This is a genomic window from Shewanella halifaxensis HAW-EB4 (genome assembly GCF_000019185.1).
GTDB lineage: Bacteria > Pseudomonadota > Gammaproteobacteria > Enterobacterales > Shewanellaceae > Shewanella > Shewanella halifaxensis.
In genome coordinates this window covers 3,401,525-3,459,195 of the sequence record NC_010334.1, presented here as the reverse complement: position 1 = coordinate 3,459,195, position 57,671 = coordinate 3,401,525, and the positions used below count along the sequence as shown (strand labels likewise).

General features: G+C 44.1%; 48 protein-coding genes and 1 pseudogene (2 of these 49 running past the window's edge). 28 read left to right on the top strand and 21 right to left on the bottom strand.

Annotated elements, in window-relative coordinates; all coding sequences use genetic code 11:
- From SHAL_RS14725 to SHAL_RS14710, 4 genes are all read right to left on the bottom strand, one after another.
- Positions 1-97, bottom strand: the 5' portion of a protein-coding gene (locus SHAL_RS14725; RefSeq protein WP_012277922.1) for a hypothetical protein. Its footprint begins 323 nt before the window's first position; the window shows 97 of its 420 coding nt (coding positions 1-97); it begins with the start codon at positions 95-97; its stop codon lies off the left edge, out of view.
- A 103-nt stretch (positions 98-200) separates the two neighbouring features.
- Positions 201-965, bottom strand: a complete 765-nt coding sequence (locus SHAL_RS14720) for a ribonuclease H family protein (RefSeq protein ID WP_012277921.1) — start codon at positions 963-965, stop codon at positions 201-203.
- Positions 966-1,037: 72 nt separating this feature from the next.
- The gene (locus SHAL_RS14715; protein ID WP_012277920.1) at positions 1,038-1,604 is read right to left on the bottom strand and encodes a DUF1415 domain-containing protein; all 567 of its coding nucleotides are present in this window, start codon (positions 1,602-1,604) and stop codon (positions 1,038-1,040) included.
- A gap of 20 nt (positions 1,605-1,624) precedes the next feature.
- A complete protein-coding gene (locus SHAL_RS14710; RefSeq protein ID WP_012277919.1) occupies positions 1,625-2,218 on the bottom strand; it encodes a LysE family translocator in 594 nt (197 codons plus the stop codon).
- Positions 2,219-3,010: 792 nt separating this feature from the next.
- On the opposite strand from SHAL_RS14710, the gene SHAL_RS14705 reads away from it, so the two are divergent.
- The 3 genes from SHAL_RS14705 (at position 3,011) to SHAL_RS14695 (ending at position 7,207) form a co-directional block, all read left to right on the top strand.
- On the top strand, positions 3,011-5,941 hold the full coding sequence (locus SHAL_RS14705; protein WP_012277918.1) for a M9 family metallopeptidase: 2,931 nt from the start codon (positions 3,011-3,013) through the stop codon (positions 5,939-5,941).
- 187 nt (positions 5,942-6,128) lie between these two features.
- Positions 6,129-6,701, top strand: a complete 573-nt coding sequence (locus tag SHAL_RS14700) for a DUF4136 domain-containing protein (RefSeq protein WP_012277917.1) — start codon at positions 6,129-6,131, stop codon at positions 6,699-6,701.
- Between the two features lie 86 nt (positions 6,702-6,787).
- On the top strand, positions 6,788-7,207 hold the full coding sequence (locus SHAL_RS14695; protein WP_012277916.1) for a DUF2541 family protein: 420 nt from the start codon (positions 6,788-6,790) through the stop codon (positions 7,205-7,207).
- A 190-nt stretch (positions 7,208-7,397) separates the two neighbouring features.
- Here the strand turns inward: SHAL_RS14695 and SHAL_RS14690 are convergent, their stop codons facing one another.
- The 4 genes from SHAL_RS14690 to SHAL_RS14680 form a co-directional block, all read right to left on the bottom strand.
- Positions 7,398-8,216: a DUF2797 domain-containing protein gene (locus tag SHAL_RS14690; protein ID WP_012277915.1), complete on the bottom strand. Its 819-nt coding sequence runs from the start codon at positions 8,214-8,216 to the stop codon at positions 7,398-7,400.
- Between the two features lie 225 nt (positions 8,217-8,441).
- A complete protein-coding gene (locus tag SHAL_RS23295; RefSeq protein WP_190273605.1) occupies positions 8,442-8,603 on the bottom strand; it encodes a hypothetical protein in 162 nt (53 codons plus the stop codon).
- Between the two features lie 356 nt (positions 8,604-8,959).
- Entirely contained in the window at positions 8,960-10,723 is a 1,764-nt protein-coding gene (gene adeD / locus SHAL_RS14685; protein ID WP_012277914.1) for an adenine deaminase, read from the bottom strand.
- 12 nt (positions 10,724-10,735) lie between these two features.
- Positions 10,736-12,136: an NCS2 family permease gene (locus SHAL_RS14680; RefSeq protein ID WP_012277913.1), complete on the bottom strand. Its 1,401-nt coding sequence runs from the start codon at positions 12,134-12,136 to the stop codon at positions 10,736-10,738.
- Positions 12,137-12,528: 392 nt separating this feature from the next.
- Here SHAL_RS14680 and SHAL_RS14675 point away from each other — a divergent pair, with 392 nt between their 5' ends.
- The 3 genes and pseudogenes from SHAL_RS14675 to SHAL_RS23480 all read left to right on the top strand — a co-directional run bounded on the left by SHAL_RS14675 (position 12,529) and on the right by SHAL_RS23480 (position 16,316).
- The gene (locus SHAL_RS14675; protein ID WP_012277912.1) at positions 12,529-13,188 is read left to right on the top strand and encodes a TetR/AcrR family transcriptional regulator; all 660 of its coding nucleotides are present in this window, start codon (positions 12,529-12,531) and stop codon (positions 13,186-13,188) included.
- A gap of 552 nt (positions 13,189-13,740) precedes the next feature.
- A complete protein-coding gene (gene alr / locus SHAL_RS14670; RefSeq protein WP_012277911.1) occupies positions 13,741-14,961 on the top strand; it encodes an alanine racemase in 1,221 nt (406 codons plus the stop codon).
- 606 nt (positions 14,962-15,567) lie between these two features.
- Positions 15,568-16,316 (top strand): annotated as a pseudogene (locus SHAL_RS23480) (GGDEF domain-containing protein).
- Between the two features lie 137 nt (positions 16,317-16,453).
- Here SHAL_RS23480 and SHAL_RS14660 read toward each other — a convergent pair.
- Positions 16,454-16,954, bottom strand: a complete 501-nt coding sequence (locus tag SHAL_RS14660) for a glycine cleavage system transcriptional repressor (RefSeq protein ID WP_012277909.1) — start codon at positions 16,952-16,954, stop codon at positions 16,454-16,456.
- Between the two features lie 261 nt (positions 16,955-17,215).
- Here SHAL_RS14660 and SHAL_RS14655 point away from each other — a divergent pair, with 261 nt between their 5' ends.
- The 6 genes from SHAL_RS14655 (at position 17,216) to SHAL_RS14630 (ending at position 25,792) form a co-directional block, all read left to right on the top strand.
- Positions 17,216-19,471 carry an ABC transporter permease subunit gene (locus tag SHAL_RS14655; RefSeq protein WP_012277908.1) on the top strand — a complete coding sequence of 752 codons (2,256 nt, stop codon included), beginning with the start codon at positions 17,216-17,218 and terminating at the stop codon, positions 19,469-19,471.
- An 87-nt stretch (positions 19,472-19,558) separates the two neighbouring features.
- Complete coding sequence (gene pstA / locus SHAL_RS14650; protein WP_012277907.1) at positions 19,559-21,211, top strand: phosphate ABC transporter permease PstA; 1,653 nt, start codon at positions 19,559-19,561, stop codon at positions 21,209-21,211.
- Positions 21,212-21,242: 31 nt separating this feature from the next.
- Positions 21,243-22,061, top strand: coding sequence for a phosphate ABC transporter ATP-binding protein PstB (gene pstB / locus SHAL_RS14645; RefSeq protein WP_012277906.1), 819 nt, complete (start codon positions 21,243-21,245; stop codon positions 22,059-22,061).
- 21 nt (positions 22,062-22,082) lie between these two features.
- Positions 22,083-22,793 (top strand): phosphate signaling complex protein PhoU, encoded by a 711-nt coding sequence (gene phoU / locus SHAL_RS14640; RefSeq protein ID WP_012277905.1) that lies wholly within the window; start codon positions 22,083-22,085, stop codon positions 22,791-22,793.
- A gap of 579 nt (positions 22,794-23,372) precedes the next feature.
- Positions 23,373-25,349, top strand: a complete 1,977-nt coding sequence (locus SHAL_RS14635; RefSeq protein ID WP_012277904.1) for a BCCT family transporter — start codon at positions 23,373-23,375, stop codon at positions 25,347-25,349.
- An 80-nt stretch (positions 25,350-25,429) separates the two neighbouring features.
- Positions 25,430-25,792 carry a YajD family HNH nuclease gene (locus SHAL_RS14630; RefSeq protein ID WP_041410992.1) on the top strand — a complete coding sequence of 121 codons (363 nt, stop codon included), beginning with the start codon at positions 25,430-25,432 and terminating at the stop codon, positions 25,790-25,792.
- Between the two features lie 106 nt (positions 25,793-25,898).
- Here the strand turns inward: SHAL_RS14630 and SHAL_RS14625 are convergent, their stop codons facing one another.
- Positions 25,899-26,141, bottom strand: coding sequence for a DUF1289 domain-containing protein (locus tag SHAL_RS14625; protein WP_012277903.1), 243 nt, complete (start codon positions 26,139-26,141; stop codon positions 25,899-25,901).
- Positions 26,142-26,521: 380 nt separating this feature from the next.
- On the opposite strand from SHAL_RS14625, the gene SHAL_RS14620 reads away from it, so the two are divergent.
- From SHAL_RS14620 to SHAL_RS14585, 8 genes are all read left to right on the top strand, one after another.
- Positions 26,522-27,700, top strand: a complete 1,179-nt coding sequence (locus SHAL_RS14620) for a hypothetical protein (protein ID WP_012277902.1) — start codon at positions 26,522-26,524, stop codon at positions 27,698-27,700.
- A 91-nt stretch (positions 27,701-27,791) separates the two neighbouring features.
- Complete coding sequence (locus SHAL_RS14615; RefSeq protein ID WP_012277901.1) at positions 27,792-29,120, top strand: methyltransferase; 1,329 nt, start codon at positions 27,792-27,794, stop codon at positions 29,118-29,120.
- Positions 29,121-29,379: 259 nt separating this feature from the next.
- The gene (locus tag SHAL_RS14610; protein WP_012277900.1) at positions 29,380-30,429 is read left to right on the top strand and encodes a 3-oxoacyl-ACP synthase III; all 1,050 of its coding nucleotides are present in this window, start codon (positions 29,380-29,382) and stop codon (positions 30,427-30,429) included.
- 129 nt (positions 30,430-30,558) lie between these two features.
- On the top strand, positions 30,559-31,464 hold the full coding sequence (locus SHAL_RS14605; RefSeq protein WP_012277899.1) for an alpha/beta fold hydrolase: 906 nt from the start codon (positions 30,559-30,561) through the stop codon (positions 31,462-31,464).
- A 5-nt stretch (positions 31,465-31,469) separates the two neighbouring features.
- The gene (gene oleC / locus SHAL_RS14600; RefSeq protein WP_012277898.1) at positions 31,470-33,191 is read left to right on the top strand and encodes an olefin beta-lactone synthetase; all 1,722 of its coding nucleotides are present in this window, start codon (positions 31,470-31,472) and stop codon (positions 33,189-33,191) included.
- Between the two features lie 6 nt (positions 33,192-33,197).
- Positions 33,198-34,301: a 2-alkyl-3-oxoalkanoate reductase gene (gene oleD, locus SHAL_RS14595; RefSeq protein ID WP_012277897.1), complete on the top strand. Its 1,104-nt coding sequence runs from the start codon at positions 33,198-33,200 to the stop codon at positions 34,299-34,301.
- 285 nt (positions 34,302-34,586) lie between these two features.
- A complete protein-coding gene (locus SHAL_RS14590; RefSeq protein ID WP_012277896.1) occupies positions 34,587-35,030 on the top strand; it encodes a hypothetical protein in 444 nt (147 codons plus the stop codon).
- A gap of 38 nt (positions 35,031-35,068) precedes the next feature.
- Positions 35,069-35,290, top strand: a complete 222-nt coding sequence (locus SHAL_RS14585) for an amphi-Trp domain-containing protein (protein WP_012277895.1) — start codon at positions 35,069-35,071, stop codon at positions 35,288-35,290.
- An 86-nt stretch (positions 35,291-35,376) separates the two neighbouring features.
- On the opposite strand, the gene SHAL_RS14580 is transcribed toward SHAL_RS14585, so the two are convergent.
- The gene (locus tag SHAL_RS14580) at positions 35,377-36,225 is read right to left on the bottom strand and encodes a mechanosensitive ion channel family protein (RefSeq protein ID WP_012277894.1); all 849 of its coding nucleotides are present in this window, start codon (positions 36,223-36,225) and stop codon (positions 35,377-35,379) included.
- 258 nt (positions 36,226-36,483) lie between these two features.
- Here SHAL_RS14580 and SHAL_RS14575 point away from each other — a divergent pair, with 258 nt between their 5' ends.
- On the top strand, positions 36,484-37,149 hold the full coding sequence (locus tag SHAL_RS14575; protein WP_012277893.1) for a glutathione S-transferase: 666 nt from the start codon (positions 36,484-36,486) through the stop codon (positions 37,147-37,149).
- A gap of 166 nt (positions 37,150-37,315) precedes the next feature.
- A complete protein-coding gene (locus SHAL_RS14570; RefSeq protein WP_012277892.1) occupies positions 37,316-38,056 on the top strand; it encodes a cytochrome b/b6 domain-containing protein in 741 nt (246 codons plus the stop codon).
- Positions 38,057-38,146: 90 nt separating this feature from the next.
- Here SHAL_RS14570 and SHAL_RS14565 read toward each other — a convergent pair whose 3' ends face one another.
- Positions 38,147-38,992: a pseudouridine synthase family protein gene (locus SHAL_RS14565; protein WP_012277891.1), complete on the bottom strand. Its 846-nt coding sequence runs from the start codon at positions 38,990-38,992 to the stop codon at positions 38,147-38,149.
- A gap of 283 nt (positions 38,993-39,275) precedes the next feature.
- On the opposite strand from SHAL_RS14565, the gene SHAL_RS14560 reads away from it, so the two are divergent.
- Positions 39,276-41,009, top strand: coding sequence for a phospho-sugar mutase (locus SHAL_RS14560; protein ID WP_012277890.1), 1,734 nt, complete (start codon positions 39,276-39,278; stop codon positions 41,007-41,009).
- A 168-nt stretch (positions 41,010-41,177) separates the two neighbouring features.
- Here the strand turns inward: SHAL_RS14560 and SHAL_RS14555 are convergent, their stop codons facing one another.
- The 6 genes from SHAL_RS14555 to SHAL_RS14535 all read right to left on the bottom strand — a co-directional run bounded on the left by SHAL_RS14555 (position 41,178) and on the right by SHAL_RS14535 (position 46,320).
- Entirely contained in the window at positions 41,178-41,915 is a 738-nt protein-coding gene (locus tag SHAL_RS14555) for an ETEC_3214 domain-containing protein (RefSeq protein WP_012277889.1), read from the bottom strand.
- 2 nt (positions 41,916-41,917) lie between these two features.
- Positions 41,918-42,070 carry a hypothetical protein gene (locus SHAL_RS23290; protein ID WP_190273655.1) on the bottom strand — a complete coding sequence of 51 codons (153 nt, stop codon included), beginning with the start codon at positions 42,068-42,070 and terminating at the stop codon, positions 41,918-41,920.
- A 38-nt stretch (positions 42,071-42,108) separates the two neighbouring features.
- Positions 42,109-43,656 (bottom strand): transglycosylase SLT domain-containing protein, encoded by a 1,548-nt coding sequence (locus SHAL_RS14550; RefSeq protein WP_012277887.1) that lies wholly within the window; start codon positions 43,654-43,656, stop codon positions 42,109-42,111.
- A 61-nt stretch (positions 43,657-43,717) separates the two neighbouring features.
- Positions 43,718-44,317 carry an LPP20 family lipoprotein gene (locus tag SHAL_RS14545; RefSeq protein ID WP_223296196.1) on the bottom strand — a complete coding sequence of 200 codons (600 nt, stop codon included), beginning with the start codon at positions 44,315-44,317 and terminating at the stop codon, positions 43,718-43,720.
- 2 nt (positions 44,318-44,319) lie between these two features.
- On the bottom strand, positions 44,320-45,318 hold the full coding sequence (locus SHAL_RS14540) for a YajG family lipoprotein (protein ID WP_012277885.1): 999 nt from the start codon (positions 45,316-45,318) through the stop codon (positions 44,320-44,322).
- Between the two features lie 24 nt (positions 45,319-45,342).
- Positions 45,343-46,320, bottom strand: coding sequence for an LPP20 family lipoprotein (locus tag SHAL_RS14535; RefSeq protein ID WP_012277884.1), 978 nt, complete (start codon positions 46,318-46,320; stop codon positions 45,343-45,345).
- A 596-nt stretch (positions 46,321-46,916) separates the two neighbouring features.
- Here SHAL_RS14535 and SHAL_RS23670 point away from each other — a divergent pair.
- Positions 46,917-47,213: a GGDEF domain-containing protein gene (locus SHAL_RS23670; protein ID WP_083758321.1), complete on the top strand. Its 297-nt coding sequence runs from the start codon at positions 46,917-46,919 to the stop codon at positions 47,211-47,213.
- Between the two features lie 44 nt (positions 47,214-47,257).
- A complete protein-coding gene (locus tag SHAL_RS14530; protein ID WP_012277883.1) occupies positions 47,258-47,914 on the top strand; it encodes a class I SAM-dependent methyltransferase in 657 nt (218 codons plus the stop codon).
- Between the two features lie 30 nt (positions 47,915-47,944).
- Here the strand turns inward: SHAL_RS14530 and panP are convergent, their stop codons facing one another.
- The 3 genes from panP to SHAL_RS14515 all read right to left on the bottom strand — a co-directional run bounded on the left by panP (position 47,945) and on the right by SHAL_RS14515 (position 52,491).
- Positions 47,945-49,591: a pyridoxal-dependent aspartate 1-decarboxylase PanP gene (panP, locus tag SHAL_RS14525; protein WP_012277882.1), complete on the bottom strand. Its 1,647-nt coding sequence runs from the start codon at positions 49,589-49,591 to the stop codon at positions 47,945-47,947.
- A 260-nt stretch (positions 49,592-49,851) separates the two neighbouring features.
- Positions 49,852-51,006 (bottom strand): glycerate kinase, encoded by a 1,155-nt coding sequence (locus tag SHAL_RS14520; protein ID WP_012277881.1) that lies wholly within the window; start codon positions 51,004-51,006, stop codon positions 49,852-49,854.
- A gap of 126 nt (positions 51,007-51,132) precedes the next feature.
- The gene (locus tag SHAL_RS14515; protein WP_012277880.1) at positions 51,133-52,491 is read right to left on the bottom strand and encodes a GntP family permease; all 1,359 of its coding nucleotides are present in this window, start codon (positions 52,489-52,491) and stop codon (positions 51,133-51,135) included.
- A gap of 293 nt (positions 52,492-52,784) precedes the next feature.
- On the opposite strand from SHAL_RS14515, the gene SHAL_RS14510 reads away from it, so the two are divergent.
- The 3 genes from SHAL_RS14510 to SHAL_RS14500 form a co-directional block, all read left to right on the top strand.
- Positions 52,785-53,726, top strand: coding sequence for a helix-turn-helix domain-containing protein (locus tag SHAL_RS14510; RefSeq protein WP_012277879.1), 942 nt, complete (start codon positions 52,785-52,787; stop codon positions 53,724-53,726).
- A gap of 315 nt (positions 53,727-54,041) precedes the next feature.
- Positions 54,042-56,957, top strand: a complete 2,916-nt coding sequence (locus SHAL_RS14505; RefSeq protein ID WP_012277878.1) for a hypothetical protein — start codon at positions 54,042-54,044, stop codon at positions 56,955-56,957.
- 439 nt (positions 56,958-57,396) lie between these two features.
- Positions 57,397-57,671 carry the 5' portion of a hypothetical protein gene (locus SHAL_RS14500; protein ID WP_012277877.1) on the top strand. It continues 304 nt past the right edge of the window, so only the first 275 of its 579 coding nucleotides appear in the window; the start codon lies at positions 57,397-57,399; the stop codon falls past the right edge of the window.

Genomic DNA, 57,671 nt, shown 5'->3' with positions numbered 1-57,671 from the left:
ACACTAACATATCGCGCTTTAGGCGCAGCCAAAAACGCCGTCTTCCGATACGGATGACGCGAATAGGAGCTCTATGTATATGGACATAAATTTTCATGGCGGCGATTGTCGCACAGCAAACACGTTAAACCCAACTCGGAAAGAGAATAATAGGTAATAAAGTGTTAACTGCGCGGTTTTCGAACAAAGTCGTTGAGGGATTAACCGGCACGTAGGCTAAGGATATCATTAAGAACAATAGGATCTGGGTAACGACAAAATTCACTGTCTTTTTGGTCGATGGCATAAATTGACATGCGATCGGCCAGTTCGTTGCCCTCAATACCGACGTGTGCCGCTACGTGTTGAATATTGAGCTTTTCTTTTAACCCATCATACAGTTCATGGGACTGCTGAATAATATCTAAGTTCTTAATGTCACCTGCGGTTTTACGCTTCCAGCCTTTGGTTTTCCAGCCGTAGGCCCAATTAGTGATGCAGTTTATCGAGTATTGGGAGTCACTTAAGATCTGAACAGTTAGCCCTTGTTTGAGTGCCTTATCGGCAATTAGCAGCGCCTGATGTAGGGCATTTAGCTCGGCAGAGTTATTGGTGCCGTTGGCATTATAGAGTCCGTACCATAGTTGGGTTAACTCTGCCTTGTGGTATACGGCAATGCCTGAGCCTGCTTTACCTGGGTTGGGTTCACAGCCGCCGTCGGTAAAAATAGACAGATCGCAGCGGCTTAGATCGATATCGAGACTGGCTTTAGCTGCGGTTTTGGCTTTTGCTGCACCCGCTGCAGGCTTCTTAGTGCCACTGTTATAACTCGGCGCTTTTGCAAAGGCGGCTTTTGCTTCTGCTTCACTCGGGAAAGATTTATATTTGGCTTGTGGAAATTTATCGACCAGCTTTTTAGTGTAATCCCAGCTAGTGAAAATGCCGGTTTCACGCCCAGCCCATACCACGTAATACTTTTTAGCCATTCGCTTTTTAGTCCTAAATCTTGATAAATAGTTGCTTGGCTACAACAAACATGTCGTAGCCATTGGGTAGTGTTATTGGCTTTTCTTACAGTGCGCAAGCAGTTTCACAAAGAACTCGCTGCCTTTACGTTCGGCAAAAGCAATATTGCGCTCAGGGATCGTTTCCGGCTCATCATAAGTGGCTAACGCTAACTCCATGCTCGCCTCGCGAATAATGTGCAAGGTCGGGTAAGGAGAGCGGTTGGTATAGTTGGCAGCAGAGTCTTGCGGTTCATCTTCGAAGCAATAGTCAGGATGAAAACTCGCGAGCTGATACTCACCTTCATAGCCTTGCTCGATCAACAAATCATTTGCGATATCAACCAAGTCTAAATAGAGATAAAAGCCTTCAAAGCCACGGGGCAAGATAAACAGTGTCGTTTCAATCTCTGTGTGCTCATCTAAATAAATACACTCATCAATCAGCGCTTGAAGTACATCTTGCATACGAGCTTCATCAATCACCGCGTAGCGAATGCTAGCCTGTTCGACTTCACGCCTAGCAAAAGGGCAGATGTTATATTTCATAATCACCTGCTTTACCCAGTTTTCGGTTTCTGTCGCGTAGGCTTGTAGTTCTGGATCCATTAACTGAGTCATCGGGTACCGCCTTTGAAGGGTTATGGCCGGATCATAGGTAGGATCGATAGCACAAGCAAGAGCGCCATGGTGACATTGAAGATTTTCTGTTGCTTTTGATTCTTTAATATTCGCTTTAAGGCGACACCAAACCCTAACCAGACTAAGGCGCTGGGGACCGCGATGAAAAAGAAGACTAAAGAGATGGTTAGTACTTGTGGCGCTAATGCGTGGCTCATGCTGGTAAAGGTGGCAACAGCGCCTATTCCCATGATCCATGCCTTAGGATTGACCCATTGAAAGGCAGCGGCTTGCATAAAGGAGAGTGGGGCGACAGTGTTTTTGCCCTTCATCTTGGCACTGCTATTGGCAATTAACCAAGCCAAATACAGCATGTAGCCGATCCCTACGTATTTAATAATAGTATGTAATACGGGGTAAGTTTGAAATATTGCACTTAAGCCCAAGCCTATGGCTAACACCATCGCCGGAAAACCGATACAAATACCACTGAGATGCGGGAGGCTACGCTTAACACCAAAGTTAACCCCTGAAGACATCAACATAATATTATTCGGGCCAGGGGTGATCCCCGATGAAAACGCAAATAGTGCAATAGTTAAAATAAGTTCCATAACTCTAAACCTACAAAGGACCCTGTAAAAATGAGCAAAAAGCAATATAAAGGCGATATTCTATCGTGATAGCCGAGTAAGAGAAAAAGCATTATTTAGTCTATTGACCCAGTATGGGCTTATGTTATAAGCCATGCCTTTTTGTTATATGAAAGTCATTAAAGGTTGATGTTGAATATTTAGTCAATAAAACCAGTTTATTAGGCTTGGAAACGACGCGTTTAATTGTAGATAATAAATTTTGACATCGATAACTCCTCAATAAGACAAGAGGGGCAATATCGCTTTCTAGCTCCCTCATACTTACAGCTTGTGTATCGAAAATATAGCAAGCTACTCCATTTTTCTTTATCCACCTAAGTACTGCAAACCCATCATTAACCTGACTTTGGCACTGTTTATATCGGCTCTTTAACTGTTATCTGGCTTTTTAGTACTAAAGAATGACTCGTTATTGGCTCCCCTTTATATCGCAACTCTAGTCTTCTTTTAGACTTGTCTACAGCTAATAAAGTCATTAACGGCTTAGTCATTTTTTTGACTCTTGAATGTTCATTCACCACAGACGCTTTAAGTTGCATAGTTACCGATGGTTGCGGTTTTTTTATGCTTGATTGTGGATATTGTATAAATTATAAAGCAACTTATCTTTTTAACAAAGGATTAACAATGTAGGTGTGATGCAATAATAAATGCGATAACTAAACCAATAAGTAAACCAATACTAGTCCGCTTATCACTTCCCTGTATTAGGTGATTTAAGGAGAGAGTCGCAAACAATTGGAGTTAAATATGTCAACAGATCCAACTAAGCCACAAATACACACTGGTAAGTTTAAAGTTCACGCTTTAGCGCTTGCCTGCTCAGCTATTCTTTTTCCCGGTACTGCATTCGCGACTTCTGAGGTCGCACCGACGGCCAAAGAATCATCAAAGGCCGCTCATGGTAAAGAGCTGCAGAGCCGCTTTGAAAAAGGCGCTAATATTCCAGGCCAGCAGAAGAGTGCAGAGAAAAACCAACGTCAGCATCCGATCAAGGGGAAAGCTGAAAAAAAGATTGAAGGGCCGATGGGAGCATCTGGCCCGACAGCTGAAGCCGAAGACAATATGTGTAGCAGTGAGTTAGCCAACCTAAGCGGTGAAGCGCTGTTTGATGCCGTTAGACAAGCGGAGATCTCATGTATCTCTGAGTTGTACTCTAGAAATGATGCCGTCTCGGTTGCCGCCTATCAGACAGAAAATGTGGTTTCAGTTGCCAATCAAGCAGCCGCTATTGCAGCAACCTATGACAGCAGCACAGGTTACGAAATGCGTAACCTGTTCTACTTCTTGCGCGGTGCATTTTATATTGAGTTTTACAATGATGATTTAGCTTATAGCGACACCCAAGCCGCAGATGCGGTTTATGCTGCGTTAGTTGAATATGCGAAGAATCCAAAGCTTTTTGAGATCACTCCTTCTGCGGGTGATACTTTGATGGAGTTCTTTACATCGTGGGCGAGCAGCGATCACATCCTAGAGAGTGTGCCCGTGATCACCGATTACTTGCAGATGTTTAACGCAGACTTTCTTGCTAGCAATCGCCACCGCGCCGCAATGACGAGCGCATTAACCACGCTTTACTACGGAAGCTGGGAAGAGGCTTACAACAGCAAAGCCATGGAGCATGGCGAGCTAATCGATGCGCTACTGAACATTGCCACTGCTGATTATATTATTAACTCAGACTACCAGTATGAGTCGACCGATGCCTTTCATGAGTTTGGTCGCTTCTATGAGTATCAAAAGTACTGGGATCTTCCGCAAAGCTTGAAAACGCGCCTCAATGACGGTGTTGAGCTGTATATGAGTAAGTTTGAGCGCATGTCTGCACAGTGGGCTGACGGTGCAGGTTACTTAGATTATTACAATCCTGGTGACTGTGAGCAGTTCGGTATTTGTGGGTGGGAAGAGGAGCTTGAACAAACGGCTCTACCAATCAATTACAGCTGTAGCGATACCATCTACATTCGCGCCCAGCAGTTAACCAACGATGAGCTCCAAAGCTCTTGCGATCTTATGGGCGGTGAAGAGACACTATTCCATGACGTGCTTGCAACGGGTTATCAGCCAGTAGCCGATGACTTGAATGAAAGCCTAGAAGTGAACATCTTCGACAGTTACGATGATTATGCCCAGTACGCAAGTGTGATTTTTGGGATCAATACCAACAACGGTGGCATGTACTTAGAAGGCACGCCCTCTCAAGAGGGCAATCATGCACGCTTTATTGCTCATGAAGCCACCTGGACTGACGAGATCTTGGTGTGGAACTTAAAGCATGAGTATGTACATTACCTCGATGGCCGTTTTAACCTTTATGGCGCGTTTAACTACTTCGATATTGATACCGGCAAGTCGGTATGGTGGACAGAAGGCTTGGCTGAATATATCTCGAAGCAAAACCGTAATGACGGTGCTATCGAGTTGGGGCGCTCACAGGCTTATAGCCTAAGTGAGATTCTCTCGAATACTTATGATAGTGGTTCTGACCGAGTCTATAGCTGGGGCTACTTAGCGGTTCGCTTCCTATTTGAAAATCACAGAAGTGATGTCGATGCACTATTAGTGCTAGCTCGTGGCGGCGATGCTGATGGCTGGTTAGCCTATATCGATAATACCATTGGCCAGAACTATAACAGCGAGTGGAACACCTGGTTGGCGTCAGTGAGCAGTAATGATGACTCAATCAGCACAGGCATTACTCCGCCAGTTGACTCTGATGGAGATGGTGTTATTGATAGTCAAGATGCCTTCCCGCATGATCCGAGTGAAACTCATGACACTGACGGTGATGGTGTGGGCGATAACGCCGATGCATTCCCAACCGATGCCAATGAAACAGTCGATACCGACGGCGACGGTGTCGGTGACAATGGCGATGTGTTCCCAACCGATCCAACTGAGTGGGCTGATTCTGATGGCGACGGAATTGGTGATAATGCCGATACCGATGGGCCTGTAGACCCTGTTGATCCGGTAGAGCCTGTCGAGCATTGCGGCGCGATATCCATTACCGACGGTAAGTTAACACAGGAGCAGACTGAGTGTGTTGCAGGTAGTGATATCAACTACTTCTACACCTATGTTGAACAAGATAACACACCGCTTTATATCACGACATCGGGTGGTGAAGGTGATGTTGACCTGTTCTTCAACCAAGAAATTTGGGCCAAGCCGTCAGCTTATACCGCTAAAGCGACAGCAGCGGGTAATGACGAACAGCTAAACGTTATCGCTAACCGAGGTTGGGTATACATTAGCCTTGTGGCAACTGCTGAGTATGAAGGGGTTAGCTTAAGTGTGAGCTTAACTGATGGTGGCGATACTGGCACGCCCCCTGTGTTAGTGGCTGATGCGTGTGCGACACAATCTCCTTATAGCTATGGTGGTGTCGAGTTCGGTGAAGCCGTCTGTATTGCAGACGGCCACTCAAGCTACTACTTCTATGTTCCGGCGGGTACTGAAGAGATTAGCGTAGCCAGTGGTCATGGCAGCGGCGATGTGAACCTTTATGGCAACAGCCAAACATGGGCTGGAGTCGACTCGTATGAGGTGAAGTCTGAGAGTAGCGGTAACGTAGAGAGTCTAACCATTGCCACACCTGTGGAAGGTTGGTACTACATCAGTGCCGATGGCGCACCATCGAGTGAAGGTGCAAGCCTAGTGGTTGATATTAAGTAAGCTAGGATATTAAGAACAATAGTTCGATTATCAGTAACCAAAGCCGACTCCTAAAGGGTCGGCTTTTTTTACATTAAAAATACCTTAGTTAAATTATCTTTTACGGTCGACAGCACCTTATGAGTCAGGTTAGGTTAATGTTTCAAGTGTTACGCTGGATCTGGATAATAAGAGGGAATTTCAACCTATGATTAAAAAATATGTCTTACTGCTATTAACCGGGTTAACGCTAATAGCGGGCTGCAGTACCACCGATAGCGTTGAATCTGAGATGTCCGCAACGCGAACGACTATGGTAACGACTGGCGACCTGAGCTTACTCAGTCACTCCACAAAAGCCTTTGCCTGGCACCCTAATATGTTTGCGGTTCACGCTAGTGATGAAGTGGATAGCCAAGCTGTGATCAAGCATATGCAAGCCGCTATTGCTCAAGCGATGCTGGCCAAGGGATACCATTTAGCCACTGCCAATGAGTTACCGAGTGTATTGGTGGGTTTTGGCGTGGCGCTTGAATCTGAGATGAGTGATAAAGAGATCTTGAAAAGAGCGGGCTTAGTCGCAGGTTTATCGACCGAAGGCATTGATAAACACTATGAAAAGGGCTCAGTATTGGTTGCGCTATTTTCTCCCCATAGCCCAATGCCGGTATGGCGCGTTCTTGCTCAAGGGTTTACGGATTTAGATAATAGTCCACTACAGCGAGAAGAGCGATTTGAACGTTTGTTATCCGCTATGCTCAAGCCTGTACCAGCTATTTAGTGTTAAAGTAAACTGGAATAGGGGAATATTTCTCAATATTGCCACCGATACGTATTGGTACCATTCTAGGTTCATAAGGATATTAAATGATTTTACGACTCGTTAACGTCGCTGCATTGGTATTAATCATGTTGGGCTCGTCAGCGGTACAGGCAAGTGATTGGGTTCAGATCAGTGAAAAAACGGTTAACTATAAAACGGAAACCGATACTGTAACCCCCAAGAAGGCTGAAAAGCAGGTTAGTCATATAAAGCTTAAATGCGTTCAAGGCACAGTTAATATGCATAAAATCATATTGATTATGGCTGATGGTAATAGGAAAGAGGTCGATAACTTAGGCGTATTGACCAAGGGCTTATCGAGCCGCAGCATTAGCGTTCCCGATGGCGATCTAAAATCCATTGAGTTGACCTACGATAGTGTCGGCAGTCAGACACTGGGAGTGGTCGGTGCGACTAAGAAGGGGAAGTTAAAGATAATGGGGCAAACCACAAACGATGGTTAAACAGTATGTTTTTATCGCCCCCCTTTGATATAGAAAGAAAAAGGCCCTGCAATTATTAATCACTAATTGCAGGGCCTTTTTAGTTAACGCTATGGGGTAAATTATTGACTCAGCAAAGCTTTAGTTAAAGCTTGGCTTTCCCTAAAGCTCTGTTTACCCTTAAGTTAGCTCTTTATCTTAAGAAAAAGGGCTAGTAATTCACGCTCACTTCATAAGAGCCAAATTTGCGCACATTAATCACCCCAGTATCGAAGATCAGGTATTGGCCTTTTATGCCTTTTAAAATACCCGAGACCTCAGGGTTTTTATCGAAATTATGTGAGCTTATCTTAGTTGGAAACTCACTCACTGGATAGTTGATGGTTTGAATCGTCTCATCGAGCTGTGATACCGCAAACTCGCCGTGTTCAGCGGTGATCTCTTTAAGACGCTCGGCTATCTGCGGGATAAGGGTTTCAGCCTGCTGTTTAAGGTCAAGATCATCGGCGTTGCCCTTGAGCATCGTGCGCCAGTTAGTCTTGTCGGCAATCATCTTAGCCAAGGCGGTTTCAACTAGGCCCGAAAGCAGACGGGTCTCAACCTTAAAAATAGGCAGGCCTTGGGTCGCGCCTTGATCTATCCAACGAGTCGGCAGCTGTGTATGGCGGGTAATACCGACTTTGACGCCTGAGGTATTAGACAGGTAAACATAGTGCGGCACGAAGCAGTTAGCTTCACCCCAAGATGGCTCACGACAGGTGCCTGCTGCATAGTGGCAAGTTTCTGGCTTCATGATACACATATCGCAGCTCGCCAGTTTCTGCATACACACATAGCAGTGGCCTTGTGAGTAGCTCTTCTTAGTTTTCTTGCCGCAGCTACAGCAGAAGATGTTACCAGTATGAGTTAGCGTAAGCTGCTGGCCAATGAGTAGGTTCAGATCCAGTAGTTCTTCGCCAACGGGCAGTTGGTATTGCACCACATGGTTTTCATCCAAGTGGCTGCGCATTTTTCTTAAGGTTCCAAGCATGACATTTCATTTTTTATCGGTGTTTGCACTATTCTACCAGATTGTTAAACCCGCTTTGGAATGGTTTTTTCGATTGCTAACTTGGGAATGCTCCCAAAATATTTTTACCTTTGAGTAAAGGTGTACCTAATCGCCTGTAGCGAGGTATGTGCAGATACTGCTGAGGCACGGTGAGTAAAGCGAAGCTTTGTGTTACGAACGGAAGCATGGATGCTGAACTGGCTCTTAGATATGGATATCGTTGCAAGTCCGTCTATCTCCATGGACGGAGGAAATGCCAAATTCAGTATGGAACTGAATTGGCCCTGTAAGCTCGGCCATGACATCTGATGTGAACAGATTCACAAATGCCGCGGTGACATAGACGTCATAGAGTGGCTTTGTCATCTAAGCCTGCAGTTGTATCTACACTTGATAATTTGAGCCTTCATTTAGACCGTTGAGGTTTGATATCTAAGCAAATAACCAAGACACCTTTTGAAACCTATACTGAAATGAGTGGTGCACTTCTACTTTGAACAAGAGAGTCTTAGTTTTATTCATTAAATTATGGCTGTCTTAGTTTTATTTAATCTTAGTTTTATTTAGTCTTAGTTTTATTTTCAGCCCTAAACTACCTACTTCAGTAGGTGGGTTCTTTACATACCGAGAGCTCACATGCCTTAACTGCCATAAAATGACGAAGGAAACATCATAGTTCATCTAATCCCGCCTTTAGGAAGGCGGGATATGTTTTTCCTATATCAACTGTCCACTCGTAGACTGACAAACTTAAACTGATCGACATCGAATAGGCCTTTGACCGTCATCTTAAGCGATGGGATCACGGGTAGACTAAGGAAGCTCATCTGAACAAAGGGCTCACTTAAAGAAACGCCAATGGCTTTCACTGCCGTTTTTAGATCTGAGATCTGCTCAGCGATTTTTTCTGAGCGCTCTAAACTCATTATTCCGCCTAAAGGCAGCATAAGATCGGCTGTTACTTCACCTTGTTGCACCACACAGAAACCACCACCAATCTCCAGCAGGTGGTTCACCGCATGAGCCATACTTTTCTCATCGGCACCTATCACCACAATATTGTGGGAATCATGGCCGACACTGGTGGCGATGGCTCCTTGCTCAATATCAAACCCTTTAACTAAACTCAGTGCAGGGGGGAGTTGATGTCCGTATCGTTCAATAACAGCAAGCTTGTTCACACCCGGTTCGGCAAAATGCTGGCCATCAAAATGGCAAACAAGGTGGTTAGTCAGTAACTCATCTTTCACTACACCGATGACACGATACTCTCCCTCTTTTAAAGGGATCGTTAACTCAGCCTCCGTGATAGGACGATGCTTAACTGTGTTATGAAGCGGAGGTGAGGATGCCTCGAGCTTTGCTTCTAATTCACTTTCTAGCGTTAACTCATCAACAAACTCACCAGCGATCAATACTCGTTGAATGTCGACTGCATCTAGTGTTGATACTAGGTTTATATCGGCTCGATATCCGGGCGCGATAAGCCCGAGGCGACGCAAGCCAAAATGTTTGGCAGCCGACCACGATGCGACTCGATAGGCTAAATAGGCTGGTATATCATGCTGTTGAATTAAACGTTTCACCATGAAATTAATATGACCTTCATTGGCAATTTCATGGGGATTACGGTCATCGGTGCATAACAGACAATATGGTGAACTAAAGTCAGTGATTAGAGGCGCTAGGGCATCTAAATTTTTTGCCACGGAGCCCTCCCGCATAATTACCGCCATCCCTTTAGCCAGCTTCTCTTTTCCTTCCTCGACATTGGTTGTTTCATGGCAGTTCTGTATGCCGCATGCCACATATGCAGACAGAGATAAGCCACTGAGCAACGGGCTATGACCATCAAGATTAAGATTATTAAAGGTAGTGAGCTTATCCTGCATAGCTTGTTCGCCATTGATCACTGCGGGATAATCCATTACTTCAGCAAGACCAAGCACATGCTTGTGCTCTCGGTATGCTGCCATCTCATCTAAGCTAAAATCACTTCCATTGATATCTAATCCGGCAACTGCGGGTACGCAGGAGCTAATCTGGACAAACATATTTTGGTGCATGGTTTCACTACAGCGCAGAAACCAATCTATTCCCTGACGACCCATTACATTTACCAATTCATGAGGGTCACACACGATACTTGTGGTCCCTAGAGGCAAGGTCGTACGCTCAAACTCAAATGGCGTCATGGTGGAGCTTTCTACATGCATATGGGCATCAATGAACCCCGGCACTGCAATTTGCCCATGACAGTCAACAACCCGAACAGCAGCTAACAAGTCAACCTCTTGACCTACTGCAATGATATGCCCTTTATCAATCAGAATAGGTCCTGGGATCACCTCTCCATTAATAAGATCAAGCAGAGAAACATTGGTTAATTTAAGATCGCCGAGTTGCTCCAGCCGCAATACCGACAGCATATGCTGCAGTGACTGAGGATCAATTTTCTGTGTGTGTTTATCCATTAAATTCGACATCAGCGTTCCTATTTAGTGGCCATCAACAAAGGCAAACTTAAAGATAAATAGTACTGCGACGATAGCGACTGTGGGGTGAATTTCACGCCAGCGATTGCTACCAAGTTTCATCACACAATAGGTAATAAACCCCGTGGCGATCCCCTCTGTGATAGAGAAGGTGAAGGGCATCATCACACAAGTGATAAAGGCGGGGGCAGACTCCGTAATATCGTCCCACTGTATCTTGGCAAGCCCAGAAGACATTAAGATCCCCACATAAACCAAGGCTCCAGCCACAGCATAACCAGGCACCATAGCGGCAAGCGGAGAGAAAAATATAACGACAATAAACAACAAACCCGTCACGACGGCGGTCAAGCCTGTGCGGCCTCCCGTAGCGACTCCCGCCGAACTCTCAATGTAGGCCGTCACGGTAGATGTTCCCATATAAGCTCCCAGAACGGAGGTTGCAGAGTCTGTCATCAAGGCTTGCTTCATGCGAGGAAAGCGGCCTTTGTCATCTGTGATACCAAAATTTTCCGTTACCCCTATCATGGTACCTGAACTGTCGAACAAGCTGACTAACGCAAAAGAGAAAATGATCCCCATTAGGGCGATATCTAGTGAGCCCAAAATATCTAATTGACCAAAAGTATTTGAGATATTAGGTGGAGCAGAGACTATACCTGTGTACTCAACATCTCCCATTAGCGCCGCAATAGCCGTAACCACAGTAATAGAGATCAATACAGAGGCGTGAATACCCCGCGATGAAAGAATAACAATAATAAAAAAGCCCAGAGCACCTAGTACACACTGCAGTGAACTTAAATCACCGACGGTAATAAGCGTGGCAGGACTCGCCACTACAATTCCCGCATTACTGAAGCCAACAAGGGCAATTAATAAACCAATACCACTGGGAATACCTATCCTCAAGCAACTTGGAATATTACCTAATATCCAAGCACGTATACCAAACAGTGACATTAAGGTAAAACAAACCGCTCCCCAGAAAATCGTGCCCATACCCGTTTGCCAGCTAATCCCCATGCCAACGACCACAGAAAAAGCAAAAAAGGCATTGAGCCCCATGGCTGGTGCCAGCGCAATGGGTAGATTAGCGATTAGCCCCATGGCGATACAACCCACAGCACTGATTAGACAGGTCACCACGAAAACTGCGCTGGCATCCATTCCTGCCGCCGCAAGAATTTGAGGGTTAACAAACACGATATAGACCATAGTCATGAACGTCGTGATGCCGGCAATAATCTCTGTCGATATCGTCGTATCATGAGCTGACAGTTTAAATATTCGCTCAAAAAATCCGGTTTTTATATTTTGAGCTTTCGCGGTATTGACTTCGGAACTGTTTAATTGTTCAACTTCTTTAGTCGGGAGTTGCTGTATGTTGTTTGATGTACTCATGAATAATTCCTTTTCATCTTCAATCCAACGAATTCCGAGTCTAATCCTATTAAGTTAAACATACTTTCAAGTGTGTTTAGCACTCGCTAAATAATTAATACGATATTTAGACGCCAGAAATATAGCTAATATTATTTTAATGATTCTTGGGTATTGTACGAATTAGACGAATGCGGATAGAGTGATGTAGATCGTATTTCACCAGTTTATTATTCCGCAAAATAGGCACTTTGATGAAAATAGAAGGTATTAACTTTTCCTTCTTTATAGAAGAATTTAAATAAAAGGTATGCAAAGCATAAATATTTATGTTCATATAAAGTACAACAGAAAGTTAACCTTATACCAAGTGGTATGACTAACTAGGCCGATATCTTAACTTAGGAAAAGGTATGGAGACGAAATCTAAAACCCGTGGTAGGCCTAAGCAAAGTCCAGTACACACTCCATGCCAGCAAAATATATTATCCGTTGCAAGACGCTTATTTTTAACATTTTCCTATAGCAAGGTGACGACCCGTAAGATTGCAGACGAAGCAGATGTTGATGTCGCACTCATAGGCTATTACTTTGGCAGTAAAGCTGAACTTTACAAAGCCGTTTTCGACGACATATATGCCCCTTTTTTTGAAAAGCTCAACCAGTTAAAGCAAGCATCTTCAGAGATAAATACCATCGAAGAACTGTTTATGACTATATTCAACCTCGATATTGAACATCCAGAGTTATTAAGTATTATCTATAAAACGCTTGTGCTTAATGATGGTCCTAAACGAAATTATTTTAATAAACAAATTCTTAATTATACCGATACTTTCCATGTGAACATTTTTGCTAAATTACAGCGTGATGGATTTATCGATAAAAACTTAGATGTGGAGCTATTAAAAGATAGCTTTAATGCCTTGGTTATGATGCCATTTTTCTTTTACTCACTAAAAAGTAAAGACTCATCTAAAGAGGAAATAACAATCTATTTAAAAAACTTATATAAGCAAAACATCAAATTATTCCTACACGGGTGCACTGTCGATCCTATCCCACATCGGTAGCTACACATTAATTACACATTAGTTACTCTCTGACACCTTAGCAGCACGATAATGAGTCTGACTCTGCATATTGCCCGCTGATGCCTATTGGGATCGCCTTCAATCAGTGATTAAGGCATATTTGTCTAAAAACAATTTAGCTAGCGTAGAAAAGATAGGGCAGGGCTAACTCTTTCCCAAACGTTAACTTCACCACGAAGCGCTCAGTTTCACGGATCTTACAGATGTGACTAAATATGGCTGGCTATGATTAATACTTATTTTTCTGAATCTGTCATATTTGACATAATGTAACCCTGACTCAATCTTAAGTTAGGTTGTCAGTGTCTCTGAAAACTGACGTTGTTCCTGTAAATAGAATGCTATTTACTGAATAATTGACTGGGAAACATGTGCCTGAGCGATAAATCTTAGCGGCTTCATAGTTGGAATGTGCTCATTTATGCTTAATATGTGCATAATTACAGGTTTTGTAATATGTTAGATCTTCACCACAGATATGGTTGAATAGCTAGGCTATAGTACGTTTTTAAATCTATCAATCAATCACTTATGAAAACCAAATACACTATTATTGCAATGTTTGTAGCATCAATCGGCTCTTTTTCTACGGTAGCCGCGCCATTTTTACCCAGCGATGGGGTTTCACCGGTTGAAGCTGTACAAGCAGCAAATAGTTGGTTGGAAGTTAACCTTACGCAATTTGATTCCAATATCAAAGAGCTTAAAAACCACATACAGTCTAATGTCAAAGTGTGTGCCATTATGAAGGCCGATGCCTATGGCAACGGTATTGCGGGATTGATGCCGACCGTTCTCGCCAATAACATTCCTTGCATTGGGGTGACGAGTAATGAAGAGATACGTATCGTGCGGGATGCAGGTTTTAGGGGGAGTTTGATCCGTGTGCGTTCGGCTTCTATCGCAGAAATTAGCGACACTTTACAGTACGATGTAGAAGAGTTTGTGGGAGATGCCAATCAAGCAACACTTTTGTCTGCTATGGCCGCAAAGCTAGATAAACCACTCAAGGTTCATTTAGTTTTAAATAGTGGTGGCATGGGGCGAAATGGCGTAGATGTCAGTACTCAATCGGGTTTGAACGAAGCCGTACAAATTGCAACAACAGCAGATCTCGACGTTGTTGGCATTATGACTCACTTTCCTAGTTATGATCGTGATGACGTATTGGTGAAGTCAAAGTCGTTCTACAATAGTGCATTAAATATCATCGAAGAATCGGGCCTTAAACGTGACTCAGTAACAATCCATTCTGGTAACTCCTACGTGGCGCTGAATGTACCTGAAGCCCATTTTGACATGGTTCGTCCTGGTGGCGTGCTATATGGCGATCAACCTACCAATCCTGAGTTTCCATCTATTGTCACTTTTAAAACTCGTATAGCGAGTTTGGTCGATCTTCCGAAGGGGGCGACAGTTGGTTACGATTCGACTATTAAATTAGAGAGAGAATCACTACTTGCTAATTTACCTGTGGGTTACAGTGATTCTTTCCCTAGAAAAATGGGTAATACAGCCGATGTGTTAGTTAATGGTCAAAGAGCCAAAGTGATGGGGGTCATATCGATGAATACCTCTATGATTGATGTCACTGATTTATCTGGCGTTAAGGAAGGCGATGAGGTTGTTTTGTTTGGATATCAAGGTAAAGAAAGCATCTTAGCGCCAGAATTTGAAAAAAATGCCGATGTTATATTTCCTGAAATATATACTCAGTGGGGTCAAACAAATCCTCGAATCTACGTTAAATAATGACCTTCTAACCTTCACACTCAATACTTGTGTTCTTATACGCTAGTAAAAGCCTGACTTAGCATAAGTCAGGCTTAAGGCTTAAGGCTATAGGTTATCTAGCACCACATCGTCATCTAAGCCATGAAGTGCTTGAGTCAATAGTTCTTCGTGGTGAACTGCTTTTTGAAGACTAGATAGTCTTGATTATGAGTCAAAAAAGACTGTTCGGTCACGTGCCGACCTGGCTTGCCATGCGTTACCAAGAATAACTTTCACTAAAAATCATCGAGCCGCCGATTATTCTAAAGTCGGTGCCTGTCATTAAGCCGTGGCATAAATCAAACTCTAACGATCCTAGCCATATTAGGTTGCGAAATAGAGTAAAACGGATATTGCTGGTATAAATAGGTCTGTGGCTCAAGAGTTGTAGATTACTGAAAAGTAATTATAAATACCACACTGTTATGAGTTGGGGTATCATCCCGTGCCGCAGAGGTCCCCCCTTATTTAGGTGTTTCTGTTAGTTACCTCTTATTTAGTTGCCCTTGTTGGTTACTCTTTATTGGTTAGCCACTTAATTGGTTGTTGCCAGTTGTTATCGCAAGCCTGGCGGAATTAATACACATGATTATAAATGTTTTGCAAAAGCTTGGGCGGCTAAAAATAGTCATTCTTATTACTATCGCTTCGATTTTAGTGTCTGTTTTTATTACACTCTTTACGTTTCACGTTGGTCTGGGTGAGGCTGCATCGCATATTGGCATTTTTTTGGCCATCGTTATCCCATCGATCGTCGCGCCACTTGCCTCATGGCAGCTGATAGGCTTGCTGATGAAAATTGATCGTCTTGAAAAAGAGATGAGGCGGCTGGCAACAATTGATCCTTTGACAGAACTCTTAAATCGGCGAGCATTTTTTCATGATGCTGAAATATATATTAATTGTGCCAAACGAGAGCTGACAAACTTGTCGGTCATCGCGCTTGATTTAGATGCATTTAAGCATATTAATGACAGTTATGGGCACTCTACGGGTGACCAAGTGTTAACACATTTCTCTGCAACCCTTAAGGCGAATAGTCGAAAATCTGATCTCATTTGTCGCTTAGGTGGTGAGGAGTTTGCGTTGTTACTGCCCAGTACATCTGAAAATGAAGCCTATGTACTTTCTGAGAGACTGCCCAGGCTATTAGGGAGTCGGATATCAAACATGAACAGTCATTGATAAAATATACTGTCAGTGTTGGCTTAGTATCACTGCTACCATCAAAAACGGATAATATTGAAAGCCTGCTTAAAAAGGCTGACCAGTCTCTGTATCTTGCTAAAAAAGCTGGTAGAAATTGTACTGTGATCTTTGATAACTCATTATAACGCCAAGCACGGTCATTCTGATGAACGTCGACCATAGCAATATTTTTGCGATTCTTTCTGAGTGCTTCTCTATGAAAGCATTAACATAAGCCTGACTTAAGCATAAATCAGGCTTGTGTTAAATACCGATTGTTAACTTACACTGATACGTTATCTAAGACGACATCATCACCGATGCTGTGTAGCGCCTGAGTCAATTGCTCTTCATCGTGATCACCTTTCATACTCACATTAAAATCGGCTCTAAACAGGGCTATTCCCGTATGGCTAGCGCTCTCGTAACGGGTGCTCATGTGCTCGATGTTGATCCCTAGCGCACTTATTTTATTCGATATTTCGTGGACTAACCCCGGTCTGTCATAAGCGACTAGAGAGTAACTAGCGTGTTTGTTTTTAGCTTGTGGTTTACTGGTTTTGGAATAGGTTAAGGCTACGCCCTCTAAAAGCTCTAGGCTTTCAATGAGTTCGTCCCATTGACCTGCAGGCACCTCTAACAGCAAAATTGCAGCAAAAATCCCATCGATATGACGAAGCTCAGAATCTAACCAATTGCCTCCATGACGACTAACGGCATGGGCTATTTGCTCAACTAAGCCCTCCCTATCCTTTGCTTGTAAGGTCACTAGGTATCTTAACATTTGATATTACTCCATTATTTATCATGCCAATTAGATTGGATTTGCTAGGTCATACAAGGATTTTCCGTCTAATATAGCCAACGTTTAATTTTGACTGCTAAGTAAGTCAACCTTTGTAACACTAGTGTCATTTTTGCGTCATATAATACATCACATAAATGGCTCGTACGCAAAATCAGCTTTAAAACATTAGTGTTAGCATAGTCGTTAATGCAATCCCAGTTAAAAATTTGACTGGCTTTATAATCATCGAGGTTCTTAATGGAAACTCAGGTATCTCAGCCTGGACCTGCAGCAAAAAACCTATTGATAAACAATGGGACTTCGCGCAGAGCAATCAAGGATAAGGCGGCCCAAATAGGTGTCACCGTAGGTGGAACTATGGTGTTTGTGGCGCTGTTACTGATCTTCTTTTATCTTCTTTATGTCATAAAGCCCATTTTCGACAGTGCTGATGTTACGCCAGTGGTAAGCGCTGAATTCTATGATCCCAAGCCTGCGTTGATGGTGGGAAGTGATGAGCAAAATGAGATCATGTACCGCGTGTCACAGCTTGGTAAGGTTGATTTTTATGATACTCAAACCTCTCAGCTTTTAAGAAGCGAGCAAATTACCCCACCGGCTGACACATATGTGGTGAGTAGTTCGGCAGCGGCGCCGAGCGAACAGCGTTTTGCTCTGGGCCTTAACAACGGTCAGGTGATTATTGCTGGCATTGAGTTTGGGGTGACCTATCCTGATAACCAACGTCTTATTACGCCTAGGCTACGTTTTCCTAATAGCAATGAGCCATTGACTGTCGATCCTCAGGGGCGTCCATTAAATAACTTAGTTTTTGATTACAGTAGTGACGAAATGAGCTTCGTTTATCAAACTGAAGATAAAGTGTGGCATCTCTCTCGCCAAGAGGGCGAAGAGAACATGATGACTGAAGAGGTGGAATGGGCTTCTTACAATAGTATTGTTCCAGACTCACCGGTCAATGTGCAGCAGCAGCTGATGACGCCTGATCAACGCCAACTTCTTTTAAGCTCAGATAATAAGCTGTTTATCTACAATATCCGTGATGCAGAATCGGTGCAGCTCAGCCAAGTGTTGTCGTTAGGTCGGGCTAAAGCCAAAGTCACTAATGTTACTCTACTTGCTGGTGCGAGTTCTTTGCTTGTCAGTTATGACAGCGGTCTAGTACAACAGTATTTTCAGGTGAATGGTGACCAAGGTCGTCAATATCAAGAAATTCGTGACTTTAAAGGTGAGGGGGATATTAAGAGTGTAGCCTCTGAGTTCTACCGTAAGAGTTTTGTCACCATCACTGAAGACGGTGACTTAAGCCTGCTGTATACCACGAGTGAGAGGGAGCTTTTCTCTAAGCGTTTTGCTTTGGACAACCCTGGAACAGCTGGGTTTAGTCCAAGATCAAATGCCTTGATTGTTGAGGCCGATGGTAAGCTTAACCTATTTAGCGTATCAAATGCTCACCCTGAAATATCTTGGAGCGCGATGTGGGAGAAAGTCTGGTACGAAGGTTACCCCGAGCCTAAATATGTATGGCAATCAACGTCAGGCTCTGACGACTTTGAGGCAAAGCTCAGCTTAATGCCGTTGGCATTCGGTACGTTGAAAGCGGCTTTATATGCCATGCTTTTTGCCACGCCGTTGGCCATCGCTGGCGCGGTATATACCGCTTATTTCATGTCGCCGAAAGTGCGCGCCATTGTTAAGCCAACCATCGAGATCATGGAGGCGCTACCCACGGTTATCTTGGGCTTCTTAGCTGGTCTTTGGTTAGCCCCGCTGATTGAAGATAATTTACCCGGGATATTGACCCTACTTATTTTACTGCCCGTGTCAGTTTTAAGCACAGCTTTTGCGTGGTACAAATTGCCTGACAAGTGGAAGCAGCGTCTTCCGGATACCTACCAAGAGTTGATGTTAGTGCCTGTGATTATTTTCATCGGTTGGTTTTCGTTTGCGATTAGCCCAAGCCTTGAACTTGCATTATTTGATGGTGATACACGTATGTTTATCACAAATGAACTCGGTATTACCTTTGACCAGCGAAACGCCTTAGTCGTGGGCATTGCCATGGGCTTTGCAGTCATTCCAACGATTTTCTCTATTGCAGAAGATGCGGTGTTCTCGGTACCTCGTCACCTATCAAACGGTAGTTTGGCACTCGGGGCGACCACATGGCAGACATTAACCCGTGTTGTACTACTTACCGCTAGCCCAGGGATCTTCTCTGCGGTCATGATGGGAGTGGGGCGTGCAGTCGGTGAGACTATGATCGTACTGATGGCAACGGGTAACACCGCGATTATGGAGTGGAGTGTGTTTGAGGGCATGAGAACACTCGCTGCAAACATTGCAGTAGAGATGCCCGAGTCTGCAATCGGTAGCTCGCATTATCGTGTGCTGTTCTTGGCAGCCTTTGTTCTGTTTATCTTTACTTTCTTCTTCAACACGATTGCAGAAGTCGTGAGACAGCGTCTACGTGAACGCTATAGCTCACTTTAAAGCGTAATATTATGGATGATAAGAAAATGAATTTTACTCGGACTTATACAAGTAGCCGTTCACCATCCGCTTTAAGAGGTTTAGCTAATGGGTAAGTGGTTTAAATCGGGCTCTCCTTGGATTTGGATGACCAGTGGCGCAGTGAGCGTGTGTTTGATTTCGGTTCTAGGTTTACTGCTACTCATTGCTTGGCGTGGTCTTAGCTACTTCTGGCCTGCCGATATCTATCAATGGGAGATGAAGAACCAACAAGGTGAACGCTATACCCTCATTGGCGAGATCTACGATAAGGAAGAGGTGCCCACAGAGCGTCTTCTTGATGCTGGGCATAAGTTCGACACCGAAGTGGGCGAGAATATCACGCGCTACTTGGTTAAAACCGGTAACCGTGAGTTTGTTGGACTAGATTTTCGTTGGATTTTGGCAACAGACATACTCTCACGCTCTCAGCCGAACAATATTGCGGTTATTGAACGGAGTAAAAATGGTGACTTTTATGGTTTCCCTGTCGCGATTATCGAAGATGGCGAGCGGTTAATTTCACAAAATATCGAAGCTGATTTTGAGTCATATATTGGTCGTGCGGTAGCGTTAAACGACGAGGCGCTGGATATTCAGAAAGGCGTGATTGGCTCAATTAACTATGAGTTAGAAAACTTACGTTTAGCGTCACGTCGTTACGAGTTAGATAATGCCTTAACCGATAGCCGTAAAGCTGAAATCGAAGCCGAGATTGCAAGGTTAAATGCCGAGTATCAAGTGGTAGAGAAAGAGTTCTTTGAGCTTAAGACTGAGGCGGGTAGAGACGCCGTTGTGATCCGCGATATGCGCGGTGAAGAGGTGGTATTAAAGCTAGATACACTCTTGGATGTTACCTACACCAACCGATTAGGTGTGATGGGCAAAATTGGCCACTGGTTTATAGGTGTGGGTAAATTTGTCAGTGATGACCCACGTGAAGCCAATACTGAAGGGGGGGTGTTTCCTGCGATTTTTGGTACCGTGTTTATGGTCATGCTGATGGCGGTGATCGTGATGCCATTTGGTGTTATTGCCGCTATCTACTTACATGAATATGCCAAAAAAGGTCCGGTGACTAAGATGATCCGCATTGCGGTGATTAATTTAGCCGGTGTGCCGTCAATTGTTTACGGTGTATTTGGCTTAGGCTTCTTCGTTTATATGTTTGGTGGCACGTTAGATCAGCTGTTTTATCCTGAAGCACTACCTACACCGACTTTTGGCTCACCAGGTGTGCTCTGGTCGGCATTGACGCTAGCCATCTTAACGCTACCTGTGGTGATTGTATCGACCGAAGAGGGGTTGAGCCGTATTCCAAGTTCGGTCCGTCAAGGTAGTTTGGCACTCGGCGCAACAAAAGCCGAAACGCTATGGCGCATTATCATCCCTATGGCGAGCCCAGCAATGATGACCGGTTTGATTTTAGCGGTAGCGCGTGCAGCAGGTGAGGTCGCTCCATTGATGCTGGTTGGCGTAGTAAAGCTTGCGCCAACACTGCCTATTGATATGAACTTTCCATTTGTGCACCTAGAACGAAAGTTTATGCACTTAGGTTTTCACATTTATGATGTCGGCTTTCAAAGCCCTAACGTAGAAGCGGCGCGTCCCTTGGTATACGCTACTTCATTCCTTCTTGTCTCGGTAATTGTGGCACTTAATTTAACGGCCATTGGTGTACGAAACCACTTACGCGAAAAATATCGTTCGCTTGAGCATTAATTGACGATTATCCTAAGCAGTAGGAAACAACATGATTTCAATAGATCAATCGGTAATGAAGACAGGTATGCTAGACCTAGAAAACTTAACCAGCGAAGAAACAGCGCTTGAGATCCGCAACTTAGATCTTAAATATGGTGATAAGCAGGCACTATTTGATGTGTCGATGAAGATCCCTAAGAAAAAAGTCACCGCATTTATTGGGCCTAGTGGTTGCGGTAAGTCAACGCTGCTACGCTGTATTAACCGTATGAATGACCTTGTCGATAACTGTCACATAGGTGGCGAAATATTGCTGCACGGTCAGAATATTTACGACAAGAGGGTCGATGTGGCCGCACTGCGTCGCAATGTAGGCATGGTGTTCCAGCGCCCCAATCCATTTCCTAAGTCCATCTATGAGAACGTGGTATATGGCCTGCGTCTGCAAGGCCTCAACAACCGTCGTGAACTCGACGATGCCGCAGAGCGCTCTCTGCGCGGCGCCGCGATTTGGGATGAAGTAAAAGACAGACTGCACGATAACGCCTTTGGTTTATCGGGTGGTCAGCAGCAACGTTTAGTGATCGCTCGCGCGATTGCAATTGAGCCTGAAGTATTGCTGCTCGATGAACCCACCTCGGCATTAGATCCTATCTCAACACTGACCATTGAAGAGTTGATTACCGATCTTAAATCTAAATATACCGTGGTGATCGTTACCCACAATATGCAACAGGCTGCGCGCGTGTCAGATCAAACGGCATTTATGTATATGGGCGAGCTGATTGAATATGCTGACACCAACACCATCTTTACCACGCCTAAGCTGAAGAAGACGGAAGACTACATTACTGGCCGTTACGGTTAATAGAGATAGGAAAGTATTGCAATGGAAAACATGAATTTAAACAAACATATCTCTGGTCAGTTTAATGCTGAGCTGGATGATATCCGCAATCGTGTTTTGGCGATGGGCGGCTTGGTTGAACGTCAGCTTGAGCAGTCACTCGATGCGCTAGGTGCGCTCGATGCTGAATTGGCGCAAAAGGTGATAGAGGGCGATCATAAAGTCAATGGCATGGAAGTGGCCATTGACGAAGAATGTGCTCGCATTATCGCTAAGCGTCAGCCTGCGGCGAGCGATTTACGTCTTGTGCTAGCAATATCAAAGACGATTACCGATCTTGAACGTATCGGTGATGCTTGCGTAAAGATTGCAAAAGCGGCAATGGATAAGCGCTCTAAAAACCAACAGCCACTGCTGGTAAGCATCGAAAATATGGGGCGTCATGCCACACGCACCTTGCATTCAACGCTCGATGCTCTGGCACGTATGGACGCCGATGCTGCATTTGAGCTACACAAAGAAGACACTAAACTAGATAAAGAATACGAAGGGATTATTCGTCAACTAATGACCTATATGATGGCCGATCCGCGTTCTATCCCTGAAGTATTAGATGTGCTTTGGGCTGCGCGCGCTGTAGAGCGGGTAGGCGATCGCTGTCAGAACATTTGTGAGTACATTATTTACTATGTGAAAGGTAAAGATGTGCGCCATATCTCTTATGAAGAGATGGAAAAAGACCTGAAATTTTAACGTCTATGAGCAATTGTATTTTGATTTAACTTAAATGTTAATAAATGACGGTGAGATTGAGCTCACATTTTTCGATTAATGTTGAGTTTGATTAAACAAAAAAGCAGCGAAAAGCTGCTTTTTTGTTTCTGGGCTATAGACGAAAACGTCTGCTCGGGAAATAATGTATAGTGTAAGTGAATTTTGTGTTGTTGGACCCTGTGAGTCAAATTCCATTTAATAGCTGAATATTGCCGAGGATAGGCATTTCTAGTTTGGGCTATTCAATGTGATTTGTTATGCCTTTCAAAGTAAGTAAGTGCTTATTTCTGTAGTTTATTCTAGCGACTATTTTGCAAGCACTTTTTATCCGAATAGGCATAAGATGTTAATTAATCAAAAGTCTCATCTATATTTCATATATTAGATAAGTCTTGAGATTTTGAAAACATGCTAAAGCTGAGTATTACTTACGGGTTTAACTACAAAAAAATAACTCCGCCAGTGTATTCTTATATTAGTTAATACGCATCAATCTCTGGCGGCCTTGTCGCGCAAGGCTAGAATTTTTGCGTGTACTTCATCAACCGCGGTAACTATATGTCGATAAAATCGAGTATTAATCCACCTGTTTTTTTCTCTTCAGTCATTTTGATTACATTAATGGTGGTTGTTTGTGCTGTTTGGCCCACTCAATCACAAGATATCTTCAAAACGGCTCAATCCTGGTTTGAGCTTAAAGCCGGTTGGCTTTATATCCTAGGCGTTGCAATCTTTCTTATTTTTATCATCTTCGTGATGGTGAGTCGTTTCGGCGACATCAAGCTAGGCCCAGATCATGCAGAGCCTGATTATACTTATAAGAGCTGGATCGCAATGTTGTTCTCAGCGGGTATGGGGATCGGCTTGATGTTCTTCGGTGTCGCAGAGCCCGTGATGCACTACATGGCTCCGCCAGATGCGGATCCATTGACAATTCAAGCTGCAAAAGATGCCATGAAGATCACTTTCTTCCACTGGGGGATCCATGCTTGGGCTATCTATGCGGTAGTGGCATTAAGCTTGGCGTATTTCTCATACCGTCATAAGCTCCCCTTACTACCAAGAAGTGCCTTGTACCCGTTAATTGGTGACAAAATTTATGGCCCAATTGGCCATGCTGTCGATACATTTGCGGTACTCGGTACCATGTTCGGTGTGGCGACATCACTGGGTTTTGGTGTACTACAGCTTAACTCTGGCCTTAACTATCTATTAGATGTACCTGTGAACACGACGGTACAAGTTGGTTTGATTATTGGTGTCTGTCTTATTGCGACAGTGTCGGTGTTCTCAGGATTAGACAAAGGTGTTAAACGCTTAAGTGAGTTAAATCTATTCTTAGCGGTATTGCTGCTATTGTTTGTGCTTGTATTTGGCCCAACGGTTGAATTACTACAAGCATTCGTGCAAAACACTGGCGCCTATTTAAGTGATATCGTCGGTAAGACGTTTAACCTTTACGCTTATGAGCAAAAGAACGACTGGATTGGTGGTTGGACTCTACTTTATTGGGGCTGGTGGATTTCATGGTCTCCATTCGTCGGTACCTTTATTGCCCGCGTTTCTCGTGGTCGTACCATTCGTGAATTCTTAGTGGGTGTATTGTTTGTACCATCTGCATTGACCTTCCTCTGGATGACAGGCTTTGGTAACAGCGCCATTGATGTGATTGCAAATGGCGGAACCTACCTGTCTGATGCGGTATCATCTGATGTATCGGTTGCCCTATTCGTGTTCTTTGAGCATCTGCCATTTTCAACCTTGCTGTCGACGATTGCACTTTGTCTCGTTGTCACCTTCTTCGTGACATCATCAGACTCAGGTTCATTGGTTATCGATAACCTTACCTCTGGTGGCGATCATAACGCACCTGTTTGGCAGCGTATTTTTTGGGCTTTAATGCAAGGTGTTGTTGCGTCAGTATTGTTGTTGGCCGGTGGTCTACAAGCGCTTCAAACAGCCGCGATTGCTAGCGCATTGCCGTTCTTAATCGTTATGCTTTTGATGTGTTTTGGTCTATACAAAGCATTAAAAGATGATTGGTTGAAGATCAACAGTGTTCAGTCTCACAATACCAGTGTGCAGTTCACTAAGACCAACGTGAGTTGGGAGTCACATATCGATGTGTTGCTATCTCATCCAAGTCAGCAAGAAGCACAGGACTTCCTCGATAAGGTGGCTCAGCCTGCATTGTCTAAAGTGTGTGAAAGCTTCTTAAGCCGCTCAATTTCGGCAGAGATCTTAAACTTTGATAACCGTGTACGCTTTGTGGTGCCAAGTGAAGATCATAATGATTTCGTTTATGGTCTGCGTACCCGCGGATTTAGTATTACTAACCCGCTTGAAAGTGAAGTGGCTGATGGTGATACCGAATACTACCGTGTGGAAGTGTTCCTAGAGCACGGTGGTCAGCATTACGACGTGATGGGCTTCACTCAAGATCAGATCCTAGCGGACGTAGTTACGCAATACGAAAAGTATCTGCATTACCTACATCTTTCAAGTTCTGAATATTTAGGTAGCGAAGCTAACTAATCAAGGTAAACTTTGCGGTGAAATCTACCTAGACTCAATGGTACAATTGAGTCTAGTAACAAACTTTAATGAGAAAGAGCATGTCGACCAATCAAGGGCAAAGTAAGTTAGATAGAGTATTAGCTGAGGCGAGAGAATATAAAGCCAAGCGTGAAGTTGGTTATCGTGAACAGGCGCTTAAGCTTTACCCTTGGGTCTGTGGCCGCTGTACTCGCGAATTTAACAATGCCAACCTAAGAGAGTTGACGGTCCACCATCGTGATCATAATCACGATAATAACCCATCTGATGGCTCTAACTGGGAGCTGTTATGTCTCTATTGTCATGATAATGAGCACTCAAAGTTTGAAGAGTTGATCCAGTATGGCTCAACCACTGAGACTAAAGTTGAAGCGGCGACTTATAATCCGTTTGCGGATTTAAAGAGCATGCTGAAGAAGTAGCACCGCAATTAACTTATACAAACATAATTGTAAAAAAGCCGCGAATAGCGGCTTTTTTGTTTTCAGCTCAAGCCGTTTTTATCAGGACGTGAACTCTTCTTAACGGTTAGTCAGTCTCTACTTGCTTTAATCTTTGCTCTGCTTCTAACCATTTCTCACGACTTAAGACTGTGCTGTTTTCTCCAGCTTGCATCTGTGTTTTTCGCTCAGCAAGCTTTAGCCAAATTTGTGTTTTTTGCTCATCACTTGCTTGACTCCAAGCAACGATTTCATCGATATGACGGTAGCAGCCCATACAGTAATCTTCATCATTTAGGCCGCATTTGGCTACACAAGGTGATTGCATCATAAGATTGGTACCGTAATTAACGTGCTAATTTGCGGCAGATTTTAAGTTAGCTAGAATTGTCTTACAAGCAATACCATTATGACGCGCTGTTTCAGGCTTAAACTTTATAACGGATGTTAATGCTAGGTTTCGGACTCGATTTCAGACAAGGTTTCAGTGAAAGGGTAGGAGCTATACTTGTAAGAGGGAGATATACAGGGGGACTTACAAGGATTGCCGAATATAGTTTTAGACAATTGCACCAATAAAACGGACTCATAACTCTTACTAATGAACCATAGTTGATATGGCTATAGGTATTGTTTAAATCTGGTGCTAAAATTATGTATCGATATTTTTTATCCAAATATTCAATGAATTGTATGTTTTCTGGAGGAGTTATGAAAGCGATGTTTCGCTTTTGTATGATAGCTGTAGTCGCAGTGCTGACCAGCGCGTGTTCACTGTTAGAAATTAAATTGGAAAGTGGCATCGAGCCGCTACCAAAAGAACAACTTAACATGCGTGTTTTTAGCCGCGACTTTAGTACAGTTTTTTATAGCCAGGTGGAAAGTGCAGCCAATCTTATCGAGCGTAATACCGATAGTATTCCAATTAAGTCTAATAGCTTAATGTGGAAGATTAATGCCGAGCAAAACCTGCAACACACAATTTTCCAAGCCTCGCCAACGGCGGCGATGGTCGATACTTGGGTGTTTACCGAGCAGATGGCACAGTTTTTTGAATCGGGTGCTGGCAAGAATGTATTTGGTGAGCAACAACAGGCTGCGATTGATGTCAGCAATAATTTGAGAAATCAGTTTGAGCGCACGATTAAGAATTTTGCAGCCAGTGACTTTAAAAAGAACCAAGCATTCGTAAAGCAGTATGTCGCTAGATATCCGATTAAAGATATGTCATTTACACGTCAATCTGCATTTACTGACTGGCTTGAATTCCATAAAATAAGTGAATTTGATGCCGTGACTACTTTTGGTACCGTGCCAGAGGTGATGAGTGATATCTCTGATCGTATGGCAATGATCGCAGAGCAGATGCCAAAAATCTTAGGCTGGAAAGCCGAGCTTTATGCCCTACATTCAAACATTAATGCCGATGAAATTCAGCGCACGCTAACCAGCATTAGCGATACCTCAGCTAAGTTTCAGCAGTTAATGGCCCAAAGCCCTGAAATGATGCAAAGTTTAGCTGTTGATATGCGTACAGAGCTAACGCCGCTATTAGATCAGCTTAGTGCTAGTACTGATGATAAGCTAAAGCAGTTATCGGTTGAGCGTCAGGCGTTAGAGCTGATGGTGAAAAATGAGCGTATCGCTTTAGAAGCGATGGTTGCTCGTGAGCGTGCCGCGGCAGCTGTTGATTTAGAACAGATTTCTCAAAATGCCGTCGAGGTGGTTTTTCAAGAGTTGACTAAAACCCTTAAGAGCTTGATTTTGTACTTCGTGCTCTTCCTACTTGTGGTGTTCTTTGCGCCGTTAGGCTTGGGGGTTTGGTTAGGTAAGCGCATGCAAATTAAAAAGCTTAATGGCTCAAAAAAACAGATCGACCAAAAAGCCTAATCCGATTTAGCCTGTGACATGTTAAACTGACGAGCACCTAATTTAGGTGCTCGTTTTTCTTGGCTTATAGCAACCCGTAAATGACTAAAAGATGACTCTACCTTCAAATCAAAGCGCAAACTCTAGTAACTGTTGTTTTAGCCACTATAGCGCTAGTTCCGCGCAGAAACTAAAGCAGATAGACGCACTGTTAACTCAGAGTCAGCAACTATGGCGTAGCCGCTCTTTTGAATGTGAGCAACTGCCTTGGAGTGATACCTTTCCAAGTCTAGCTAAAGCGGTTTGGCAGCTAAGTGATGACTCACTTGAAGCTATTGATGCATGTCAGCAAAGACTTAACGAGACATTGTTACCTGCGTTGGTGGCAGATCTACATGCGCAAGGTTTACAATGGCAGCTTGAGCTATTTTCTCAATCGGCAATTGGTCGAGAGGCGATTGGTAGAGAGGAAAAGTTGGTCGATGAACAGCTTACTCCAAGCGCTGAACAAGCCCAATTACTTGATGATGCAGATGAGCCCCATTTTTGTGCCCATATAAAAGGGCGTAAGTGGCAACAGATAAATGCGTTTGTTGCCATACTACCTCGTGATAGTACTCCAGTACTGGAGTGGTGCGCAGGTAAGGGGCATTTAGGCCGCCTGATTGCCAAAGCGCATCAACGTGAGGTGGTGAGTCTTGAGTGGCAACAAAGCTTATGTGATGCTGGCGAGTTGTTTGCAGCTAAGTGGAAGCTACCGCAAACCTTTATCTGCGCCGATGCTTTTGCCGGGCAGAGTGAGCAGTTACATACAGAACAGCTCGCGGTGGCGCTACATGCCTGCGGCGACCTGCACGTTACTTTGCTAAAGCATGCCAGTAATGCAGGTACCAAACAGTTGGTGATTTCACCCTGTTGCTACCACCTCATCCAAGCGAAGCTGTATGAAGCGCTTTCAATGGTGACTAAGGCGAGTGAGCTTAAGTTAAGCCGTGCAGACTTGCAGTTACCCTTGCAGCAAAGTGTTATCGCTAACGATAAGCATAAGGGTTACAGGTTGCAGGAGATGGCTTGGCGACTCGGTTTTGATGCGTTGCAACGTAAGGTGCGTGGTCTTGATGAGTATCTGCCTGTACCCGCAATCAGACTGAGCCAGTTAAATGACGAGTTTGCGGTGTTTTGTCGTTGGGCGGCAGACGCGAAAGGGCTGGTTTTACCTGCCGATATTGATTGGCTGGAATATCAAATTATCGGAGAACAGCGTCAGCGTTTAACTCGACGTATCGATCTCGTGGCGCACCTGTTTCGAGCGTTACTCGAACAATGGCTTTTACTCGATAGAGTGTGCTTTCTTGAAGAGCAGGGCTATCGAGTTTCATTGAGTGAATTTTGTCCAAACAGTGTTACGCCGCGAAATGCGCTAATTCACGCATTTAAATAGAGAAATCAGCACAGCTTAATTTAATATTGTCGTAACAAATTGTTTATTAAGTTGTAATTAAGTTGGCTGTGATTGAATTCGCGCGAAAATGAGGCCATTTTCTAAGTTAAGCAAGCGATAGATTGGATTAAAACCTCTCAGCAATGAGGTTTTTTATTGAATCATCGGCTTTTTCTTGCTCAAATGGCTGGTTAATAATAAATAATTATCTCGATTGGCTGTAAATCTGCCAATCTTGTGAGCGACTAAAAGCAGTTTCATGAAATATTCCCGCGTTTTTATTAATAGTATGGCCTACGAGCTAGCGCCTGAAGTTGTGTCGACTTCGGAACTAGAATCTCGGTTAGCGCCTTTATACCAAAAGTTTCGTATTCCGATGGGCCAGCTTGCTGCTTTAACAGGGATCCATGAAAGACGCTGGTGGCCTAAAGGGCATCGTTTATCTGATGGCGCGTTAGCCGCTGCCAATAAAGCCATCGATGAAACAGGCGTGCAGATCAGTGATTTAGGCGCCGTCGTTTATACCGGTGTGTGTCGCGATCAGCATGAACCCGCTACAGCATGTCGTATCGCAGCTGAACTCGGCGTATCTAAAGATACGGCGATTTACGATATCAGCAACGCATGTTTAGGGGTGTTATCTGGCATTTTAGATATCGCTAACCGCATTGAGCTTGGACAAATTAAAGCTGGCCTCGTGGTGTCTTGTGAATCGGCGCGTCATATCGTCGACATCACCATCGATAAGATGCTGGCTGAACCAACGATGCAAAACTATGCCCAGTCTTTGGCTACCTTAACTGGTGGCTCTGGCGCAGTGGCAGTGCTGTTGACTGACGGCAGTTTAGATCTTAAAGGTAACCGTCAGCACCAACTTCTTGGTGCAAGCCATTTATCGGCGCCGCAGCACTATGACTTGTGTCAATGGGGCCTTGAAGAAGCGGGGCCACAACTGTACCGCGAGTTTATGCGTACCAATGGTGTCGCTCTGCTTAAAGAAGGTGTGGAGCTTGCGCGTCATACGTGGAGCCACTTCTTAGAGCAGCGTAACTGGCTAGTAGAGCAAGTCGATAAGGTGATCTGTCATCAGGTGGGCGCATCGAATCGTCGTAATGTATTAAGCGCACTGAATATCCCTGAAGAGAAAGAATTTCCAACCTATAAGTTGCTCGGCAACATGGGCACAGTTTCATTGCCTGTTACGGCGGCGATGGCACATGATCAGGGCTTTTTGAAAAGCGGCGATCAGGTAAGCTTTTTAGGTATAGGCAGTGGTTTGAACTGCATGATGTTGGGCCTTAAGTGGTAAACCCTATTAACAAGTATGTGTTAACACATAATTGTTAACTCATTTGCGTCAATAGAAAGCCTGTAAATTTACAGGCTACCTCTTTAGCTAATACAGCGTCCGACAAGTATAAGAAAGATAGGAAACATCATGCTAGACACTCTGCACCCTTTTAAGCGTAACTACTTAGATAGAAACGGTAACAAGCTTCAGTATGTAAATGAAGGCCAAGGCGAGCCAGTGGTTATGGTACACGGTAACCCTAGCTGGTCTTTTTATTATCGTAATCTGATTAGCGCATTAAGCGATAAGCATCAGTGTATCGTGCCTGATCATATCGGCTGTGGTTTGTCAGACAAACCTGATGATAACGGTTATGACTACACCCTTAAAAACCGTATCGATGATTTAGAAGCCTTGCTCGAACACTTAGATGTGAAACAGAACATCACTCTCGTCGTGCATGACTGGGGCGGAATGATAGGCATGGGTTATGCGGCGCGTTACCCTGAGCGTATTAAACGTTTAGTTATCCTTAATACTGGTGCGTTTCATCTTCCTGCGAGTAAGCCATTCCCGTGGGCGTTATCAATCTGTCGTAATACCATGCTGGGTACATTCTTAGTACGTGGCTTTAACGCTTTTTCATCGGCGGCGTCCTATGTGGGCGTGAAGCGTAAGCCTATGCACAAAGATATTCGTGAAGCCTATGTTGCACCATTTAACTCTTGGGCAAACCGAATTTCGACACTGCGCTTTGTGCAGGATATTCCGTTAAAGCCGGGCGATCGCAATTACGAGTTAGTCTCAGAAATTGCTGCTAGCCTGTCTAAATTCCAAGATATTCCCACAGTGATCTGTTGGGGCCTGCAGGACTTTGTGTTCGATAAGCACTTTTTGACCGAGTGGAAGCAAAGAATGCCCCATGCCAAGGTGCATGAGTTTAGCGACTGTGGTCACTATATTCTTGAAGACGCCAGTGATGAAGTGATTGGTCACATTAAAGAATTTATGGCAAAAACAGAGCAGCAAACTGCCACTGAGTCGGTGGCGTAAACTCGATGGTAAGTCAGTTGACTCAAAAAAATGACGGCGCAAATTTGTGCCGTCATTTAGTTAGTGCCGCACAGACTATCCCCGATTCACTAGCGGTTGCAGTGCAGCAATCTAAGGGCAGAGCCGTAAGTGGTCTGCGTTATCAAGAGATGGATTTTCAAACCCTCAACGCTAAGAGCGATGAGCTGGCTAGCGCGCTTATCAGCCATGGTTTAATGCCTGGCATGAAAGCGGTATTGATGGTCACTCCTAGCATCGATTTTTTCTGCTTAACCTTTGCCCTGTTTAAGGCCGGCATTATTCCTATCTTGGTCGACCCTGGCATGGGCGTTAAAAACCTTAAGCAGTGTTTTATTGAGGCTAAGCCGGACGCTTTTATCGGGATCCCCAAAGCCCATATCGCCAGACGGCTTTTTGGCTGGGGCAAACCCACGGTTAAGCACTTAATCAATGTGGGGGGCAGCGCTTTCGCTCAGGCGCTGACGGGGGCGACGAGCCTAGAGAGCCTATTGAAAGCGAACAGGTCACCAACTACAGTGCCATTTAATATGCAGTGGCTCGATGAAGATGCCATGGCGGCAATCTTGTTTACCAGCGGCAGTACGGGCACGCCAAAGGGCGTGGTTTATTCCCATAAGATGTTCGAGGCGCAAATTACCGCGCTTAAACATGATTACGCCATTAAACCAGGCGAACGTGACTTAGCCACCTTCCCGCTGTTTTCACTGTTTGGTCCCGCTTTAGGTATGGCATCTATCGTACCGGATATGGATGCCAGTAAACCCATTACCGCCAATCCTGATTTTATCTTTGCTGCCATCGATAAATATCAGTGCAGCAATATGTTTGTAAACCCTGCGTTGATAGAGCGCCTTGGCCAAGCGGGTGAAGCCAAACAACACAAACTGGCTAGCATTAAACGGGTGATCTCAGCTGGAGCGCCAGCGACCATCTCATCGATTAAACGCTTTAGTCAGATGCTAAATCAAGACGTTGAAGTGCTTAACTCTTACGGCGCGACCGAGTCTTTGCCTATTAGTAAAATTGGTAGCCAAGCCTTGTTTGACACGACGTTTGTGACCGATAACGGTGGCGGGATTTGTGTCGGTAAAGCCATTGATGGCGTTGAAATTGCCATCATAGCTATCGACGAGCAGCCGATTATACATTGGCACGACAGCTTAGCCTTGCCTGTTGATGCAATAGGCGAAATCGTCGTTAAAGGCCCTATGGTCAGTCGCAGTTATTATCAGCGTGAAAGCGCGACGCAGGTGGCTAAAATTCAAGATGGCGCCAGTATTCGCCACCGTATGGGTGACTTGGGCTACTTGGATAGTGATGGTTTGCTGTGGATGTGTGGCCGCAAGGCTCATCGCGTCGATGCCGATGCTCTGCCTGCAACGAATAATCAGGCTCAACGTTATTACTCTATTCCTTGTGAGCGTATTTTTAATACCCATAGTGATGTTAAACGCAGCGCGTTAGTGGGCGTAAAGGTGGCGGGCAGGGTGACACCTCTTGTCTGTATCGAGCTCAAGCAGTCGGTCGCCTGTTCGTTATCGGGTGTGCTTTATAGTGAGCTTCGCGCGATTGCCGAGCAGCATGCGCAGACTCAAGGTATAGATCGCTTCTTCATTCACCCCGACTTTCCGGTGGATATTCGCCATAATGCCAAAATTTTCCGTGAACAATTAGCGGTTTGGGCACAAAAGCAGATAAAGGAGTAGTGCACTTTGTCATTAGCTAATAAGAATCAAACTCCTGTGCTTGAGGACTTCTTACCCGAAGAACAGGCCGCGCTGTTGGCCCTGAAGCAAAAGGTGAATCGTGCCTTTGTAACCGGAGCTGGGGGCTTCTTAGGTAAAGCCATTTGTGAGCGTTTACTTGCCGCAGGCATTAACGTCACAGGCTTTGCACGGAGTGAATATCCCGAGTTAAGCGCAATGGGCGTGAATATGATCAAAGGCGATATCGCCAATGAGCAAGCCCTGCTCGATGCTATACAGGGCTGTGATGTGGTGTTTCATGTGGCATCCAAAGCCGGAGTTTGGGGCAGTAAACAAAGCTATTTTTCACCCAATGTCGATGGTGCTCACCATATTATTAATGCCTGTAAAAAGTGCAATATTGAGTGCATCGTGTATACCAGCACCCCGAGCGTCACCTTTGCCGGCGCGGATGAAGAGGGCAATGATGAATCTGCTCCCTATGCTAAGCAGTTTCTCAATTTCTATGGCGAATCGAAAGCGATTGCCGAGCAGATGATGCTAGCTGCCAATGGCGACAAGCTCAGTAATGGCAAATACCTTGGTACCACAGCGCTGCGTCCGCATCTTATTTGGGGGCCGAATGATCCTCATTTGGTGCCGAGAGTGCTTGAACGTGCCGCCGCTGGCAGGTTAAAGCTGGTAGGAAAAGAAGATAAGCTGGTCGATACTATTTATGTGGGCAATGCTGCCTATGCCCATATTCTGGCGGCGCTTAAGCTGAGCGAGACGAGTGCTGATAGAGCTAGCTGCGCAGGTAGGGCTTATTACCTGAGTAATGATGAGCCCATCACAATGGCGGCCATGCTCAATAAAATTCTCGAATGTAAAGATCTCCCGCCTGTGACTAAGCGAGTGCCAAGCAATGTGGCTTATATTGCAGGCTGTGTGCTTGAGTCAGTATATGGGTTATTAGGCAAAAAAGATGAGCCGATCATGACTCGTTTTGTCGCGCGCCAGCTTTCAACCAGTCATTACTTCGATATTAGCGCGGCCAAAAATGATTTAGGCTACAGCGCCTTAGTGAGTATTGATGAGGGAATGGAGCGACTTAAAGCCTCTTTACAATAAACAAGGGTAGATTGATACTGACGACTAAGTGTAAAAAAGCAGCAATATTCTTGCTGCTTTTTTATACCCATAGATTAATTATGTTCTCAAGTGACTGATATAAAGATATATTGCTCTTTAGATATCAGGGATAAATCACCATGAAGTTTCTTTGCTTATAATTAGTATAATCGTTTAATCGACTTGTTGTACTGACTTGTTATGTAAGTGAATAGGCTGATAAGTGATAAGTGATAAGTGATAAGTGATAAGTGATAAGTGACTCATTAAACTCAAGGAGGCGTTATGAAGGTATTGTCACTATTTTTAAGCCAGGTGTTGTTAGCCTTTTTTATCGTTTGCTTGCCTTTGAAAGCGGCAGATAATCCCTTTATTGGCAGCTGGAAGTTGGTTTCTGGTAAGTATCTAGACGGTAAAGGTCAGTGGGTTGAATATAGCGACCTAAAACTCAGCGCGATTAAAGTCATCTCCGCTAACCATTTTAGTTTTACTACGATGAAAAATGTGGGTAGTGACGCTAAGCCAACTTTAGAGTTTTGGGCCGCCGCAACGGGTGATTATGAATATACCGCGACCGATTATATCGAATATCCACACTTAAACTCATTTGGTGTTAATGCGGGGGAGTCTTTTACTTTCACCTATACCATAGAAGGTAAGGAGTGGCATACCCAGCGCACCGAAGATGGTGTGTTAAAAGAGCAGGAACATTGGACTAAGCTGGACTAGATTGTAGTAAACCTAACGTTAACTTTTAAGGGGATATGATGAGCAAGAAAGCGGATAGAGATATCGAAAAGGGTTATAGCAATGCTGAGTTTGCCGCCAAGCTTAGGCGCCTTGCTGACTCATTAGAGACGGGGGAAAAGTTTGAAATTCAAATCGCGGGTGAACGAGTTTATGTGCCAGTTAGAGCAAAATACACTGTTGAGCATGAACGTGGGGACTCGGAGGAAGAGATTGAGTTTCAGATAAAGTGGTCTAATTAATACGACTAAGATACTGTTACCGCCTCTACTGCTGCAGCGTTAATGATATCTTAATGCTGCACTTCATCTATTTCAGCGGTTGGTAACTACAGCAAGTTATCTTTACCAAAAGTCTCATGGTAGGCAATCATAAAATCTTCTCTGATTAACTGTTCTAAATGAACAGCTTGCTCTGTTGGACAGAAAATCATAATGTGAACAAATTGCTCGCCATTAATACCGCTACTAATATGGATATGGGGCTCCGAACCCGGTAAGTCGACGCCAGCATGCTTTTCGATAACGCTATTATAGCGTTTGGCAACTTCAATGAAATCTTCACAGTGAGCTTCGATTTTCTCATGTAACTCGGGGAACAGTGGGTACAGGTTTACGAATTCTACAACAGTGATATAAAAGTCGTGGTAGACATAACGCTTCATAAAGTTGAGGTTTTTAACCGCATAGCTAAAGAACATACTGTTAGGCAGGGTCGCGGTTTTTCCGGTGAAGTGATATTGACCATGGTGCAGGTCAATCTCTTGAATCACCGTCGCCATTAGGTTGTGCTCAATCACCTCACCGCAGATCTTTCCTACTTCAATCCAGTCTCCAATCACAAATGAGCGTGAGCTAGCTCTTTGAATTGAGCCGGTAAAGCAGAGGATAATTTCTTTCGATGCCACAACGAAAGCGATGGCAATGGCAGTAACGGAGAGGGCAAACTTATTGATCTCTGTTTGCCAGAGCATAAATAAAATAACAATAATTAAGATGAAAGTGCCATTTTTGGTGCGTGACATCCATTTACGTTGAACTTCAGTTAAAAACGCCACATCACCGCGAATTTGAGAGATCACTAAGCGCTTAATCATTGAAATTAAAACAATGATTAATACCGTTAGCAAAAGCTTATGGGTTAATAAAAAGTCCACTGCGATGGTTAGTTTATCCACGAAACCCTCTTAAAATAGCACCTAAAGTGTATGTTCTATAGTCGTATAAATCGGCTTAACTAAGTGATTTAACCGCTTTTACTTATGATGAAGTCACTCTACGGTTATCATAGGTAAAAAACAAGCTAGCTAATACTGGACAGATTACTTGATTGAGATTGATTTAAACTTAATTGAGCAGGTTCTATATTTTTAATTGCTTGATAAGCGATTTTGCTAGCTTTTTTATCGAACTCGTAGCGAGGGAGTAAAGCCATCATGAGTGCTATGTCGTCAACCGCCATACTTTACTCTTTACGCAATTGTCCCTATGCCGTTCGGGCAAGAATGGCTGTCTATGTTTCGGGCCGAACTGTTCTGCTACGTGAATTGCGTTTAGATAACAAGCCAGTCGAGTTGTTAGAGGCCTCACCAAAGGGGACCGTGCCAGTACTCGTGCTGCCCAGCGGTGAGGTTATTGAGCAGAGTCTAGAGATCATGCTATGGGCGCTTAGCCGTAGAGATCCAGCTAATTACCTTATTGCTGATAAGTCTGATAGGCAGCAGGAGATGCTAAGGTTGATTGGCCTGTTTGATAAGGAGTTCAAAACCTGTCTGGAAAGCTACCGTAGTGCTAAGCGCTATCATGGTGCAGACCTGTTCACTCGAAGAGCAGACTGTGAACGGTTTTTACAGATGCTTGAGTTAAGACTGCTTAAGCATCAATACCTCGTTTGTGATAAACCCAGTCTTGCCGATCTCGCAATTATTCCTTTTATTCGTCAATTTTCTCGCATTGAACGTCAATGGTACAGGCAGTCTCCCTACCCAAAGGTTAGAGATTGGTTGAGTGGCTACTTGCAGAGTCGAATGTTCAGTAAAGTTATGGCGAAATTCCCTATATGGTCAGCGTGTAATGACCAAGTCATCTTTAAAGATGACTGACCACTAATTTAGCAAGTTAAGATGTTTATCTTCTGTTATCCTTCGCTGTGGCGCTCTATGGTTTTAAACTAAAATTTACTGAAAAAACAGCTTAAAGGCGTATCATAAAGCTGTTTGTTTGAAATTTTGCAGATATGAGTGAATTATGATTTTCGGGGGAAAGTCGATGAGTGAAAAGCAACATAGTAATATTGAAACGGTATCTATTTACCGAGTGTGGGATAAACCCGTGCGCATTTTCCACTGGGTTAATCTGGTGTTGATCACTGCGTTAATGTTTGTCGGGTTAATCATGCTGTTTAAATCGGAACTTGGGATCAGCGGCCTAGCAGCAAAGATCAAACTCAAAGAGGTGCATATTGTAATTGGCTACCTTTTCGTGATTAATCTGCTTGTACGCTTGTTGTGGGGCGTTATTGGCAGTGGTTTTGCCAAGTTTTCCCATATGTGGCCCAGTTTTAAGGCAGCAAGTGATTATCGACAGGCATTGAAGGCCGGTAAGAATCCGCAGTACCTAGGGCATAACCCGTTGGGGAAATTAGCCGTTAGCGCAATATTTGCACTGTTAATTGTTCTCGGGGCCACGGGATTATTACGTGCAGGTACGGATGTTTTCTATCCTCCTTTTGGTGCGGCAGTTACCGAGTACATTGCAGCTGATGGCGTCGACCCCGCCTCGCTAAAACCCTATGATGATACTGGGGTTAATCAGCAGAAAGTGGCTCAGATGAAGCCCTATAAAAGCGTCATGGGTAAGGTGCATCGCTATGGCGCTTATCTGCTGATGCTAGTGGTACTTATTCATATTATCGGTGTGATTATCGCGGAGCTTAAGCATCAGCCCGGTATTATCTCGGCTATGTTTTCAGGTAAGAAACGACTTAAAGACAAACCGGTAGATGAGTAAAGATTTTTAGCATAAAACAGTGGACTCTTGAGGCGCTGGATATAAAAAGCCCACGTTCGTGGGCTTTTTAGTTATCGCTTACTCGCAAAATTAGCGTGCTTGAAACTCAGGGCGATAGCTTTGCGGCAGCTCGAACACTTTATCCTCACCGGTAACTGGGCAGACAAAGCTTAAGTGGCAGGAGGTCAGCTGCAGATTCGGTGTTTGCTCACTGCCATTACCATGCTGTCTGTCGCCGACAACTGGATGACCAAGGCTGGCCATATGGATGCGAATTTGGTGTTTACGCCCCGATTCGATTTTAACTTGCACTTTAGACTGGTTCAGCTCGCTGTTGTACTCTAAACGCTCGGCGTGTGACAGTGCCGACTTGTTATCCACATCGGTATCAATGGTGACTTTTCCATCGGGGAACTTGCCTTCCACTATCACCTGATAAAACTTATCTAGCGCGCGGGTTTCAAACAGTTTGGCGATGGCAGCAGTGACTTTTTTATTATGACCCAACACGATAAGCCCTGTTGCGGCTAAGTCGAGTCGATGAATGAGGTAGGCATTACGAGCCGGATTTAAGTGGGTCTCGATATAACGATTAATCGTGGTGTGGTCGCTCCACTTTGAGCCTTGACAACGCATGCCAAAAGGTTTGTACCAGATGCTGTATTGCTCTTGGTCGAACAGAAGCTCTGCCTCGGTTACAGTCTCATCTAATACCGCTTGGTTGTAATAAAGATGCAGCTCATCACCGACCTTAAGCGCCTTCTTAGCGCGGCGGAGACGATTAGTTTGCCTGCCATGACTGTGCCAAACCGCCCCTTTTTGCATGGCTTGCTTAATCACTTGCTTGGATAAGCCGGTTTCCTCAGCGAGCAGGCTTGCCGCATCAATCTCGGTAGACTGGACTTTGATATGGGTTTCTATTTTTAACGGGCTCATGATTAACAGTTCGCTGCATGGGTTATTTAGCAAGCCGGTAATTTTACACGATTAGCACACGTTTGGCTCATGCTTACGGATAACTTAATGCAGGCTAGGAGAATTCATGTTGAACTGTGCGATTCCTATGACGATTAAAATGTGATGAAAATTTAATGCAAATTGTCTTGTTCAAGCTAACTGCTAGGCTTAGTGTTTAGTAATGTTTTACAGTCGTAATGTGCTGCGCTTGGTTCAATATTCTTTAGCGGCCATTACCCATCGATAGTAAATGGAGCGAGTTATGGATACCCAATTAGCATTGAGAGTCAAACACTGGATGGCAACCGATCCCGACTCTTCGAGGCGTCAGGAGCTACAAGCCCTAATAGACTCAGATGATGGCGCTGAGCTTGAAGCGCGTTTTGCGGGGCGACTCGCATTTGGTACCGCGGGATTACGTGGCGTCGTGGGCGCGGGGCCGACTCGAATGAATCGATTAGTGATCCAGCAAACTTCTGCGGGTTTAGCATCATACCTAAAAGCACAAATTAGTGACGTATCAAGCCGCGGCGTAGTGATTGGTTATGACGGTCGCCATGACTCGAAGCAATTCGCCCATGACGCCGCCTGCGTATTAACGGCGATGGGAATTAAAGTCTATCTCACAGCAAATGTTGCTGCGACGCCGCTGTTGGCCTTTGGTGTGCTTCACCTTGGCTGCGCAGCGGGTGTTGTGGTCACCGCGAGTCATAATCCGCCGCAATATAACGGCTACAAGGTCTATTGGGGCAATGGCGCGCAGATCATTCCTCCCCACGACTCGGGTATCGCGGCTTGTATCGATAAAGCTGCGACCGAGGCTATTCCATTGTTGGAGATCCAGCAGGCCAAGGCCTCAGGCCTGCTGGTCATGCTAGAGGATGATTTTTATGATGCTTATCGCCAAGGTGTAAAGCAGGCGGCAGTATTGCAAAATCATACTCAGCCAGAGTCTGTCAGTTTGGCTTACACGGCCATGCATGGCGTGGGTAACGCGATGGCGCTTAATGTGCTGAAAGATGCCGGATTCACAAAAGTTTATTCAGTTGCCGAGCAGGCGTTGCCCGATGGTGATTTCCCAACGGTGAACTTTCCTAACCCCGAAGAGAAAGGGGCGATGGATAGGGTGATAGCCGAGGCCAAAAAGCATAACGCTATGCTTGCCTGCGCTAACGATCCCGATGCCGACCGTTTCGCCGTTGCGGTGCGAACCTATGATGGTGAGTATCAGATGCTTACTGGCGACCAAGTTGGTGTGTTATTTGGCCATTACCTATTAACCCATGCCAGTGATGATCAGCGCTTAACTTGCACCACGATTGTGTCATCGAGTTTATTGTCAAGGGTCGCACAGAGCCTCAATGCGACTTGCCTAACAACTTTAACCGGTTTTAAGTGGCTGACTAATGTCGGCATGAGTGAAGAGACAGACGATAACCGCTTCCTATTTGCCTACGAAGAGGCGCTCGGTTACACCGTTGGCTCTATGGTGTGGGATAAAGATGGTTTATCGGCACTGGTCGCATTTGCTCAGTTAACCGCTGAGCTTACCAGCCAAGGGCAAACTATTTGGGACCGTCTTGAAGCCATCTATCGTGAACATGGTTTTCATCTCAACGCCCAGGTAAGTATTGCCCTTAAACCGACGACGCCAAATATCGGCGCCTATTTACGTGAGCATCCCCCCGTTGAGATAGCAGGACATAAGGTGGTCTCGACTGATGATATCAGTATTGGTAAGCGCTTCTTTTCTGGTGGGAGTGCCGATGGCACAGAAGAAGAGATCGCGCTACCCGCTAGTGATGTGCTGATTTATCGTCTTGAAAATGGTGCTCGAGTGATCGTCAGACCGTCGGGCACTGAACCTAAGATTAAGTGTTACTACGAGGTGGTAGAAGCGATGTCGTCAGAAGACACATTAGTCAGCGCGCAGCAAAGAGCTCAATCGACTATGGATGATTTTATCGCTGCGCATCAGGCGGCGCTACCGAAGTAGGATCTATTAGATATGCAGGACTAGTCGGCTTTGTTGACTGACTGGCGAGTCGCTCACATGGGGAGGGGCGGCAAATAGGGACTTTCTGTCACGGTAGGTGAACAGAAAGCGCCCATTTGCTTTAAGCGTACTAAGTTGCATTAAGCGTACTAAATTGCATTAAGCGTACTAAGGGTTGATGAGTCGGAATTCTGAATTAGTTAAAATGGCCTCTTCCAGACTGCCTAGTCCTAGGGTGCTATAGCCATAAAAATTGGGCGTAAAATGTTCCCTCACTGCGATGGCCGACGCTGCGATATTTTCACCTAATAGCATATCATCGACCAATTTGGCTAAGGTCGCTCTTTTTCCTGCGTCCAATGTGTTATTGAACTCGCTATAACCACTGATTGATGAGTATAGGTTACTGAAATCGCCATTGGTGTTTTCTTCTATATAGTAACTTATTGTTTTAGATATGGTTGCTCTAATGTCATTGACAGATTCTTGGTGACTAAAAGAGGTCGTAAGTAGATCGCTACCTCCGGCGGAAGCCTTAGTGTCGGCACTGAAACCTGCTTTGGGAAACACTAGATAGGCTGAGATAGCGCCATCTTTACTAATGGCTGACAGGACGAATCGGTCATCACGATAGTATTTGATCACATCCCCCTTGTAAGTGTGTTTGATATATACGGGGGCACCAAAATTTTCTTCGAGGATGTCAGATGACGCCCGGATATAAATCTTGTCCAGCTTACTTTGCGAAGGGATATCAGTAAATTTGGATAATGAGAAATCATAGATTTTCTTCAGTGCATCGGTAGTGTCATTAAAACCACCTAAGGCGATAGCAACCAAAGACACAAGGGCGATAATTCTTGCTAGTTTTCCCTGAGTCTCAGCAGTATTGTCGTTATTATTCATTTTTACTCGTTAATATCTTTTAGCTTGTCTAATATATTGTCTTTACTATCTTCAACGGCTTCTTCTATCTGATCGATAGTATTCTGACCGAAAAGATCGATGATTTCGTCATCGTATTGCACACCTATATAGACCCCAATTGCTATCAACATCATAGGGATAATTTTAAACATATGTTTTATCTCTGTTTATATTATTGGTAAAGCGCGATTCGCTGATTCACCTTTTTGAGGTAATTTTTGGTTTCATCGTACGGTAATTGTTTTAGCAGGTGCTGGTAAACCTGATCCGGTGGCATCTTGTTAATCACTTCTGCGGCCTTGCGGATGTTAGTCGTACGGTTTTCGTTGAAGGCTCTAGCTACATTGCCTGCCCCAGTATTGTAGGCGGCAATCATGCAATAAAGGCGGCTTTGGGGATCAGTAATAGCTTTGAGGTACTTGTCGTTTAATATATGGAGGTAAGCGACACCAGTTTCAACATTTAATGGGGGTACATATAACTCTTCCGCCCTCATTGGTGCATCGATGTTGCGAATGTGCTTGTTAACATCATGACCTGCGCTTACAGGAACGACCTGCATCAAGCCAAAGGCTGGCACATGAGATTTTGCATCCGGCCTGAAACTCGATTCACTGTGCATAATTGCCATAATTACAGCCTCATCAATTCCCCATTTCTTGCTTTCTGCAGTGGCCAAAGGGTGATACTGGTTGGCGCGCAGATTTAAGCTCTTATTAGGTAGTTTTACTGTGTAAGAAACGATTTTTTTCTGGGCTGCAGGCTTAATCACTGCGGCTGGGACCACAATTTCAGCGACGGCCTGAGAAGCTTTGTCATGTCGCTCTACCTGTGAGGTTGTTTGCTTATTGACAACTGGTGCTTGTTCGGTCGCGAGTGTTACCGTCGGCTTGTCTGTGGCGTTATTCCGCAACTCTGCTTGTTTGGTTGTTTGCTTATCGGATACTTGTGTTTGTTCGGTCTGCAGTGCAGTTGTTGGTTTACTGTCAGAAACCATGGGCAGTAATGCAACAGTTTCAATTCCTAGTTCTTCTCGTTTACTGTCATATAGATCAGTTATATGCTTAAGGCGGACTTTGCCCTCGGCAAGCAAGATCTGTTTTTGCTTATGGGCTCTTTCAAAAATAAATGATTCTGGAATACCTGTTGCAGACTGAATCAATCTGTCTGCTTGAATATCCAACTCCTTCATTTGTAGCTCTATTTGTTTAATAATAAACGACTTTTCTTGTTTCTCCTGCTGCAGTGAATAATTGACTTGCACAAGCGATACGCTGGCCTGCGTGAGGTTTAAAATCTGACCATCGACGGTCAGCCCCTGTTGTACAATAGTAGGTGTGGACTCTGTAACAGCATCAGCATCAAGTAATACCGATATGGTAGCGGTGTTATTTTCATAGTCGATGACCTTCTTAACGGTGTTATTGTCAGTGTATTCGACACTTTTTGTTTGGTCAGAGACTTCACCACTCCCCCATTGACCTATGAGCTCGGTTCGCTGTTTGTCGAGAGCTTCATTATACTGGGATCTCCATGCCTCATATTCATCCAAATACTGGTTAACGTATTGATGAAAATCGGCAACTTTCTCTTCAAATGGTTGGTTAATGCGGGTTTTAGCCTGCTCTAATTCGGAGAACGAACTCTCTGTATTAGCGTTAGCTGAAAATACAATTGAGGTAATTGAAAAGGCGATGAGGGACTTGTAATAGTAGTTCATTGTTTTCTCTATTATGCCAAGTATAAAAAGAGGCTATCGAAATAGCCTCTAATAGTTTGTTTTATATTGCTTTAAGTGATTCTAACGCCTTGGATAAATCTTCGGCGGCTTTCTCATTATTGAACTTATTCCACAAGCTGGCATCTTGATTGGCGGTGTCAATCACAGTGTTGACGTTAGCTTGGTAGCTTTCTTTATCCATACCCACTAACACATATAAACCACCGCTAGGGCTAACCTGACTGACGATCACCTTGCTATTTGAAAGAGAACGCGTGACAACGTTTTTAGTGACGTTTTCAAATGTTTCAATAACATTTTCGTTGGCACCTTCCTGAGTGGTGGTATTGACAGTGCTATTGATGGCTTGTTTGAACATATTGTTGACGTCAATTTGAAACTGTGAGGCTAGCTGTACTCTGGCATCGTTAATAGCAATCTTGCGCATTACGTTCATGCCTGCAGCGCTCTTTTTCGCGTAACCCATGCCGCCAGCGGCCAAATCTGTAGGCATTACATCACAGATCCATGACGGTGCTTCAGCCGTTGGGGCATCGGGGAAGGTACAGTCAGCAAATTGCTGCGCTTGTTCAACAGTCTGAGTAGAAGAACAGGCCATTAATGTCAGTGTTAAGGCACTTACTAATATAGTTTTTCTCACGATTATAATCCTATAGCCCTTGCTTGGCATTCAAGGTCGAGATAACTACTACAACGCTTAGGAACAATTCTCGCCTCATCACCTTTCTTGATTTTTAAAGCGGTTTCTTCATTGATCATTACCCAAGAGTATTCAGGCTTAATGCCATGCATTGGGATATCGACTACATCTCCTTCACCAACGGCAAAGGTTTCTATTTCGCCCTCTGAGTTTTTGATAGCATTAGCAAATGAAACTTCAGTGTCAGGCTGAATGTTCGTCTTTGAGCCCATACCGATCTTTACCATTGGGCCACTATCGCAATGACGCAACTCTAATACTGGTGCGCTCGGGGCAAGTAACTCTTTCAGCTCACCATCATGCTCAATAGACTCAATTGCTGATGCCAATGCTAACCCAGAATATTGCGCTTCAGAAATAGGGCATCTTGAGTTGGTGGTTTCTGTGCTAAAAGAGTCATTCCCCCTTAGCTCAATACGCTTGATCAATGTCATATTTGGTAGTGATACGACTTTTGTTATTGCTGCAAATTCGACTCGGTAGTCACAGCTAGCCGGAATTTTTTTTGTCTCACCATCTTTATTCTCATAGTAGCGGGTTTCATTATGAGATTTACTGAGTTCACTCTTAGTAACTTCTGTGATAATAGCAAAGTCAGCAATGGGCACGCCCTTGGTGTTATAGCGTCCACTTTGTTCTGCGAGCTTTATTTCAGTTTGGAGTTTGCTGGCTAAATTGCGATCAACAACCTTAACACCGGAGTTTATAAGTTGTGTTTCAAGTTGATTTATTAGAGTCGCTTTCAGCTTGTCAGCTGCAGACTCTTCAAAATTAATATCAATTGGTAATACAATATATTGCTTATCACCACTTTTTATTGTTGGAACATCAGAGGTTTCAATATTCACCATAGTATTCGGGTGACAGACGTTCTCAGGGCTAGAAGCACATGCTCCTAATAACAAAGACACACTGAGAGCGACCACTGTTTTATTAAGCATCTTTAACTCCATTGTTTTATATTATTATAATGTTAAACCCAGAGCGGGCCAGAGTCCGCGCTCATCGACGAGGGTTGAGAAATGACGCTCTGCCCCTTCTTTAGATATTTGATAATTTGAAAGAGAGTTCCCAGTAGAGATGATTTCGCTGCTACTGATGGTATTGTTATTTCTATCTTTGAGTTGTAGAGCGGTTATTTTGGTAGAGATATATGCTTCTGCCATAATGCTTTGACGTAAATCTGAAACGAGTTTCAAATTGTGGGTACTAGCAGAAGTGTTATGCATTGTTGTCTTAATGCCTTCATTAGATAGTTTGTCTGCTATAATTTGGGCCATCTTCTTATCACTTTTAGATGTCTGAATATGGATCAATATGTTGGACTTAACTTTTGCAGAAAGGCTATTTAATTTATCCAATGACTGAGCATCAATACCATGAGCTGGTGAGAGTGAGCTTAGCATCGCGAGTCTTACGCGCGTATAGTCGTTAAAGGCCGCACTATCCTTATTAGTTAACCACCATTGCAGTGCATCCTGATGGGCCAATTTATCAAGTTGCGCTTCTGCTTTCTGATTGATATTTCTTAAATCAGAGGTGAGTTGGCTAATGATATTCGATTTCTTGATCTGTGCCTGAGCATAGAAGTGAGTGTCATTGTTGGCGATATTGATGTATTCCACGCCACTAAATGCAATATTTGCTGTTTTGGTGTTGATGGCGTTATTTACATAGGCATTGGAATAGTTTTTATCATTAATACTTCGATGCGTGTCGTTCATCGAGAAAGATGAGTTTACTTGAGTCCAAAGAGCCGCATTTATATTACTAAGTGCTGATTTTTTCGCCTGTTCTAGGCTTCTACCTTCACCAACTGCCGAGATATAATCTGAATTGTTGGGTAGTGGTAGGTTATACCATTCTGGAACCTTGGTCGATTGGCAGGCAATGGTTAGGGCGGATAGCAATATATACAGAAGGGCTTTGTATGTTGAATTCATATTAAGTATTAGGCTCGGATAATTGTAAAGCTTACTTTCGGATGCTAAATATTTATTAGTAAGTAATTAGTTATTTTAACTAGTGGTAATAGGTTGGTTTTTAGTGTGACTTGTATTTGTTTTGTTTTGTGTTGTTTTTGTGTCGGCACTAAAATTTGCTTATCCATTTGAACATATTCCATTTAATTAAATTAGTATTGTGTGTTTTTATCCATCACCAATAGGTTTGATTTTATTATGTTAAACTTAACATCGAAAAGTAGTTGTGATCTTGATTGAATAAATTGATTTTATATATTAATAAGTAAGTGTTTTGGTGCTTTGTTTTATATATTCTAAATTTGTTTTGCACGAGATATTTTGTTTTTTAATATGTGAAAACTAATAAATAGATATGCGAAAATTGGATTTGTGGTTAAATTGCAGTGCGCGTAAATGTTTTTATAATAAGCGTTTTTATTATGTGTAAGCTTTTTGGTTTTAGAACGTTGATAATATCCCTGTTTTAGTTTGAAATGCCGTAGATAAAATAGTTAATGTTTAGCTGTGATTAATTATTGGTGACGAGCTATAAAGGATTGTGAGTTAACGCTCAAATCTCTGCAGTTCTAAAAGAGAATACGCGGGATATAGATGTCGTAGGACGATGGGGCGGAGAGGAGTTCCTTGTTCATTGCCGATGTCATTTAGATGAGGCCGTTGCCTATGCGCAAAGATTACGACAGAAAATAATGACGGCAGAAAATATAACGTCTAGCCCCGTAACGGTGAGTATTGGTGTTACTCATTCCCTTAGCAACGATACCATTGATAATCTACTGAAAAGATCCGATATTGGTTTGTACTACGCAAAGGAGAATGGACGAAACCAAGTCTATAGCATTGCGGAGTGATATAAGGTCAATATGGCATGTCATCAACTTTCGGGGAGATACCAATGATACATCAGACTGAGCGACTAGATCTAAATCAGGTATCGGTAAATACCTTCGATAAACTCGCGCAGCGATATCAAGATAAGTATATGGATTTGGCCATGTATATCGATACATTCGAGCCTTTCATTAATGCACTGCCAAAACAAGATGCCAGAGTGCTGGAGCTTGCATGCGGCCCGGGCAATATTACTCGCTATCTGTTAAGCCTAAGACCACAACTTTCGATTCTTGCTACAGATCTTGCGCCAAAAATGTTGATACTCGCTCAGCACAATAACCCGCTGGCAGATGTTGCACTGCTCGATAGCCGCGAGCTTAATATGTTGAATGAGCGATTTGATGCCATCATGTGTGGCTTCTGTTTACCTTATTTGAGTCCGCATGAAGCGTTAGCTTTAATCGATGATGCCAGTCAAAGACTTACAGCTAATGGTGTGTTCTATTTAAGCACCATGGAGGGAAGTGACCAAGCGCCGCGCGAAGATATTTCCGGTGATGGCGAGAAGATGTATACCTATTTTCACCGAGGCGCGGATCTTGTCTCAGCATTAGAGTCCGCTGGATTTAGTATTATCGAACTTAAGCGCAAGCTGCAGCCTAGCCCAATTGGTGAGGTGACTGATCTATTCATTACAGCAAGGCTCGATAAAGCGTAACGTCAATCGAGCCTTGCGGTCATTTAGCTGTTAGGCCTGTGCGAGTGAGAGTAACTGAGGTAGGAACTGAGTTTCACTGTTAGCTATTACCGCTTGCTCGGTCAGCACTTGCTGCAAAATTTCATGACTAGTTAATGGGTTGGCTAATACCACCCTAAAGACCACGGCTTTGATATTCATCAGCTGGTGGCTCTCTGGGTTGATCCGCGTACGCGATACAAACGAGGTGCCTTGTTCACGCTGTCGCTTTTGCACGAATTTCGTCAACCCATCTAGCAATTGATTGTATTGTGTCAATGTTGCGATATCGCCAGTCTCACGCGCTTTTGCCATCGCCACTTGCACCGATTGCGGCACATAACGATAGGTGAGCAGACAAAGCTCTGGTTTCGAGACCAGTTCAAAATCGGCTTCTGCGGTAATTAAATCTGCAAAGTAACGCGCCTTTTCAAGGCTATTGTTAATTAAAATCTCATAGCCTTCTCGGCCAATGATCTTCAAACAGGCATGCACTAGCATCGCCATACCCGGGCGGGAACCTTCCAGGGTCTGACTGCCTAAATCTTTCGAGCCTTGACGTAGAATATACTCGGCGTGATGCTTAATGGCATTGGCAAAGGTGGGGTCTTTAAATAGCACCATCCCCGCGCCCATTGGCACATACATCTGCTTGTGGGCATCGATGGTGACTGAATCGGCACGCTCAATACCTGTAAGTAGATGACGATACTTGTTTGAAAGTAGGCTCGCGCCGCCCCAAGCCGCATCCACATGGAAGTGACAGTTAAGCTCAGCGGCTAAATCGGCAAGCTCATTAAGTGGGTCGATACTACCGGTTTCTGTGGTGCCTGCAACGCCTACTATGGCCATGACACGAATGTTATCTTGTGCAAGTTTGGCGGCGATGATGCGCATTTGAGTCACATCAACTTTATTATCGTTTGATGTGGGAACCTGAATAATATTTTCTCGGCCAATACCTAATAGGTCTGCAGTCTTAGCGAGTGAGTAGTGGCCGCGCTCTGAGACTAAAATCGCTAAGTCATCATAACCATAGTGGCGCAGTCCTTTGAGTAGACCTTGTTTGGCGATGCCTTTAAAGTCGCCATCGGCTTTTAGCAGTTGGTTACGAGCGGTCCACAGGGCGGTGATGTTAGCGACCGTGCCACCGGAGCAAAATGCCCCCAAAGAGACATTGGCGCTGTGCATCCAGCTTTGATAAAAGGCTTCATTTTCGCTATAAACAAGGTGATGCATCATCCCCAGCACTTGACGCTCGAGTGGCGTAAAGGCCTTAGAGGTCTCGATTTTCACCAAGTTCTGGTTCAGCCCGACCATCATCTTAGACAGAGGTAATACAAAGTAAGGCAGGGCAGAGGTCATATGGCCGATAAAGCTAGGCGCCGAGGTATGCACCGAATGCGCGACCAGCGTTTGCATCATGTTATCGGCGTAGTCTGAGACAAACTGCGGCGCCGATGGGATCTGGTATTGTTGGAAATCCAGTTCAACTTCAGAAAGCGGCTTTTCGACAGCCACCACGCTCTCTTGCAAGAAGCCCATTAAGTTCTGTGAGATATTTTGCTCAATCACACTGAGGGTAGACTCTGGGGCTTCTGGTACCGTAAAAATTCGCAGTAACGCCTCTTCTGAAGCGGTGGCTTTTCTTGCTGTCATTAGGCTAAATTTCTCTACTAATCACGCTGTTTCTTAACTGGACTACCTATAGAAACAGATGGTCAAAACGGACGCTCAAAATGGACGGTCACTTTACTTTATGCTTTATAGCGCATCAAGTAGAAAAATAATGATGACGGCTTTTTTACAGTAATAGAGAGAACGTCAGAGTGTTTTTTGAGTTAAGACGTTGGTGATTGCCTTGCGAGAAAAAGGCGCCGTTAAGCGCCTTTTTTGGGTTTTAAAAATCTAGCACTCTTCTATTTAGCGGATGAGAGTGCGTATAGCGCGGCGATATTTTTAGCCGTGCTGTAGAGATTATGTTTAGCGTTGCTAAGCACCTCTGCAAGCGGTAAGGCTCTTGGGGTAATCGAAAAGAGTGCATCTATGCCATGTTCAAGCAACACGTTAGCGTCATCGCTTACACAGCCTGCGATAGCAATAACCGAGATCCCCTGAGCTTTAGCGACACCAGCGACGCCCATTGGGGTTTTACCGTGTAGGGTTTGGCTATCGAGGCGGCCTTCACCAGTAATCACTAAATCGGCACCTTTGGCTAAACCTGCCAAGTTGACCGTTTCCATCACGATGTCGATGCCGGGTTTTAGCTCTGCGCCTAAAAAGGCCATCACACCTAAGCCCATACCACCTGCTGCGCCAGCGCCTGCATAGTCACGGTTATCTTGGATAGCGCAGCATGCAATAATATCTGCGTAGTGTTTAAGGGCATTATCTAACTGCTCAACCATCTCTGGGGTTGCGCCTTTTTGTGGACCAAAAATAGCCGAGGCACCTTTGTTTCCACACAGCGGATTATTGACATCACAGGCAACCTCAAAGCTGCAGGCCTTGATGAGCGGGTGTAAGTCGGTTAAATCAATACTGACGAGCTCCGTTAAAGCTGCTCCTCCAGGGGATATAGCCTTACCAGCGCTGTTGAGCAGGTGTGCACCAATAGCCTGCGCCATACCAGCGCCGCCATCATTAGTTGCACTACCGCCAAGGCCGATAATGATATGCTCTATACCGCGATTGAGAGCATCGACAATCAACTCTCCCGTGCCATAGCTCGTGGTCATCAGCGGGTTACGCTTATCTTCTGCAACTAAGTGCAGGCCTGATGCCGCCGCCATTTCAATCACCGCGGTTTTTTTATCTCCCTGATAACCGACGCCCAAGATGCCATAAAAAGCCTGTACTTTGTGACCAAGCGGCCCGGTTACATTAAGTTTGATAATCGTGCCATCTGTCGCATCCACCATCGACTGTACAGTGCCTTCACCACCGTCGGCAACAGGGATCTTAATGTACTCGGCGTTGGGTAAAACAGTGCGAAATCCTCGTTCGATCTCATTAGCCACTTCCATTGCTGTAAGGCTTTCTTTGAAAGAGTCGGGGGCTATCACAATTTTCATGCAGTATTCCTATAAAGCGAGTCAGGCTAAAATGCGCTAACAGACTTGCATTGATTTTAGTGTGGATTCTTGTATATACAGTAGGCAAGCCGATAGGACTTGCCTACTTGTATCGAACGATAAGCGTTAAAGCAACACTAAGCTTAGTAGGTAAACCAAAGTCATAGCCGTAACACCTTGAATTAGCGTGGCCATAGTTTGGGCTTTGTAAGCTTGCTTAACACTCATGCGGCTAAACTGAGTCACGACCCAGAAGAAGCTATCGTTAGCATGAGACACCGTCATTGCCCCTGCACCAATGGCCATCACCGTCAGTACGCGGCCCATATCACTGGCAAGACCGATATCGCCAAGCATCGGTGCAACCAGTGCTGAGGTTGCAACCAAGGCTACAGTAGAGGAGCCTTGAGCCGATTTAAGCGCCGCTGCAACAACAAATGGCATGAAGATACCAATGCCAAGTGCAGATAGTGATTCACCTAAGAAAGTGCCTATGTCAGTCGCTTTAAGTACCGCGCCAAACGCACCGCCCGCACCAGTGATAAGTAGAATTGGCGCAGCAACCACTAAACCTTGGCTAATACGGTCACTGAATTCTTTAATTTTGTCGTTGCCCTTTAATAGAGACAGTGACAGGAATAGGCCAATCATCAAGGCATTAACTGGCTGACCCAAGAACGCTAAGATATCGAATAGCATGCCATCGCCAAGTGGCGTCGATGGGAAGTTGGCAACAGAGCCTAAACAGATAAGTAGGATTGGCACGAAAATCGGTGCAAATGCACGAGTCGGGCTTGGAAGCTCGCCATAGGCCTGCTTAAGCTTGTCGAAATCATCTTGGTGAGTCAAAAGCTCTTCAGCGCCTTCACCATCTGGCTGGGTATCAGCAAAACGATTAGCCCACAGCGTACCAGCAAGCGCGGCAACGGCTGCAACGAAGATACCGACAAAAATTACTAAGCCAAGGTTTGACTCTAGGCCTAAGTTACCCGCTGCGGCGATAGGGCCTGGCGTTGGAGGCACAAACGTGTGAGTGGCATATAGACCCGTTGCTAGAGCGACACTCATAGACACGCTCGACACCTTCATACGGTTAGCCATCGACTGCTTGAGCGAGTTTAAGATCACAAAGCCTGAGTCACAAAATACTGGAATTGACACAATATAACCGATAATCGACATGGTTAGCGTTGGAAAGCGCTGTCCAAGCACTTTAATAACCACATCCGCCATGGTAATTGCGGCGCCACTCTTCTCGAGGATCGTACCTATGATGGTACCAAGCACGATGACTAAACCGATATAACCTAAGATCCCGCCAAAACCTGAGGTGATGGTCTTGGCGATATCGGCACTCGGTAGGCCGTAGGCAAATGCGGCAAGAAACGATGCAAGAATAAGGGTTAAAAACGGATGTAGCTTAAATTTAGCGGTGGCAATGACGATAAATGCAATCACGGCCAATAAGATCAGTACTAGGCTCATAGGGGTCCCTGTTTGGGTATTTTTATATGTAAGGTTTGTTTTATTTATGCCGAGTAGGGAGCACTGATAGAACCAGCGCACCAAGGTATTTCAGGCCGAAATATTATGCGGTGGTCACCAGGATAATTCTTTGGTCGAAGTCACTAATTTTAGTCTGAGTTTTAAGTTTTTATTGTGCGTGCGCACAGTTTGAGCGGTTTGTTTTTTTGCTTTTAGAGTTTTTCTTTCGATACAGATTTTTGTTACCATTCAAGATAATAAATTTCGTGGTTTATATTGGTTTACACATACTTATGGAACTCTTCTCGTTACTGTTAAAGAGCCGCAATGAATATGGCTTGACGCAAGCTGAAATGGTCGAGAAATTATCTTTATACCATAAGGTTTTTGTTAACCTCGATTTGATCACATATAGCCGTTGGGAGCGCGGAGTCTCAATGCCATCGACATTGCGAATTATTCAGCTGCTCACCTTCGCGGAATATGATGTGTTAAGTTATTTAATTGAGTTAGACCTCAAGCTATCAAAAACAAAAGTTAATCAGCTAAGGCGTATCGAAGCACTGGCTTTTGATCAGCAAGATTTGATTCAAACCTCTTATTACCCTGTAACAGATACACGCTTTTATAAATACACTGCATCTATGCCGCTAACAGATCTACGTAAATTGGCGCTGATCTGTGAAAGTAGCGCCAAGTTTTTTAACTTAACAGAGCGAGACGTGCAAGAAAGATGTGAGCGGGCGATCACCTTACAAGAGCAAGGCGCGTTGCATATGCTTACCTGCGAGGGAAGCCCCGATTATCTCTATGCTCACGCTATGATGTCTGTGCACAACGAGCATGAAAGAGAACAGCTCATCAATGAGTTTGTCGATTTTTATAATATCCCCAGAGAACCTAACATTAGCGGTGACAAAATTATTTTCTTTCACTCAGTCATGAAGTTTAATTATCGCTGGTGGGAGTTTGGTGTTTTTCATTTGCTTAAACTTTTGTTGGACGATCCTGAGATCAAAGAGATATTTATGGTTGTTAGGGACAAAACGGCTGAACAACCCTATATCAGCTTTGGTTTTGAGGTCCTAGCTGAGTTTGAGGAAGAAAACCCTTTAGCGGGCATACGTAAATTGATCAGTATCAGCAGAGACGATTACCTGTCACATCATGGGGTAATAGCTTGGTTGAAAGAGCACGCAGAGTTCGTAAATATGCCCATGTCCATAGAAAACTAGTCTCAAGCCTACAGACCTTGCTTCTTCAGGAGCTCAATCCTGCTTAAGTGCAATATTCATTGTAACGCTTTTATAGGCATATTTAGATTTTACTTTTCTAAAGCGCCCTGTAGAAGCGCTCACCTTACTGTTAGCATCTGCGCAAAATTACCGCACCTTATTTTTCTCTGATTGTGTTAATCCAAAATATCATCGTTTAGGCGATGGCCGTATATTTTTATGGCTAGTGGCTAATATATTGCCATGTTCCGGCCGAGCAATCGCATAAAGAGTCTTAGGTGCTGAGTGTTAAATGAACAGACATTAAGGTTTGCGATGCGATTTTTTTCTAAATTATTCCTATTGTTATCCCTAGTAGTATTATGTGCCTGTGGCAGCGACTCCGATAGTGAAGGCGGCATTGTGCCGCCACCGCCCCCTCCAGTGGTAAAAAAGAGCGTTACGGCGATGGACTTTCGCCGGTCAGTAACAATTCCTGATGATATCGCTCAACCGATGACCTTTAATTTGTCTAACTATGTTAGTACTAGCATGGAACTCGGTGAAAATTCAGCAGCTAAATTTAGCCTGAGCAAAGTAGAGGTGCTCGGTAATTTAGCAGGCTGTGAGATCACCAAGTTGGATAAACAGATGCTGTCCTTCTCGGTGACTCCTAAGCGTTCATTGAGCTGTGATTATCGTTATACCGTGACCAATGGTAATGAGCAGACCTCTGCGCTTGCTTCAATCTTATTCACCAGTAATAGCGCTAAGCTTAATGCTGAGGCGTTGGGGCTTGAGCTACCCTCTGGCGGCGTACTGCCGGATATCAGTAAGTCTCTTACTTTGGGGGATATGCTTAACTTTAATATTCAAGATGAACTCGCTTCTGAATTTTTACCTATGACAAACCCAAGCTTTGCATCATCGACAGTGGTGGTGGGTAGCGGCACGGCTAATGTTTCCGTGGATGGGGATTTTAGCTATCGAGGTATTGAGATTGGTCTCACATCTGTGAGCTACTCTGTGGTCGATGATAATAAGTTGGTGTTTACCGGGATCATTAATATTGATGTTTCAGGGGATATCAATACCGCGCCTGAAACAAAAGATGAAGCCTATAGCCGATTAGTGCCCGTAGAGGATTCAGTGACGCTGGATATATTAAATTTTCCAGGTGTGGGTTCACTGGTTAACGACAAGGAAGGCGATAAGGTGCAACTTGTTGGGGTTCAAGTATATGACGCTAATGTCAGTCTAGTTAATCCTGGCGATGTTAATAATACTAAATTTACCTTTTCTGCCAGTGAAAAGGGGCTATATGAAGTCAAGTACACGGTTTATGACCATGAGGTTGATGGCGTGAGTAGCGGGTTTATCAGTATAGAAACCGGCTTTGTACGTGAGGGGATTTTAGAATTCTCCTTTAATGGCTTTATTAAACTATTTGGCGATGGTGCTCTAGGTGCCGTCGGGCGTAATACCCTCATTAAACCGTTTAAAGAGACACTGCTCCCTTATATGGAAAACAATGGTTATTATGCTTCAGCGCTGAAAAATATCGGTTTTGGTAATTATCGCATCGATATGACGAGTGAAAGTGGAGGTGAAGGCAAGATAGTGCTATTTACCGCATTAAATGCATTGCAGCCAATCGAAACTCTCATTGAGCTGCCAGCCACAAGCAAAGTTTATTACGGGTTAACCTATGCCGATCGAATCATGAGTTACGGTGGTATCGCCTATGAAGTCACGCTAACCGGTAACGCTATCGCACACAATCAAATATACGGTACGAGCAATACTTGCTATGGGGATTTTGCTGATAAGTTTAATGGCTTGAACCTAAGTGGTGTTGAAAAGATTGAAAGCTTTGGTCCATTTTCTGCTGTGGTTTATTTCGACGATGGAACCGCGAGATATTACAGTATTGACTGTGGCAGCACAGGCAAGTTTATCAGCTCAGATTGGACTCGATATATAGATAAAGTTTCTCAATGTTGGGATGCCCCCGATAACGGCAAACCCCACGGTTCATTTTATTGTTTGAATAAAGATCAAACTCCGCAGGCATTTGTACGTGTGGTTAGCCCTCACGAGATTGACGAGAAGGGTAATATTTTTCTTAAATTTGCTAATTTCTTCAAAAATACCGGCAAGAAAATAGTAAAAAGCACCCAAGTGACCAAAGGAATTGCAGCATTGACGCAAAATGGAGATCTGTACGTTTTATTCGATGGCAAGGATAGCAATGGAGAGAACTACAAAGTCAAGAAAGTGGCGACCAGAGTAAACGATTACCAGCAAGCGGCCAATTATGTGACTTATATGCATATGGTGGAAGAGGATGACCGCGCTAATACAATGAGTGAAAATGATGCCATCAGTAACGAGTCACGGGATAGATATTATTTAGAGTTTAATGGTTACGCGCAGTATCACCAAGAGGCATTACCTAATGGTCAAAAGCTCGATATGACCATTAAATTTGGTAAGTTAAGCCGTAGTGAACGTAAAAAAGTGAAGTTTTATGAAAACACTGCAAATGCTGTTGCCTTGATTATAGATGGCAGGTTAAAAATACTGACTAATAAAGGTCTAAAAGAGTACGGCGGTAGAGACCACCATTATAATATTGTGGGAGATTCTGCAAACTCTTACGGTGTCCGTACTGAAACTGCCGGACAAGGGCTGAGCACTTTCTTTGCTCGTGGCAATAAAAACGGTCATGAAGAGCATTGGGAGTTGTACAGCCCACTGGAAGAGCTTGACTCAAGTTTAACCTGTGAAAAACCCAAGCACGGTGACGTTAGTTATCCCTATATTTTAACGGGGTGTACTTATATTGACTTCAGAATGAATGGGGCGGTGATCCCGCTAACAGACTCTGGAGTGAGTGTTTATCCGCAGGTGCGCTTTGCCAACGAAGATGCCACGGGTAAGGTCTACCCTGACTTAGTCGATTTAGATAATGATGGTTTATCGACTGCAAATGAAGTTGAAGCCTGTTTAGCTGAGCGTACAAAGTATCATAGTGGTGATATTGAGTACTGCTCCCAACCCATTTTATCTGATAGTGATGGTGATGATGTATTAGATAGCTTTGAATACCTGTATCAGGGACCGGGTAAAGGTAACTATCATAGTCGCTTTAGTCATATCCTTGGCGACTACAAGGAAAATGGCTTTGGTCCCTACGATGGCAACAAAGACATTAATAGTAATCAAGAGTTAGATAAGTACGATAATTAGCTTTTTTATTTTTAGCCCTAAGCCGCCGACTTCAGTCGCTGGCTTCTTTACATTGTACGCCTAGCTCTATTCTCTACACTAAATGGCAGCTCTTAGCTTATACAGATGGATATAAGTTGAGATCTGCCATTTTTTTTACCGCTGTAAACTGCACAATATTAGCTTCTTCCAACCTAAAAACTCCCCAGATTGACAGTTTTAACTATTTCTGTTGTTTTTTGATCACAAAGCGCCGTGATTAGGCTGATTTTTGTGCTTTGTAGGCATTTTTGATTTTTAGAATTCAGTTTTGACCTGTTGAGAAAATATCGAGTCGTTAACATATGCCCTGAAAGTTACCTATCAGACATATTTGCAAAAGAAAGTGATTTATTACCGGTTTAGGTATTTATTTTTAATAAGCAAGTATGGCGAATAAATGTTTAACGAGGATGTTTCTATGAATGCTAAAATTTTATTACCCATCGCGCTACTGACACTATCTGGAACGGCTCTTGCCGATGATGCAACAACGACCCTTCACTGGAAAGGGATAGTACCGACTGTTGTTCCTGGTGCCGGAGTTATCATCACTGGTCCTTCTGGACGTGTTCCATACATAGATACGGCAGGACTTGATGTTAAAGACACCACAGGTGTTTTCACTTCAGATCAGATCTCTTTAGAACTGCATTACCGTTTATGTACCGATGGCAGTGCGCCAGTTGAAGGCGT

Excerpts from the sequence above, each read along its gene's own strand:
- SHAL_RS14520 (WP_012277881.1), bottom strand. The coding sequence starts at position 51,006 with ATGAAAATTGTGATAGCCCCCGACTCTTTCAAAGAAAGCCTTACAGCA.
- SHAL_RS14615 (WP_012277901.1), top strand. The coding sequence starts at position 27,792 with ATGACTCTACCTTCAAATCAAAGCGCAAACTCTAGTAACTGTTGTTTT.
- SHAL_RS14705 (WP_012277918.1), top strand. The coding sequence starts at position 3,011 with ATGTCAACAGATCCAACTAAGCCACAAATACACACTGGTAAGTTTAAA.
- SHAL_RS14680 (WP_012277913.1), bottom strand. The coding sequence starts at position 12,136 with ATGAGTACATCAAACAACATACAGCAACTCCCGACTAAAGAAGTTGAA.
- SHAL_RS14515 (WP_012277880.1), bottom strand. The coding sequence starts at position 52,491 with ATGAGCCTAGTACTGATCTTATTGGCCGTGATTGCATTTATCGTCATT.
- SHAL_RS14630 (WP_041410992.1), top strand. The coding sequence starts at position 25,430 with ATGTCGACCAATCAAGGGCAAAGTAAGTTAGATAGAGTATTAGCTGAG.
- SHAL_RS14625 (WP_012277903.1), bottom strand. The coding sequence starts at position 26,141 with ATGATGCAATCACCTTGTGTAGCCAAATGCGGCCTAAATGATGAAGAT.
- SHAL_RS14540 (WP_012277885.1), bottom strand. The coding sequence starts at position 45,318 with ATGCTTAATAAAACAGTGGTCGCTCTCAGTGTGTCTTTGTTATTAGGA.
- SHAL_RS14720 (WP_012277921.1), bottom strand. The coding sequence starts at position 965 with ATGGCTAAAAAGTATTACGTGGTATGGGCTGGGCGTGAAACCGGCATT.
- SHAL_RS14605 (WP_012277899.1), top strand. The coding sequence starts at position 30,559 with ATGCTAGACACTCTGCACCCTTTTAAGCGTAACTACTTAGATAGAAAC.
- SHAL_RS14620 (WP_012277902.1), top strand. The coding sequence starts at position 26,522 with ATGAAAGCGATGTTTCGCTTTTGTATGATAGCTGTAGTCGCAGTGCTG.
- SHAL_RS14675 (WP_012277912.1), top strand. The coding sequence starts at position 12,529 with ATGGAGACGAAATCTAAAACCCGTGGTAGGCCTAAGCAAAGTCCAGTA.
- SHAL_RS14660 (WP_012277909.1), bottom strand. The coding sequence starts at position 16,954 with ATGTTAAGATACCTAGTGACCTTACAAGCAAAGGATAGGGAGGGCTTA.
- adeD (WP_012277914.1), bottom strand. The coding sequence starts at position 10,723 with ATGTCGAATTTAATGGATAAACACACACAGAAAATTGATCCTCAGTCA.
- SHAL_RS14635 (WP_012277904.1), top strand. The coding sequence starts at position 23,373 with ATGTCGATAAAATCGAGTATTAATCCACCTGTTTTTTTCTCTTCAGTC.
- SHAL_RS14565 (WP_012277891.1), bottom strand. The coding sequence starts at position 38,992 with ATGAGCCCGTTAAAAATAGAAACCCATATCAAAGTCCAGTCTACCGAG.
- SHAL_RS14610 (WP_012277900.1), top strand. The coding sequence starts at position 29,380 with ATGAAATATTCCCGCGTTTTTATTAATAGTATGGCCTACGAGCTAGCG.
- SHAL_RS14530 (WP_012277883.1), top strand. The coding sequence starts at position 47,258 with ATGATACATCAGACTGAGCGACTAGATCTAAATCAGGTATCGGTAAAT.
- oleC (WP_012277898.1), top strand. The coding sequence starts at position 31,470 with ATGGTAAGTCAGTTGACTCAAAAAAATGACGGCGCAAATTTGTGCCGT.
- SHAL_RS14585 (WP_012277895.1), top strand. The coding sequence starts at position 35,069 with ATGAGCAAGAAAGCGGATAGAGATATCGAAAAGGGTTATAGCAATGCT.
- panP (WP_012277882.1), bottom strand. The coding sequence starts at position 49,591 with ATGACAGCAAGAAAAGCCACCGCTTCAGAAGAGGCGTTACTGCGAATT.
- SHAL_RS14510 (WP_012277879.1), top strand. The coding sequence starts at position 52,785 with ATGGAACTCTTCTCGTTACTGTTAAAGAGCCGCAATGAATATGGCTTG.
- SHAL_RS14535 (WP_012277884.1), bottom strand. The coding sequence starts at position 46,320 with ATGAATTCAACATACAAAGCCCTTCTGTATATATTGCTATCCGCCCTA.
- SHAL_RS14710 (WP_012277919.1), bottom strand. The coding sequence starts at position 2,218 with ATGGAACTTATTTTAACTATTGCACTATTTGCGTTTTCATCGGGGATC.
- alr (WP_012277911.1), top strand. The coding sequence starts at position 13,741 with ATGAAAACCAAATACACTATTATTGCAATGTTTGTAGCATCAATCGGC.
- SHAL_RS14715 (WP_012277920.1), bottom strand. The coding sequence starts at position 1,604 with ATGACTCAGTTAATGGATCCAGAACTACAAGCCTACGCGACAGAAACC.
- SHAL_RS14690 (WP_012277915.1), bottom strand. The coding sequence starts at position 8,216 with ATGCTTGGAACCTTAAGAAAAATGCGCAGCCACTTGGATGAAAACCAT.
- SHAL_RS23295 (WP_190273605.1), bottom strand. The coding sequence starts at position 8,603 with ATGACAAAGCCACTCTATGACGTCTATGTCACCGCGGCATTTGTGAAT.
- pstB (WP_012277906.1), top strand. The coding sequence starts at position 21,243 with ATGATTTCAATAGATCAATCGGTAATGAAGACAGGTATGCTAGACCTA.
- SHAL_RS14700 (WP_012277917.1), top strand. The coding sequence starts at position 6,129 with ATGATTAAAAAATATGTCTTACTGCTATTAACCGGGTTAACGCTAATA.
- SHAL_RS23290 (WP_190273655.1), bottom strand. The coding sequence starts at position 42,070 with ATGATGTTGATAGCAATTGGGGTCTATATAGGTGTGCAATACGATGAC.
- SHAL_RS14550 (WP_012277887.1), bottom strand. The coding sequence starts at position 43,656 with ATGAACTACTATTACAAGTCCCTCATCGCCTTTTCAATTACCTCAATT.
- SHAL_RS14575 (WP_012277893.1), top strand. The coding sequence starts at position 36,484 with ATGAGTGCTATGTCGTCAACCGCCATACTTTACTCTTTACGCAATTGT.
- SHAL_RS14695 (WP_012277916.1), top strand. The coding sequence starts at position 6,788 with ATGATTTTACGACTCGTTAACGTCGCTGCATTGGTATTAATCATGTTG.
- phoU (WP_012277905.1), top strand. The coding sequence starts at position 22,083 with ATGGAAAACATGAATTTAAACAAACATATCTCTGGTCAGTTTAATGCT.
- pstA (WP_012277907.1), top strand. The coding sequence starts at position 19,559 with ATGGGTAAGTGGTTTAAATCGGGCTCTCCTTGGATTTGGATGACCAGT.
- SHAL_RS14655 (WP_012277908.1), top strand. The coding sequence starts at position 17,216 with ATGGAAACTCAGGTATCTCAGCCTGGACCTGCAGCAAAAAACCTATTG.
- SHAL_RS14505 (WP_012277878.1), top strand. The coding sequence starts at position 54,042 with ATGCGATTTTTTTCTAAATTATTCCTATTGTTATCCCTAGTAGTATTA.
- SHAL_RS14590 (WP_012277896.1), top strand. The coding sequence starts at position 34,587 with ATGAAGGTATTGTCACTATTTTTAAGCCAGGTGTTGTTAGCCTTTTTT.
- SHAL_RS14570 (WP_012277892.1), top strand. The coding sequence starts at position 37,316 with ATGAGTGAAAAGCAACATAGTAATATTGAAACGGTATCTATTTACCGA.
- SHAL_RS14560 (WP_012277890.1), top strand. The coding sequence starts at position 39,276 with ATGGATACCCAATTAGCATTGAGAGTCAAACACTGGATGGCAACCGAT.
- SHAL_RS14555 (WP_012277889.1), bottom strand. The coding sequence starts at position 41,915 with ATGAATAATAACGACAATACTGCTGAGACTCAGGGAAAACTAGCAAGA.